General features: G+C 35.4%; 45 protein-coding genes and 2 tRNA genes (2 of these 47 running past the window's edge). 24 read left to right on the top strand and 23 right to left on the bottom strand.

The features are described 5' to 3' along the window. The 3 genes from ODR02_RS12220 to ODR02_RS12210 form a co-directional block, all read left to right on the top strand. Positions 1-723, top strand: partial view of a SusC/RagA family TonB-linked outer membrane protein gene (locus tag ODR02_RS12220; RefSeq protein WP_309512605.1) — the 3' end only. 2,610 nt of this gene lie to the left of the window's left edge; 723 of the gene's 3,333 nt are visible here — the last part of the coding sequence; the start codon falls outside the window, past its left edge; its stop codon occupies positions 721-723. 11 nt (positions 724-734) lie between these two features. Next, positions 735-2,054, top strand: coding sequence for a RagB/SusD family nutrient uptake outer membrane protein (locus ODR02_RS12215; RefSeq protein WP_309512604.1), 1,320 nt, complete (start codon positions 735-737; stop codon positions 2,052-2,054). Between the two features lie 79 nt (positions 2,055-2,133). After that, complete coding sequence (locus tag ODR02_RS12210; RefSeq protein WP_209788249.1) at positions 2,134-2,895, top strand: LytR/AlgR family response regulator transcription factor; 762 nt, start codon at positions 2,134-2,136, stop codon at positions 2,893-2,895. A 55-nt stretch (positions 2,896-2,950) separates the two neighbouring features. Here the strand turns inward: ODR02_RS12210 and ODR02_RS12205 are convergent, their stop codons facing one another. Beyond that, a complete protein-coding gene (locus ODR02_RS12205; RefSeq protein WP_209788252.1) occupies positions 2,951-4,567 on the bottom strand; it encodes a helix-turn-helix domain-containing protein in 1,617 nt (538 codons plus the stop codon). 336 nt (positions 4,568-4,903) lie between these two features. On the opposite strand from ODR02_RS12205, the gene ODR02_RS12200 reads away from it, so the two are divergent. The 7 genes from ODR02_RS12200 to ODR02_RS12170 all read left to right on the top strand — a co-directional run bounded on the left by ODR02_RS12200 (position 4,904) and on the right by ODR02_RS12170 (position 13,154). Continuing rightward, positions 4,904-5,134 (top strand): hypothetical protein, encoded by a 231-nt coding sequence (locus tag ODR02_RS12200; protein WP_209788254.1) that lies wholly within the window; start codon positions 4,904-4,906, stop codon positions 5,132-5,134. A gap of 145 nt (positions 5,135-5,279) precedes the next feature. Then, positions 5,280-7,625, top strand: coding sequence for a TonB-dependent receptor (locus ODR02_RS12195; protein ID WP_309512603.1), 2,346 nt, complete (start codon positions 5,280-5,282; stop codon positions 7,623-7,625). 143 nt (positions 7,626-7,768) lie between these two features. Beyond that, positions 7,769-7,933, top strand: coding sequence for a hypothetical protein (locus tag ODR02_RS12190; RefSeq protein WP_165791601.1), 165 nt, complete (start codon positions 7,769-7,771; stop codon positions 7,931-7,933). A gap of 73 nt (positions 7,934-8,006) precedes the next feature. After that, positions 8,007-9,356: a radical SAM/SPASM domain-containing protein gene (locus ODR02_RS12185; RefSeq protein WP_309512602.1), complete on the top strand. Its 1,350-nt coding sequence runs from the start codon at positions 8,007-8,009 to the stop codon at positions 9,354-9,356. Positions 9,357-9,378: 22 nt separating this feature from the next. Continuing rightward, positions 9,379-10,251: a hypothetical protein gene (locus tag ODR02_RS12180; protein WP_309512601.1), complete on the top strand. Its 873-nt coding sequence runs from the start codon at positions 9,379-9,381 to the stop codon at positions 10,249-10,251. Positions 10,252-10,283: 32 nt separating this feature from the next. Next, complete coding sequence (locus ODR02_RS12175; RefSeq protein WP_209788262.1) at positions 10,284-10,940, top strand: GIN domain-containing protein; 657 nt, start codon at positions 10,284-10,286, stop codon at positions 10,938-10,940. A 12-nt stretch (positions 10,941-10,952) separates the two neighbouring features. Next, a complete protein-coding gene (locus tag ODR02_RS12170; protein ID WP_209788265.1) occupies positions 10,953-13,154 on the top strand; it encodes a peptidase domain-containing ABC transporter in 2,202 nt (733 codons plus the stop codon). A 54-nt stretch (positions 13,155-13,208) separates the two neighbouring features. Here ODR02_RS12170 and ODR02_RS12165 read toward each other — a convergent pair whose 3' ends face one another. Both ODR02_RS12165 and ODR02_RS12160 read right to left on the bottom strand, forming a co-directional pair. Continuing rightward, positions 13,209-16,262 carry a non-ribosomal peptide synthetase gene (locus ODR02_RS12165; protein ID WP_309512600.1) on the bottom strand — a complete coding sequence of 1,018 codons (3,054 nt, stop codon included), beginning with the start codon at positions 16,260-16,262 and terminating at the stop codon, positions 13,209-13,211. A 227-nt stretch (positions 16,263-16,489) separates the two neighbouring features. Continuing rightward, positions 16,490-16,562, bottom strand: a tRNA-Phe gene (locus ODR02_RS12160). Between the two features lie 505 nt (positions 16,563-17,067). Between ODR02_RS12160 and tssD the strand changes: the two genes are divergently transcribed. From tssD to ODR02_RS12145, 3 genes are all read left to right on the top strand, one after another. Then, entirely contained in the window at positions 17,068-17,472 is a 405-nt protein-coding gene (tssD, locus tag ODR02_RS12155; RefSeq protein WP_105681061.1) for a type VI secretion system tube protein TssD, read from the top strand. A 128-nt stretch (positions 17,473-17,600) separates the two neighbouring features. After that, positions 17,601-19,481 carry a type VI secretion system Vgr family protein gene (locus ODR02_RS12150; protein ID WP_309512599.1) on the top strand — a complete coding sequence of 627 codons (1,881 nt, stop codon included), beginning with the start codon at positions 17,601-17,603 and terminating at the stop codon, positions 19,479-19,481. Position 19,482: 1 nt separating this feature from the next. Beyond that, positions 19,483-20,760 carry a hypothetical protein gene (locus ODR02_RS12145; protein WP_309512598.1) on the top strand — a complete coding sequence of 426 codons (1,278 nt, stop codon included), beginning with the start codon at positions 19,483-19,485 and terminating at the stop codon, positions 20,758-20,760. A 73-nt stretch (positions 20,761-20,833) separates the two neighbouring features. On the opposite strand, the gene ODR02_RS12140 is transcribed toward ODR02_RS12145, so the two are convergent. After that, positions 20,834-21,037, bottom strand: a complete 204-nt coding sequence (locus ODR02_RS12140; RefSeq protein ID WP_309512597.1) for a hypothetical protein — start codon at positions 21,035-21,037, stop codon at positions 20,834-20,836. 127 nt (positions 21,038-21,164) lie between these two features. On the opposite strand from ODR02_RS12140, the gene ODR02_RS12135 reads away from it, so the two are divergent. The 6 genes from ODR02_RS12135 (at position 21,165) to ODR02_RS12110 (ending at position 29,706) form a co-directional block, all read left to right on the top strand. Continuing rightward, on the top strand, positions 21,165-21,560 hold the full coding sequence (locus ODR02_RS12135; protein ID WP_309512596.1) for a hypothetical protein: 396 nt from the start codon (positions 21,165-21,167) through the stop codon (positions 21,558-21,560). 254 nt (positions 21,561-21,814) lie between these two features. Next, the gene (locus ODR02_RS12130; RefSeq protein ID WP_209788281.1) at positions 21,815-22,057 is read left to right on the top strand and encodes a hypothetical protein; all 243 of its coding nucleotides are present in this window, start codon (positions 21,815-21,817) and stop codon (positions 22,055-22,057) included. Between the two features lie 18 nt (positions 22,058-22,075). Beyond that, positions 22,076-22,870, top strand: coding sequence for a hypothetical protein (locus ODR02_RS12125; RefSeq protein ID WP_209788284.1), 795 nt, complete (start codon positions 22,076-22,078; stop codon positions 22,868-22,870). Positions 22,871-22,888: 18 nt separating this feature from the next. Beyond that, positions 22,889-27,115: a hypothetical protein gene (locus ODR02_RS12120; protein WP_309512595.1), complete on the top strand. Its 4,227-nt coding sequence runs from the start codon at positions 22,889-22,891 to the stop codon at positions 27,113-27,115. 13 nt (positions 27,116-27,128) lie between these two features. After that, the gene (locus tag ODR02_RS12115) at positions 27,129-28,346 is read left to right on the top strand and encodes a hypothetical protein (RefSeq protein WP_209788290.1); all 1,218 of its coding nucleotides are present in this window, start codon (positions 27,129-27,131) and stop codon (positions 28,344-28,346) included. A gap of 64 nt (positions 28,347-28,410) precedes the next feature. Continuing rightward, on the top strand, positions 28,411-29,706 hold the full coding sequence (locus ODR02_RS12110; protein ID WP_309512594.1) for a hypothetical protein: 1,296 nt from the start codon (positions 28,411-28,413) through the stop codon (positions 29,704-29,706). A gap of 130 nt (positions 29,707-29,836) precedes the next feature. Here ODR02_RS12110 and ODR02_RS12105 read toward each other — a convergent pair whose 3' ends face one another. From ODR02_RS12105 to ODR02_RS12090, 4 genes are all read right to left on the bottom strand, one after another. After that, positions 29,837-31,186 (bottom strand): DUF3472 domain-containing protein, encoded by a 1,350-nt coding sequence (locus tag ODR02_RS12105; protein WP_309512593.1) that lies wholly within the window; start codon positions 31,184-31,186, stop codon positions 29,837-29,839. 212 nt (positions 31,187-31,398) lie between these two features. Beyond that, positions 31,399-31,471, bottom strand: a tRNA-Phe gene (locus ODR02_RS12100). Between the two features lie 109 nt (positions 31,472-31,580). Next, positions 31,581-33,422 (bottom strand): lysophospholipid acyltransferase family protein, encoded by a 1,842-nt coding sequence (locus ODR02_RS12095; RefSeq protein WP_209788296.1) that lies wholly within the window; start codon positions 33,420-33,422, stop codon positions 31,581-31,583. Between the two features lie 22 nt (positions 33,423-33,444). Then, positions 33,445-34,683 carry an aspartate kinase gene (locus ODR02_RS12090; RefSeq protein ID WP_209788299.1) on the bottom strand — a complete coding sequence of 413 codons (1,239 nt, stop codon included), beginning with the start codon at positions 34,681-34,683 and terminating at the stop codon, positions 33,445-33,447. 324 nt (positions 34,684-35,007) lie between these two features. Between ODR02_RS12090 and fbp the strand changes: the two genes are divergently transcribed. After that, positions 35,008-36,024 carry a class 1 fructose-bisphosphatase gene (gene fbp, locus ODR02_RS12085; protein WP_034695188.1) on the top strand — a complete coding sequence of 339 codons (1,017 nt, stop codon included), beginning with the start codon at positions 35,008-35,010 and terminating at the stop codon, positions 36,022-36,024. Further along, a complete protein-coding gene (locus ODR02_RS12080) occupies positions 36,025-37,029 on the top strand; it encodes an o-succinylbenzoate synthase (RefSeq protein ID WP_309512592.1) in 1,005 nt (334 codons plus the stop codon). It abuts the gene before it with no gap. A gap of 14 nt (positions 37,030-37,043) precedes the next feature. On the opposite strand, the gene ODR02_RS12075 is transcribed toward ODR02_RS12080, so the two are convergent. Next, positions 37,044-37,211: a bacteriocin-like protein gene (locus tag ODR02_RS12075; RefSeq protein ID WP_309512591.1), complete on the bottom strand. Its 168-nt coding sequence runs from the start codon at positions 37,209-37,211 to the stop codon at positions 37,044-37,046. 449 nt (positions 37,212-37,660) lie between these two features. Next, complete coding sequence (locus tag ODR02_RS12070; protein WP_309512590.1) at positions 37,661-38,791, bottom strand: alpha/beta hydrolase; 1,131 nt, start codon at positions 38,789-38,791, stop codon at positions 37,661-37,663. A 153-nt stretch (positions 38,792-38,944) separates the two neighbouring features. On the opposite strand from ODR02_RS12070, the gene ODR02_RS12065 reads away from it, so the two are divergent. Then, positions 38,945-40,618 carry a glutamine--tRNA ligase/YqeY domain fusion protein gene (locus ODR02_RS12065; RefSeq protein WP_309512589.1) on the top strand — a complete coding sequence of 558 codons (1,674 nt, stop codon included), beginning with the start codon at positions 38,945-38,947 and terminating at the stop codon, positions 40,616-40,618. A 339-nt stretch (positions 40,619-40,957) separates the two neighbouring features. On the opposite strand, the gene ODR02_RS12060 is transcribed toward ODR02_RS12065, so the two are convergent. The 3 genes from ODR02_RS12060 to ODR02_RS12050 form a co-directional block, all read right to left on the bottom strand. After that, a complete protein-coding gene (locus ODR02_RS12060) occupies positions 40,958-41,854 on the bottom strand; it encodes a 3-hydroxyacyl-CoA dehydrogenase (RefSeq protein ID WP_309512588.1) in 897 nt (298 codons plus the stop codon). A gap of 146 nt (positions 41,855-42,000) precedes the next feature. Next, a complete protein-coding gene (locus ODR02_RS12055; protein WP_309512587.1) occupies positions 42,001-43,929 on the bottom strand; it encodes an oleate hydratase in 1,929 nt (642 codons plus the stop codon). 89 nt (positions 43,930-44,018) lie between these two features. Further along, on the bottom strand, positions 44,019-44,897 hold the full coding sequence (locus tag ODR02_RS12050) for a helix-turn-helix domain-containing protein (RefSeq protein WP_309512586.1): 879 nt from the start codon (positions 44,895-44,897) through the stop codon (positions 44,019-44,021). 305 nt (positions 44,898-45,202) lie between these two features. Here ODR02_RS12050 and ODR02_RS12045 point away from each other — a divergent pair, with 305 nt between their 5' ends. Beyond that, positions 45,203-46,384: an MFS transporter gene (locus tag ODR02_RS12045; protein ID WP_309512650.1), complete on the top strand. Its 1,182-nt coding sequence runs from the start codon at positions 45,203-45,205 to the stop codon at positions 46,382-46,384. Positions 46,385-46,475: 91 nt separating this feature from the next. Here the strand turns inward: ODR02_RS12045 and ODR02_RS12040 are convergent, their stop codons facing one another. Next, the gene (locus ODR02_RS12040) at positions 46,476-47,441 is read right to left on the bottom strand and encodes a YpdA family putative bacillithiol disulfide reductase (protein WP_309512585.1); all 966 of its coding nucleotides are present in this window, start codon (positions 47,439-47,441) and stop codon (positions 46,476-46,478) included. 121 nt (positions 47,442-47,562) lie between these two features. On the opposite strand from ODR02_RS12040, the gene ODR02_RS12035 reads away from it, so the two are divergent. Then, positions 47,563-48,204 (top strand): hypothetical protein, encoded by a 642-nt coding sequence (locus ODR02_RS12035; protein ID WP_309512584.1) that lies wholly within the window; start codon positions 47,563-47,565, stop codon positions 48,202-48,204. A gap of 91 nt (positions 48,205-48,295) precedes the next feature. Here ODR02_RS12035 and ODR02_RS12030 read toward each other — a convergent pair whose 3' ends face one another. The 9 genes from ODR02_RS12030 to ODR02_RS11990 all read right to left on the bottom strand — a co-directional run. After that, positions 48,296-49,585, bottom strand: coding sequence for a glycosyl transferase family 1 (locus ODR02_RS12030; protein WP_309512583.1), 1,290 nt, complete (start codon positions 49,583-49,585; stop codon positions 48,296-48,298). Positions 49,586-49,631: 46 nt separating this feature from the next. Next, positions 49,632-52,172, bottom strand: coding sequence for a YfhO family protein (locus tag ODR02_RS12025; protein WP_209788324.1), 2,541 nt, complete (start codon positions 52,170-52,172; stop codon positions 49,632-49,634). Between the two features lie 31 nt (positions 52,173-52,203). Further along, the gene (locus ODR02_RS12020; protein WP_105681040.1) at positions 52,204-52,434 is read right to left on the bottom strand and encodes a hypothetical protein; all 231 of its coding nucleotides are present in this window, start codon (positions 52,432-52,434) and stop codon (positions 52,204-52,206) included. 62 nt (positions 52,435-52,496) lie between these two features. After that, positions 52,497-53,546 carry a DUF6263 family protein gene (locus ODR02_RS12015; protein WP_209788327.1) on the bottom strand — a complete coding sequence of 350 codons (1,050 nt, stop codon included), beginning with the start codon at positions 53,544-53,546 and terminating at the stop codon, positions 52,497-52,499. A gap of 103 nt (positions 53,547-53,649) precedes the next feature. Continuing rightward, a complete protein-coding gene (locus tag ODR02_RS12010; protein ID WP_309512582.1) occupies positions 53,650-54,681 on the bottom strand; it encodes a serine hydrolase domain-containing protein in 1,032 nt (343 codons plus the stop codon). A gap of 3 nt (positions 54,682-54,684) precedes the next feature. Continuing rightward, a complete protein-coding gene (rlmB, locus tag ODR02_RS12005) occupies positions 54,685-55,434 on the bottom strand; it encodes a 23S rRNA (guanosine(2251)-2'-O)-methyltransferase RlmB (RefSeq protein ID WP_047434093.1) in 750 nt (249 codons plus the stop codon). 78 nt (positions 55,435-55,512) lie between these two features. Beyond that, positions 55,513-55,905 (bottom strand): four helix bundle protein, encoded by a 393-nt coding sequence (locus ODR02_RS12000; RefSeq protein WP_309512649.1) that lies wholly within the window; start codon positions 55,903-55,905, stop codon positions 55,513-55,515. Between the two features lie 30 nt (positions 55,906-55,935). Next, complete coding sequence (locus ODR02_RS11995; RefSeq protein WP_002977558.1) at positions 55,936-56,406, bottom strand: DinB family protein; 471 nt, start codon at positions 56,404-56,406, stop codon at positions 55,936-55,938. Between the two features lie 247 nt (positions 56,407-56,653). Further along, positions 56,654-57,671, bottom strand: partial view of a peptide-N-glycosidase F-related protein gene (locus ODR02_RS11990; protein ID WP_309512581.1) — the 3' portion only. Its footprint extends 317 nt past the window's final position; only the last 1,018 of its 1,335 coding nucleotides appear in the window; the start codon falls outside the window, past its right edge; its stop codon occupies positions 56,654-56,656.

The raw sequence follows: 57,671 nt of genomic DNA, 5'->3' as shown, positions 1-57,671 counted from the left end.
GGTCTGCCTGTAAATGCTGTTTTTGCTTTGAAAACCGCAGGAATGGATGAACACGGAAACCCATTGTTCTGGAAAGGAGATCAAAAGATTTCTGCAGTAGAATTCTTTAAATTATATGATGTATATGCAGATTTCCTTCCTGGACAGCTTGTGGATACCAAACTTTCAAGCGCTGAGCTGAGAAGTCTGTTTACGTACGTTGGAGACAGAGATCCGAAGTTTACCGGAGGTATTATCAACACATTTAAGGTAAGTAATTTTGATCTTACTATCTCTGCAACATTCAATCTGAAGCAGACGGTAATGAGAACGCCTTCTTACCGAGGTATGGATCTGGACAGAGGAAGAAACTATACAAGAGATATCTATGAAGCAGGAGGTTCACTTCCTGGAATTACAAGTCCTGATATGGATGCTAACCCGGACGGATGGATGGCGAATAAATGGTTTGCCGGAAACCACTCAAGCGCATACAATCTGCTTGATATTTGGGCAAAAGAAATCAGCTATATCAGAATCAGCAGCATCCGTTTAGGCTATACGCTTCCGAAAGAATTTACCAATCCTATGGGAATCAGTAGTTTGAGACTAAGTGTAGAAGGGCGTAACCTGTTTGTATTCAGTAATGGATATAAAGGATATTTTGATCCGGAAACGTATGGTAATATTTATGCACAGCCTATCACCAAGTCGGTAACAGTAGGATTTAATGTTTCTTTTTAAAACTTGAAAAAATGAGAAAAATTACAACAATCATAGCGCTTACAGCAATCAGCCTTATCAATATCGGATGCGACAGGTTTTTAGATATTCAGCCTGAAGGTAAAGTCATTCCTGTTACAGCTGAAGACTACCGAAAAGTACTTACGTCAGCCTATTCAAAATACCCTGTTCACAAATCGTTGGTAGCCCTTCGTACTGATGAGACAAGTATTGATGATAATGGAGTAGATTTTATTTCTTATCGTGAAATTGCGATGTGGAAAGATTCGAACTATGACTCTACCTCTGCGGAACTTCCTTGGTTAAGTTTTTATAACGTAAACTTCTATCTGAATCAGATCATCAATGAAGGAAGTAAAACCATGCAGGATTCTCCTGAGAAAAATCAGATTTTAGCAGAAGCTTATGCTTTGCGTGCTTACCTGTATTTTGATTTGGTGAATTTATATGGAAAGCCATACAACAGTGCTACGGCTTCTACAGACAGAGGAGTTCCTATTAATCTTGAAATTGATCTTGAACAGGTATTGAAGCCATCTTCAGTACAGGAAGTATACAATCAGGTTCATTCTGATCTTAAAAAGGCAGAAGGTTTGATGGTAGAGCAAAACCAGGCATTGGGAGCAAATTACAGATTCTCAAAAACGGCATTGCTGGCTTTTGAAGCAAGAACAGCTCTATACGAAGGAGACTGGAACAAAGCCTTAAACTATGCAGATCAGGTACTGGCGGTAAAAGGAGATTTGAGCAATTTAAATACGGTAAATACACCTCCCAACCATTATGCTTCCCCGGAATCTATTATGGCTCTTGATAATACATGGGATAACTCTATAAAGAACCTGTCTTTTGCCTCTCCGGAACTTATTTCTTCCTATAATATGATCTCAGATAAAAGGTTTGGCATGTATTTTGAGAAAAATGGTAGTAAGTATAAAGTCACCAAAGGAGGAAGTTTAGAATTCAAGGTATCTTTCAGAACAGCAGAGCAATACTTTATAAAATCTGAAGCATTATTAAAGCTGAATAAACTGACTGAGGCCAAAGAAACCCTTCTTAAAGTAATGAAGAACAGATATACTCCGGAAGGATATACTTCAGTACAAAATGCCGTGTCTTCAATGGATTCTACAGCATTTATGAACTTTATCATGGATGAAAGATTTAGAGAATTTGCTTTGGAAGGCCAGAGATGGTTCGATTTAAGAAGAGCAAATCAGAAAAAAATAAGCCACACTATTAGTGGTAAAGAATATATTCTTCAGCAGAATGACCCGCGATATACCATTGAATATCCAATGAGCGCGAAGAAGAATAATCCTAATTTATAAAACTTCATATCAAATTCAATACAGATGAAACCGCTTGAGCTTAATTGTTCTAGCGGTTTTTTTGTACTTTTGCACCGTTATGAAAATTGCCATTATAGAAGATGAGCTGTTGGCTGTGAATTATCTGAAAAATCTTTTAGATACACAGCGCATAGTCCCTGTTACAGAGACTGTTATTCTTCGTTCCAAAAAACAGGCAATTGATTTCTTTGAAAAAGATTCGGCGGATCTCATCTTTATGGATATTCATCTTGGGGACGGGATGAGCCTGGAGATTTTCGAACAGGTAGAACTTTTTACCCCAATTATTTTCATTACCGCATTTGATGAATATGCCATGAGAGTCTTCAGGCATTTTACTATTGATTATCTTCTGAAGCCTTTTGAAGAAGAAGATTTGCATAAAGCTTTACAGAAATTTATCTCCATAAGAAACAATTTTGACCCTGAGCCGGTATTGAAATCCATTTCTTCATTACGACAGGCTGATGATGAGGTGATGAAACGTTTTATGGTAAGAGAAGGAAATAAACTGAAATCAATAGACGAGCATAACACGGCCTATTTTTTTGCTTCGGGGAAATACCTTTTCCTTACCACAAAAGACCATCAAACCTATATTTTTGATGATACCATCAAGGATATTATTCAGAAATTGAATCCTGAGATCTTCTTTAAAATAAACCGTAAATTTATCATTAATAAAGAAGCGGTTTCCGAAATTATCAAGCATTCCAGCCAAAAAGTAGAACTTAGGCTTTCTCCTGAACCGGAAGTGAATAGCGAAGTTTTCATCAGCAAAATGCAAATTGCCGAATGCCTGAACTGGCTGAACAGGTAATGGTAAACTCTCTTATAAATAATTTCCTTACAGATTACAGAAGCCGTACTGTTTTCTAATTTTCCTTATTGAGACGACTGAGGAAATAGGTTGGCGGAATCTGATATTTTTCCTGGAAATTTTTGGTGAACGTTTGTGTTGTATTATAGCCTGCATTTTCAGCGGTTTCCTGAATGCTGATATATCTTGTTTTAGGTTTGTTTTTCCATTCAGAAACAATATAATCCAATCGTAATTCATTCAGATACTCATTAAAGCTTTTTTTCTTATAAAAATTGATAATCCTGGATAGATAAACCGTATTGGTACCACACAATTTAGACATGCTGGCAAGTGAGATATTCTTTTTAAGAAATTGCTTGTCCTTTTCAAAGTCTGACAATACCTTCAGAACATTTTCAACCTTTAAAGGGTTTATTCCCAGTTGATCATCAAGAATATTTTCTTTACTTTCTGCCATCAGAACTTCTTCATGAACCGGAGTTTCTTCATCCTTATTTTCCATAAATTTTTCATAAAGGATCTTGAAATGTCTTTTCTTTTGATAGTATTTAATCAGCAATACCGTTAAAACTGTAATCAGTATAAGCCCAACGCCGATGAGGATAATATAAATAAGTCTTTCCCATTTCATTCTATTCTCCAGCATTTCTTTCTCATCAAACAGCTTTTTTGTGTCGTATTCTTTGTTTAAAGTGGAGTTGAGGTATTTATAATCTTTCTCATACGCACGATCCAGAAGAATCAATTTGTTAATGTACTCCAGCTGTTTCCTGCTGTCATTATTTTCTGAATAATAATTGATAAGCATTTCAAAAGCAGGTCTGAATCTTGGATCTAATTTTTTAGTTTCATTATACTCCTGATCCAGCAATAAAAAATAAGGTAAAGCTTCTTCTTTTTTATTCATTTTCCAGAAAGACATTCCCAGATAATATTTATCAGTAAGGTGTTTCCATGAGTCATTGTAGGACTCTATTGCTTCCTGAAGTTTTGCAGCGGCCTGATCATATTTTCCTTGGTAATAAAAATCGGTTCCCTGTGATGATGTAAAATAGGCATTGTATTCCTGAAAGCCCGGATGGGTTTCTATAAAGTCTTTTCCTTCCCGGATCAGGGACTGATTGATTTCAAAATTAGATAAATACGTATTGGTTTCTATAAGAGCAATTAAAGAATAGAGATAGTAATATTTATAATTTGTATCCCCGATTTTCTCATTATTATTTCTGAAGAATGCCACACAATTCATCAGCAGCTTATTAGCATCCTGATAGAGTCCCAGATAAGATTTGGTTTGTGCAATCTGATATTCCGTATTATGAATCAGATAAGGGTCTTTATTCTTTTTGATATAATCATAGCCTTTAAGAAATGCATCGAGTGCTTTGGGATAGTTCTCATTGCTGATGTAAGACATTCCCAGGGATAAATAACTGTCTCCAATAATGTCAATGTTATTTATTTTTTTTGCGATCATTAATATGCTGTCTCCATATTTAATCTGCTCTTCTCCTCTTTTATTAAAAGTAGCCAAAACATACCCCCTTCTTATCTTCTCAAGGTTATTTTCTTTCCGTGCTTTTTGAATAAATCGGGTAATATATTTCCATTGTTCCTCTGGATTATTTTCTATTTTTTTGATGGCCAATTCCAGCTCAGGGTAATTCATATTACCAAATTCTTTTTGATTGTGTTGAGCGGGGAGGAAAAAAAACATTCCAAAAAGAAAAAAAATGAGAAAAATATACCTTAAATGATTCATTTGTATTTATAAAACAAGATAAAAATAAGTAATTTTTTATTAAATCAGGTATTAAATTACAATTGATTGAAAATCAAATTTTTGTATTTATGGTTTTTATGAAAATATAAATTTTTTTTATGATTTTATTGTCTTTTTTTAAGTATAAACGCTCTTTTTTTACGCTATTAATGCTTTAGATAATTGTAAATTTTGCAAATTCTATTTTACCTCTATATATTTCCACCACAAAAACTGATTATTATGGAAAAGATGAATTACTATTTAGCTCTGATCTTACTTTTATTTTTATTAAGCTCATGTAGGGATGAAAATGAATTAGATACTATGGAGCCCGCAAAGATGAATTCTAAAGAAATACTAAAAGGAAGTAAAAACTCACCTGAATTATATAAGATCATTAAGAGTGATACAATATCCGTTCCTAACAACATAGACGAAGAAGACCCTAAAAATACACCTCCGAAAAAATAGAATGTACTCTTCTGCCTTTAACAATACTTGATGTTGTAAAAGGATGGAGGACTGAATATCCCTACACGAGAGTATTGCAATTATTTTACTGAATAATAATATGTTAAAAGTCCATTCTTCATTTTATTTCTTTCCCTTTTTTTTCATGTCGGCTTTCTCATATGCACAAAGTATATCCGGGAAACTATTGGATAAGGATCAAAAAGCCATTCCATATGCTGAAATTACAGCAGGAAAGGACGGGATAAAACGAATGGCGATGAGTGATGAAAATGGAGAATTTATGGTAAGCCTTCCTGAAAATGGTAAATATTTACTGGAAGTTCTTCAAAATGAAACAGTAGTTTACAGTAAAATTAGCATTGTAGATGGAAACATACATTCAGATTTGATTGTACAGGCCGCAAAAGAAACAGATATCAAGGAAGTAAAACTAACCGCGAAAAAAAGATTAGTAGAAAGAAAAATTGACCGCCTGGTTTTTAATGTGGAAAATTCTGTTTCAGCACAGGGAGGAGATGCAATGGATGCTTTGAAACTGACTCCCGGAGTCAGGATTCAGGGTGACGAAATAAAACTGTCAGGGAAAAGTTCCGTCAAAGTAATGGTTAATGACAGAATTATACAATTATCCGGTGATGATCTTTATAATTATTTGAAATCAATTCCTGTGGCAAACATCCGGAAAATTGAAGTCATTACAAATCCACCGGCACAATATGATGCGGAAGGAAATAGCGGACTTATCAATATTCAATTGAAAGAAGCGACGCAGGATAACTGGAAAGTAACCCTACGATCAGTGTATCAGCAGGCAACTTATGCTACTTTTTTACATGCAGTAGGATTAACCTATAAAAAAGATAAATTTTCTGCTTTAGTTGATCTCAACTATCAGTATGGGAAAAATATGTATACCAACGATATTAATTATTATTACCCTAACGAACATTGGAATAATAATATTTATAACCGGAATCATCAGAAAAATTTGGGAATAGTAATGAACTTAAAGTACAACCTTACCAAAAGAAGTAGCATTGGAACACAGCTTATCAGCTCGTTCTCAAATAATACGTCTGATGAGTTCAATAATAATTTCAGCAGAAATTATACAGATGGTGCGGTGATTAAAAACTATAAGACAGAAGGAATGTCATCCGGAAAACCCAAAAACGTTTCTTTGAATGTCAATTATACACTGGATCTTGATGATAAAGGGAAAAAGTTTTCAGTAGATGCCGATTATTTTAATGGAGTATCCCCGAAAGATAATAATTTCAGCTCCCTTTTACAGGATTTTGTGGGGAATTCCAGTGAAAATCAGTTGGCTATTAATAATTCTCATCAGGATATTAAAAATTATTCCTTGAAAGCAGATGTTGAGCTTCCGGGCAGCTGGGCAGATTTTGCCTTCGGAGTAAAAGCCACTTCTACTACGACAGATAATAAGGTAGACTCAAAATTTTATAACAAGATTGATGAGAGCCTACTTTCATCACAGGCAGATCATTTCCTGTATAAGGAAAATATGCAGATGATTTATATAAGTGTATTAAAGCATTTTGGTGAAAAATGGGATGTAAAAGCAGGACTTCGCGGTGAGAATACACAAACCAATGCCAATTCTTTTTCTGTAAATCAGGAAATAAAGAGAAATTATTTTAAGATTTTTCCTACGGCTTATGTTTCTTTTAAACCCAATGAAGATCATGTGCTGTCACTGAATTTCGGAAGGAGAATTCAGAGACCGGGATTTTGGGAAATGAATCCGGCAAAATGGTATATTAGTCCCAAGTCATATACAGAAGGAAATCCCTTTCTGCAGCCGGCATATAGCTATAATATAGAATTTAATTATTCCTATAAGAGCTTACTGAATCTAAGTCTGTATAATAGTAATAAACGTGATGGCTATGGGCAGGTAACGGTACATGATATCATGAATGATTCCCAGGCTTTTAAAAGATTGAATTATTTTGATTCGAGCTCTTTAGGAGGATCTTTGACATTCAATTACGATCTTTTCAGCTGGTGGAATACCGCAACGGAAGTATCGGCCTATTATAATGAGCTGAATCCGAAGATCGATTTATTTTCAAACTTTTATTCAGGCTGGGGAGGATATACAACATCTACCAATACCTTTTCTCTGAATAAGAAAAAAACATTTTTAGCAACCCTTTATTATGAATATAATTATCCGGCGGTACAAGGGATTATAAACAGTTCCTCTTCGTCAACGTTAAATATCGGGTTTAGGTCTTTGCTCTTTAATAAGAAATTAACGGTAGGGCTGAATTTTGATGATATTTTCAGAAAAAATCTCACCCTGTATAGCAACAGATCTCAGGATATTAATCAAACCTTTTTACAATATTATGATACCAGACAATTTAGAATTTCACTGACCTACAAATTTGGAAGTACTAAATTATCTATGGAAGAAAGAGAAACAGGTAATCAGGATGAAAAAAACAGATCAAATTAAGATTTATCAGATGAAGTAGTTTGTAGAGTACTATACAAATGAAACATTTATAAATACCCCTTGCAAGGAAAGTGTGAAAAAGTCTAAAGAATTATACACTTCAAAAACTATGATTCTACATCTAATTCTTAAAATTAATTAAAATGAAAAATTCAAAATTACAAAACCTGTTGACTAAAATTTCAGCAGATGTGACTACACTAAAAGAAGGAGAATTATCTTCAATCAAAGGAGGAAACGCGGCAGCAAATAATACAGGCTGTGGAAATACTGGTTGTACAGTAAAGCCAAACGTAAAGACTCTATAATTCCAAAATGACCGAATGTGTTTAATGTCAGAAAACTATGAACACTTTTTCTTTTAATTCTAAAAGTGAACTAATGAACTATAAATTATCTCATTATACAGTCTCTACGCAAGTTTCGGAAGATAAATACACCATCTTTTCAACAAGAAGCTGTAAAGTACTTCTTCTACAGAAAGAGAATTTCGATTTTCTGATAGAGGGAGATTTTGATAAAATTGATGCAGATATAAAAAACCAACTTATTACTGCTCTTATTTTAGTGCCTTCTTTCGAAGATGAATTAATGGAAATTGTTGAAGAAAATAAAATGATGATTTCAAGCAACGATGTGTTGTATCAGGTTATTCAGCCTTCTTCAAACTGCCAGCTAGGTTGTGATTACTGTGGACAGCAGCATACCAAAAACGATCTGCAGGCTAAAGATTATGAAAAACTTATTGAACGATTAAAACATAAGCTTTCTTTAAAAGATTACAAGGCACTGTTCATCGGCTGGTTTGGAGGTGAGCCTCTGATGAGTTTGCATACGTTGAGAAAAGTGTCAGAAAAATTAAAAGAAATAACTTCTGATTTAGGAATCGGTTATGGTGCTAAAATGACAACTAATGGGCTAGCGCTTAAAAAGAATATATTTTTGGAATTGGTTAATCAACACCATGTCGGGGCAATAGAAATAACATTGGATGGTACCGCTGAATTTCATGATAAAAGACGTTTTGTGAAGTCTGGAGAAAACTCATTCGATCTTATTTTTAAAAACCTGGTTGATATTTTCAGTATTGAAAATTATAAAGAACTTGGAGTTAAAATTTCCATAAGATGTAATGTAGATAAAAGCAATTATCAGTCTGTAGTTCCTTTATTACAACTGATGAGTGAACATGGTTTTCAGGATGAGATTTCCCATTTTTATGTGGCTCCCATCCATTCCTGGGGAAATGAAGCACATCTTGTATCCCTGGAAAAAGAAGTGTTTTCTGAAAAAGAAGTAGAATGGATTATAGAACAATATAGATACGGTTTTTCACCTTCCATTCTGCCCCAAAGAAACCATGAAGTATGCATGATTACCAATCCTGATGCAGAATTAATAGATGCGTATGGAAATATTTACAACTGTACGGAGGTTTCCTATGTTCCTTCCTATGAAGAGACAGCTCATAAACTTGGAAATATAAAAGATATTGAAGTGAACCAGAAGTTCAGTACACTTCATTTACAGGACTGGAATGATATCGTTCTTACCAATCAGGAAGGATATCCTTGTTATACCTGTAAGATGTTTCCGGTTTGTGGAGGCGGATGTCCAAAATCTTGGGAAGAAGGAATAGTAGCCTGTCCTGCCAATAAATTCAATATTCAGGATAAACTTGCCATTAATTATATTATTCAGGAAAAAGGCACAGAATATTTAATCAGTTGACACTATGGAAAATAATATATACATGATAGAACTTTTACAGCAGCATAAAGACCTCATATCTACCAATTTAAAGCATTATAAGGATGATTTCATTTTTGAAAGTGAAATGGAAAAACTTATCAATATCGTATGTGAGGATAAGGAAGCTTTCAATTTTTACAGTCTCAATTATCATGAAGCTTTAAAAGAAGGAAGAGCCGGAAATATACAAAAAGCAGAAATGCTGATTGTACGTGCTAAAAAATATATTGATTTTGATTCATTGCAAGCAAAAGAAAAAGATTTGTATGGGTTAATCAGCTTACCTATCCATGCTTTCTTAAGTTATAAAAGGTCCAATTATACATTGGCTAAACAGCAGACCCATGAAACCATGTTGTTTGATGAGAAGCTTGAGCAATACAATCCTTCAATGTTTTACCATAAAATTCAGCAATTGCATAATATTTCAAGAGTTGAAATGAAGGAGAACAATAATGAAAATGCAGTCGGGATTTTTAATTTATTATACAGAAGTTTATTGCTTTCAGAAGAAGTACATTATCTGGATATTAAATTTTCCTATCAGGACAGTTCCGAATCTCTGAAAAAATTAAGAAAACTGATGCTGGCTCAGGTTACCAATGAATATATTCCTTTTCTGGATCGTCTTGATAACAGAGCTGAAATCTTATACCAAACTTTTAGTGAAGTACTCAATAATCAAACCGCTGTAGATGATGAATTGATGAGCTTTGTATATTGGGTAAAACTCAAGTGGAATAGTATTAATCAGGAAGAATGGAATAAAGATCTTATCAAAAATCTCATAAGAAGTTCTGCAGATTTTACTTCTTCAATACCCATAGATTCATTGCTTGAAGATGCAGGAAAAGAGAAGCCGCAGCTGATGTAAATATGATATATTAACACTTTAATTCTATTTTTATGACAAGTTTAATGACAACACAGGCTACAAAAGAAGAAAGATTGAAAGATATTCCTGTAAAAGAAATAAAAACTGAGAGAATTGCCAATCTATACCTGTCGCAGGGAGAAAGTTTCTCTTTGGTCATAGAAGCTGATAAAGAACAGCAGCAGAATATTAAAATTTACAGGGATGGTGATCATATATTGATTTATACCCATGAACAGACTGAAGAAATGAAAACCTGTAACGTGTATATAACAATTCCGTATACTACGGAAGAAATTGCTGTAAATGCCTTTCAGACCGGAACTGTTTCTACGGGAGCAGACCTTATCATAAATTCTTTACAGCTCAATTTTAATGTGGTGGGAACTACTAACCTGGGGATCATTTCTGATAAATTAGTTTATACCGGGAATTCTGTGTCCAATAGTACAATAAAAGGAAAAGCTGAAAAATTGAATCTGTCATTGAAATCGGCAACTGATTTTAATGCAGAAAAACTATCAGTTCAGTATTTAAATCTGAAAACAGACTCTTTGGTTAATGCTGATTTTAATGTAGAAAATACCTTGAGTATGAGAAGTAATAATTCATTTAATGTCAATATTACAGGGAATCCTGTAAAAATAAAAAAGCAACTGGATGCTCTTTCAACAGTAACTTTTAAATAATTCTATTTATTTATGAATTTTGTTCCTCAACATGACCAAATGGATTGTGGCCCTGCATGTTTAGCTATGATAGCTTCTCATTATGGGGTGGATTTTACATTACAGTATCTGAGGGACAAAAGTTTTATTACCCGCGAAGGCGTTTCATTATTAGGAATTAGTGAAGCAGCTGAGAAAATAGGATTCAAAACGGTGGCTGCAAAATCACAGATAAAGAATTTGAATAATTCTCTTTTGCCTTGTATCCTTCATTGGAACCAAAATCATTTTGTTATTTTATATAAAATTTCAAAAAATGTATTGACCGGAAAACCTGTTTTTAAAATTGCAGATCCGGGACACGGTTATATTGCCTTATCAGAAGAAAAGTTTGAAAAAAACTGGATTTTTGATGAGGATAAAGGAGTCGTTCTTTTCCTGGAACCCACAGAAGATTTATACCAGCAGAATCCGCCAAAAGAAAAAAAATTATCAATAAAATTTCTGTTAAACCATCTGAAGCCCTATAAAAAACAAATGCTTCAGATGTTACTGCTTTTGCTCTTCGGCACCGTTACTACTCTGGTATTTCCTATTCTTACTCAGAAATTAATGGATGAAGGGGTGAGTAAGAAGAACCTTTCGGTTATCTCCTATATATTGATTGCCCAATTAGCCTTTTTCTTTGGAAATATCATTTTTAATATATTCCGGAACTGGATCATGCTGATTGTAGGAACCAATATTAACATCCGTATTATTTCTGATTTTCTGAAAAAATTGCTGAAGCTGCCCATAAAGTTTTTTGATACTAAACTCATGGGAGATTTTAATCAGAGAATACAGGATCATGAACGAATAGAAACTTTCCTGACTTCACAAAGTCTGATTACCTTGTTTTCTGCCATTACCTTTTCAGTTTTTTTTGCCGTACTCTGGTATTATGATGTTACCATTTTGGTGGTATACATCATCTTAACACTTGTATCAGTAATCTGGTCTTTATTCTGGATGAAAAAAAGAAAAATCCTGGATTATTTCCGTTTTCAGCAAAGAAGTGAAAATCAGGAATCCATCTATGAAATTATCAATGGAGTATCTGAAATGAAACTGAATCAGTTTGAAAACTATAAGCGTGAAAAATGGGAAGAAATACAGCAGAAACTGTTTAAAACAAATATAAGAATACTAAAGCTGGATCAGGTACAGCTTTCAGGGTTTGAATTTATCAATCAGTTAAAAAATATTATTGTCACTTTTCTGGCAGCATCTTTTGTGGTCAAAGGAAGCATGACTTTAGGAGAGTTATTAAGTGTTTCTTACATTATAGGGCAGATGAATTCTCCGGTAAATGAGCTGATTCAGTTCTTTCGTTCTTTACAGGATGCCAAATTAAGTTTATCCCGTTTAAATGAGGTTCAGGATCACCCTGAAGAAGAAAAAGAAAATCATGTTCCTTTACTTAGTAAAAAATATACCGAGCAGAATGGAATACAGAGAGGAGTTTATTTCAAAAATGTTTCTTTCCAGTATGAGGGGCCCAGATCTCCTTATGTCTTAAAAGATATTGATCTCTTTATTCCCGAAGGTAAAGTAACTGCAATTGTTGGAGCGAGTGGGAGCGGGAAGAGTACTTTAATGAAAATGTTTTTAAAATTTTATGAACCTGTAAATGGAGAAATTTATTTCAATCATTTAAATAGTAAAGACATTTCTCCGAAAGATTTGCGGAAAAACTGCGGAACCGTTATGCAGGATGGCTTTATATTTTCGGATACCATAGAAAGAAATATTGCTGCAGGGGATGAAAATATCGATTATGATAAACTTGAAAAAGCCTTAACAACAGCTAATATAAAATCATTTGTTGAAGAACTTCCATTAGGACTTAAGACCAAAATCGGTGCTTCTGGAAATGGGATTTCTGGGGGACAAAAACAAAGAATACTTATAGCAAGAGCAGTCTATAAAGATCCAAAATTTATTTTCTTTGATGAAGCAACTTCTGCTCTTGATGCCGATAACGAAAAAGTGATACATGATAATCTTCAATCTTTTTTTCAGGGCAAAACAGCTGTTATTGTAGCACACAGACTTTCCACAGTAAGAAATGCGGATCAGATTATTGTATTAAAACAGGGAAAAATTGTTGAGCAGGGAAGTCATAAAGAACTTGTTTCTAAGAAATCCGATTATTATCATCTCGTAAAGAACCAGTTGGAACTTGGAGATTAACAAAAAAACCTCTAAAAATAGAGGCCTTTTTATGGTAATATAATTTTTATAACATCAAATCATCTTCATATATCTGAGATAGGCTTCTATAACCGGTTTATTAAATATAGCCGGTTTTATATTTGTATCTTTTAAGAAACGTTCTGTATTATTACTTTTAAAATAATAGGTATTTTCATAGGCTTCAACAAGAGATTTTCCTTCATGAATATCATCGGAGAATATATAAAGTAGTGCATACACAGGAGTATCGTGATTCCGTTTCCATTGTTCAAACCAGATTCCAAAATCCATACTTTTCATTTCTAATCCACAATAATCAGTGATACGTACACAGAAATCTGTAAGAGAAAGGTCGTGTTCCGGTAAAGGGTTTAAATTGAAATTTAAGCCTACTGCATCGGGATTCTGACTAATATGGGCAATGGATTTGCATACATAATCTACAGTAATCACCTCATCTTTCAGTCCCATGACCAGCGGAAAGGCTTTTAGCTCAATACAGGAACGCATCAGCGAACTCCACCACTGATTCAATGGAGTGGCTCCGGTTTCTCCATGACAGACTACAAAACCTAAACGGAAATTTATTAATGGAAGGCCTTTGTCACGGGCTTTTGCGGCCATGCTTTCCATAACCCATTTGCTTCGGATGTATCCCATATCACGGCACACTGCAGGTAAATTTTGTTCAATAGGATCATCTTCGTTCATCCATGTTTTTCCGGTAAAGCTTCTTCCCCAGCTGTAGACGCCCATTGAAGATGAAATAATCAGAAATTTGGTTTTTTCGTGTACTGCCAGATGTAATATATGAGCCATACCGTCAACGTTAGGTTTTTTGATGTGTTCATAAGGTTTTACATAGCTTACATCACTTCCCATATGATAAATAACCTCTATATTTTTCAGAAGTTCTTCATATAATTTTTCGTCAATTCCTAATTTCGGTTGGGTGAGATCACCTAAAACAATTCTTATTCTGTCTTCATACTCACTTTTCCACACCAGTTTGAATTTTAAAAAAGTACTCTTGATACGTTCTAATCCCAGCGTTTCATTCTCGGCTCTTACAAGACAGTAGATCGTAGCATTGGGATTTCGGGGAATGATTTCCTCCAGCAGATGTGAGCCGACAAATCCCGTAACTCCTGTGAGGAAAATGGTAGAAGGATTGGACAGAAATTTTGGATCCGGTTGTTCGGTAATTTCAAAATCAAATGGAAGTTCTGCATCTTTTATAAGCTGTTCCTGCACAAGAAGAGCCTTTTGTTGCTGACTCATTTGAGTCTGCGCCAGACGGGTTTCTGCTTCTTTTACGAAAAGAGATATGGTTGAAAACTGATACAGTTCGGGAAGGGATATTCTTTTCTGAATATTTAGAGGTAAACGGGCATGCATTTGTCCCAGCATTAAAGAATGTCCGCCCAATTCAAAGAAGTTATCATTTTCATTTATTTCATCCAGATTCAGTAAGTCCATCCAGATTTCAGTGATTTCCTGTTTGAGATCTGATGTATCCACTTTCTCTTTTGCCTTTTTGATAGTTTGCTGTAAAGGAATATGAAGTTTGCTCTTATCAATCTTTCCGGTAATTGTCAAAGGAAGTTTGTCCTGCAAAATGATTTTTTCAGGAAGCATATAGGTGGGAAGGCTTTGTTTCAATCGTGTTCTGATATCTTCCAGCGTGATATGCTTTTTATCCGTTTCATAAAGTTCGAGGAATGCAACAAGAACGGGCTGTCCCTGTTCCGGACGATGTACTTTTACAGCTACATTGGCTACCTGGGCAAGTTGTCCTATATGATGTTCAATTTCTTTTAATTCAATTCTGTATCCTCTTAATTTCACCTGTTCATCCAGTCGTCCTACAAATTCAATATTGCCGTCTTTTCTCCAGAATCCACGGTCACCGGATTTGTATAATCTGTAATTGATCCCGTGGTGAGACTGCATCCATTCAGGAGCATCAATAAATACTTCTGATGTTTCTGCCGGCTTATTGATGTATCCTTTCGCTACCTGTTTGCCTCCTATATAAATTTCGCCGGTAATTCCTTCACTCACATTTTCCAGCTCCTGATTGAGAATGTGAATATGAGTGCCTTCTAAAGGTCTTCCGATAATATGAGGATTGGTATCAATCTGGAAATGATGTGTAACAACACCTACTGTAGTTTCGGTAGGTCCGTATACATTAATGAGACGAACTCTGTGATACCAGTTTTTTATGGTTTGCTCAGAAGGTACTTCGCCTGCAATTGACAATGTATGAAGATTCCCGATAGGAATATCTGTAGGTAATGTACTCAACACAGCTGGTGGAAGAAATGGAACAATTTCTATCTTATGTTCTACGATAAAGTCCAGCAAAGGTTTTCCTATGATCTTGTTATCCGGATACAGCACAACAGTTGCCCCTGTGAATAAAGGCACCCATATATCAATAATAGAAACGTCAAATCCGGCTGAGCTGAATTGAAGTGTTCTGTCCTTTGCCGAATATCCCCAGAGACTTGTAAAAGACACTATAAAAGCATGAAAAGCTTCATGATGAATTTCTACTCCCTTAGGAACTCCTGTACTTCCGGAAGTATAAATAATATAAGCTGTCTGCATCATATCAATGTCGTCAGGATTGATCTCTGGGTGTTTAACAGAATCGTAGCACCTATGGCTCATATTCATCAGCGGGGTTTCTGTACCAATGAATTTATTACTATAAGAATCCTCAGTAATGATAAGTTCAGTTTCCGAGTCTTCTATAATCATTTTAATCCTGTTCTCCGGTAACTGTCCATCAATAGGAATATAAGCAGATCCTATCTTGAGTACGGCTAGAAAAGCGATGATACGTTCTGCAGATTGAGACATACAAACTGCAATAGCAGATCCTTTTTTTAAGGGTAAAGTAAGAAGATGAGCTGCCAGTTGATCTGATTTATAATCCAGTTCTTCATAAGAAAGGGTTGTGGTCTCAGAAATAATGGCCGTTTTTTGAGGTAAACACCTGCTTACTTCTTTAAAAATAGAAAGAACATTCTTAAACTGACTTTGTTGAATGTTAAATTCATTATTAACATCTTCTTGAATGGTTTGGTGTTCCATGATTTTGATTGGTGTTGGTTATTATATTTGTTAATAATTGTTTATGTTTAAATATAATGCAATTTTGTTAATAATTCCTTTTTGTGTGATTAAATTTGATTGGTATTCTGGAATTGATTAAAATGCCATCAGTTTTTGACGGATAGAAAGAAATCATGAAAGGGAGCGTAGGATCGGCTCGTAGTATAAAACAAAAAAACCTCTAAAATAAATTAGAGGTTTTAAAGTGGTTTCTCCAGGAATCGAACCAGGGACACATGGATTTTCAATCCATTGCTCTACCAACTGAGCTAAGAAACCATTTATGTTTTCGTTTATTACTTCGTTGTTTTAAAGTGATGCAAAAGTATAACATTTTATAATACCGCGCAAGTATTTTGTCTTGTTTTTTTGAATAAATATTCTGGTATCGCCCGTTATTCTATTCAATGTGCTGTTCATCAGTATTTTGATAGGTCTTATTTTTTTCTGTTTTTTTATTGTTTTAAAAAGTATCTTAATAAATAGTCGCATAATTCCGAAAATTTGTGGTCTGCTTAAAACTTTTTTTCTATCAGGGAGCAATCAGAAGATTGTTTTTATTTGAACAATATTAAACAGCCAATAAAATAATCAAGTTTTCAGGTGGAAAAATAGCAAACACTTGATTTATAGTGATTAATTAGCCTAACAGTTGTTAGTCGTACTATTACGACACTTTTTAAAATTTAATCATAAATTCTATTTGCTTTTTGTAAATACATCTATATTTGGTGATATAGAAAGCAAACAATCACAACATATTAACCATTAAAATTTACAAATCATGGCAGAAAGAAATTCAAGAGGAATTTTAAAATTCAACAACGGTGAAGGGCAAAAGTTATTAAAGCTTAACTACAGCGTATCAAGATCTACAGACGTATCAGGACGTGTAGCATCAGACCCTTCCAACGCTCTTATCAAAATCACGGTGGAAGCTACTGAAAAATCAGACATTCTGGAAAGTTTACTGAACGGAAAATATAAGCCTACCGTAGGTGAGATCACTTTCAATAAATCTCACGAAGAAGGAACATTAACAACCCTGAAGTGGAACAACGGTTATGTTATTCAGCATGAAGTAGATTTCGATGCTGTAGATGACAACAGTATGTATATCAGTTTTGTGATCAGTGCAGAACAGATAGATCTGGGGAATTCTTCTTACTTCGGAGCATGGCCTTCTTAAGCTTATTCAGAATTTAAATATCAGGCAGGATAGTACACCCGGTTTATGGGATGCTGTTCTGCCTTTTTTAACCTTATAGAACTCCTGTTTATTTAAAATGAAGTTCTGAAAAAACACACCTAATCACTATGAATAAAAATGCCTCGAATTCCGATAAGATTTCAGAGAATCATATTCCCGGAATCAACCGTGTGGTGAAACTGGATATTGTGATTGAAGGCAAGATTATCAAACACTTCAAGCATTTTCGCCTACAGCAAAGTGCAAGACGTCATCACAATTTTGAACTTATTCTCGCCCATGATTCTCTTGGGGAAGCTCAAAACCACACCCTGGAACAAGCCCGCCAGTTTTTGGGAAAAAGGATTACCATTGTTTTCAAATATAAAGATTATGAAAGCGAGAGCCCGGAAAGAACCTTTGTAGGGGTAATCACCAAAGCTGCATTCAGCCAGGAAAAAATGAGCCTGGGGAATATAGTACTGCGAGGTCAAAGTCCTACTATTCTTATGGATGCCGCTCCCCATACTCAAAGTTTTGGAGGAGATCAGGCTGTCAATACAGGAATTATTGCCAATAAAATACTTAAAGAAGCACTGGGATCAGAGAAATTTGATTTCAGAGTAGATACACAGAACAAAAGCTATATCAATTATAGTTCACAATATAACGAAACCCACTATAACTATCTTGCACGAACTGCAGAAGCATATGGAGAACAGTTTTACTACGATGGAGAAGTTCTTCATTTTGGAAAACTTCCCCCTTCTGAAAAACCGATCCGGCTTGTCTATGGAAGCAATGCAACAGATGTTCAGGTAGAACTGAATGCTGTACACACCAATCCTGAGTTTTTTGGATATAACAGCAGCAGCCATACAAAAATGGAAGGTTCTGAAAATAATATCAGACACCTGGGAGAAATTCCTTCGAAAGCTTATGAACTTAACAACAATATCTTTAAAACCCGTTCACTTTCTCCGGCTCCTATCAATGCCAATATGTTTGTGGATGTAAGTGACTCTCAGAAAAGTGCTGCCGGAAGTGCTGCTGTAGAAGTATTTACTGTTTCGGGAAATACTACGGTTCCCTTTCTGTATCCGGGCTGCCTTGCCGATATTGAAATGCGGAAGCCGGATACCAGCCAGACTTCTTACTTTACAAAAATCACGGTTACTGAAGTGACTCATGAAGTCAATGCCAGAGGATATTATAACGGCAGTTTTGAAGCCATTGCTGAAGGAACAGGATTTATGCCAAAACCTGAATTCATACAGCCTAAAGCCGAGCCGCAGGTTGCCACAGTCATTTCCAATACCGATCCTCTTAATCAGGGAAGAATACAGGTGAGATTCGACTGGCAGAAAAACCCTGATACTACCCATTTTATCAGAATGATGAGCCCTGATGCAGGAGGAACAGATATGATCACTCAAAACAGAGGTTTTGTTGCAGTACCTGAAGTAGGCGATCAGGTAATGGTAGGTTTTGAATATCATCATCCGGATTTTCCGTTTGCTATGGGAGGAATGTTCCATGGACAGGTGGCATTGGGAGGAAGTATCAATAACCACCTTAAGTCTATTCAAACGAGAAGTGGTAATAAAGTCATTTTTAACGACCAGGAAGGAAGTATTTTCATTGAAGATCCTAGCGGAAATACCTATCTCATGGATGGAAAGGGGAATATTGTGGTGAATGCTCCCAAAAATATCACCTTCACAGCCGGAGAAAATGTGCAGATTAATGCCGGCAAAAATATCATTGCCTCTGCCCAGAGAAATGTAAATATTATGGCAGGAGAAGATATCACGGAAACTGCTAATGATGATTACAATCTTACAGCAAGTAATATTATCGAAACTGCAGAAGTAGGAAGAAGCTCAAGGGCGAAAAATATTACAGAAAATATGGAAGCTGGCTCTTACATCAGTACAAAAGATGCCATCAATGTAGAAAGCGCCAAAGAAGTGCTTATCAATAGTGGTAAACAGGTAAAAATGCAGTAATATGGCAGGCGAAGGCGGAAATATCGTAAGAAATGTCTTTGGAAAATCCTACAAGGAAGCAGAACATATTATGAAAGATGCTTCCAAGGGAACTTTGGATTTTAAATCTCCTCAGGAAAACACCTTTTATGGGAAAAAAGGAGGAAAGAAATTTGATGAGTATCAGGCGAAAGAGCAAACAAAACAACTACAGGTAAAAGCGGTAAAATGCTATGAAGATTTTGCATGTACAAAAGAGGTTAAAATTATAGAAAATGGGAAAAGCTATTTTTTTAAGGCGATTCAATACAACAGAAAGCCAACAAAATTAGAATTGAAGAGTCTTAAATGGGCAATACAGTATGATGATACGAATTTAGCTAATGCCCCCCAGGTAACAGGTGAAGAAAAGATTTCTTATGCTGTGCCAAAAGATAGAAATATTGCTAAACTAAGAGTATATGCCTTTTTTAAAGATTCTGAGAAAGTGAATACAGAAGTATTTTTACAACATTTAAGATTGGTAATTACGGATAAAACCATTGGATATTCAATTCTTCGGATATTTAATATAGCCAATAGAGGTATAGGAAACATTAATCCGGCTTGTATAGTAAGTGTTTATAATGCAGAGCTGTTTTTGATGAATGCTAATGAACAAAAAAAAATATTTTCATTTGCGGTTACCAGAGATGGATGGCAAAAAATAGGTGAGGTTGATAAGGATACATACTATTTTCTCAATAGAGCATTTGAACCGAAAGATGCAAATGATAATATATATAATGCCATGGACTATGTTTATCCTAATCAGATAAAAGGTTGGATTCAATTCCCGGCATTTAAACTTTCAAGAAATAAAAGTGTAAGTCTGCCGGCGGAACCATTGGAAAGAAATACCGAATTGGACGGTAAAACTCCGATTCATGATGATCGGGATGATATAAATATTGCGAAAGATGTAATGATTCATATCGGAGGTCATTATTTGAGGGGTGGAACAGTATATATGGCTCAACCTGGAGGTGTTAAAGTTGGAATAGATTGGTTAGGAGGGTCTTTAGGGTGTTTTGGCTTTGTAGAAAGTGTAGATGTTAAATCTACTATTGCATTAGCGAAGAAGTCACACGAAGATGATGATTATGATGATTCTATGTCTGATAAAGAATGGTATCAAGCTGTAAATACAATTAATAATTATAGAAAGCAGTATAATGCCGAATTATTTATACAGGTTATTAAAAGACCGAACGCAAAAAAAAGTACAACATTTAAAAAAGAAGATATACTTTGGGAGTAAATTTTAAAAATAAACAATTTAGATTATTAATGTTTGAATTTAATGATCGGAAGTTGACAAATAGGGTAACTGCTCAAATAATAAATATTTGTTCAATCTTATGTTTTCTTTTTTTGATTTTTGGGGTTATAGGGGTTTGTCTATCTGCTTTGTTTTTAGGATGTTTTACATCAAATACAGATAACAATTCAGATTGCTTAAACAATGAAGAAATTGCGCTGCTTTTTGGGAAAGTTATTTTGATTTTTTTAATAATTAATACATTGATAAGTTTCATTGTTTTTACAATGAGTAGATCAGAAAAGAATAAGGAGACTTTGGATAAATAGAAAAATAAGGGAAGTAATAAATAATGGTATGTAATACAATTCAGATTATAACAAAAAATATTATACTGAAAATTAATGAAGAAATATTTAATAATAGGAATTATTGCAATACTGGGTCTTATCATTTATAGATATGGTTTTCTCATTGTATTCTGGCTTACAACACCTAAAGAAGGAACTTTAAGCTCATCTGAAAAAAACCTTTTAGAGAAAATCAAAACAGAAAATCATGCGAAAGAGGTATGGAGGGAACCTAAATATAATATTGATCAACCTAAGGATACAACAGTTTATAAAATCATTGTCAATAAAATACCCAGTACATCTGATACATTAATGTTAAAAAATAATGCTTCCTCAATAAAAAAGAGGTTGGATGATATTAGTTTACATCAGAATTATTATAAATACCAGATATTTTATGAATGCACTGATGGTAAAGAATATGTTTACTCTTTTATAAGAAAGTAATCTTTTTTTGCTTTTTAGGGTGGTAGGGGGTTGTATATCTTATTTGCTTTTAGGATGTTTTACATCAAATACAGATATTCAGATTGCTTAAACAATGAAGAAATTGCGCGGCTTTTTGGGAAAGTTATTTTGATTTTTTTAATAATTAATACATTGATAAGTTTCTTTGTTTTTACAATGAGTAGGTCATAAAAGAACCAATAAAGCTTTTTAGAAGGTGATATAATTAACAAAACATTTTATTCCAAAAAAATATGAAGAAAAGAATAATAACAGCAGGAGGATTTATAGGAATATTATTCTCGGCATGGGATTCAATGGTAGACAATGCTGATTCAGCATCATTGAGTGACCATTTAAAGATTGGATTTATTTTCCATTCGGCCTTTAGTTTGAAAACATTGATATATCTGTCGATTGGTGCGGCCTCCGGATGGATAATAAGTGTAATGATTAATAAAATCAGTGAGTTGCGCCGGGAGTGGAACGACTTTTAAATAATACAACCAATCAGTATGGTAGAAACAAGAGTAAAACCATTTCAAAAATATACATCAGGAATCCATGATTATCAGGTGGAAAATGCTCTTGAAATACAGTTCGGGGAAGAAAAAGGATTTTATTCATCCTTTAAAATTACTGTTCAGGAAAAGATAAATGAAGACCACACCAAAAACTGGCTGATAGAAAAAGTGGAAGATTCCTCTTTTCCCTCCGAAAATAAATTTATGGAAATCCTGCATATCCTGGAACAGAGCTCTTATCCGCTGGAAATAAAAGTGGATGAAAAAGGAAGCTTTCTGGGAGCAGTAGACCATCAGAAAAATATAGAAAGCTGGAAACTCAAAACAGCTGGGCTTCAGGAAAAGTATCAGAATGTAGATGTTTTCAGAAACCAATATTTGTCAGCTCTTGAAGATGAAGCGGGCTTTTATAAAAATAAACAGAAAGAACCCTTCTGGAATCTTCTTTTGTTTGCTCCTTATTATGTAGATAACGGAGGAAAAAGTGAGGAATCTGTTGTATGGAATATCAAAGGAATCGGAGATATAGAATGTCACGGAATTATCAGTGCCGAACAGAGAGAGTACGGATTTGAATCTTCTTTTATTTCCGAAATTAAAGTTCCTGCTATCATAAAAGAAGAATTGGAAAAAAAATACCTGTATCAGCCGGGACAGTATCAGGTAAAATTAAATATAGAAATGGAATACAACTCCCGTAAAAAACAGTATTCCAAAAAGAAAGCTGACTTTATATTGTCAGACGGAGAAAAAACAGTATACCGGGAAACGATCACAATGACTTAAACTTTATGAACAAATGACATGGCGGATAAAGGATACATCATTATAGAAGGAGCTACTGCGTACTGCAGCAGTTCTGTAACCAATAACTCCAATGGGACCGCCGTTCCGATGGAAGTGAAAAGCCAGAAAAAAAAGCTGGGCAAAAATAAGTATTTTGCACAGAACAAGCCTGTTGCCACCTATCTTGATGACAAAGCCGACAGCTTCGGAGGAGGCAACGGGTTTGGAAACTGTAAAGGCTCAGACGGGAAAACCTATCCATGTAAAGGTAAATGCAACATAAAATATAAAGACTATTACGAAAACGTAGAATTCAACAAGAGTATGAAAATACTGTTGGATGCTTCTACAGGAAATTGTCCGGGATATGGAGTTCCGGGAACTATTGCTTTTGCTACTACAGGACAGGCTAATAATGTTTCCCAGATAGATGTAAAGGAAGCTGATGAATTTTCTGTAGCCAATACTTCCCCACAATGGCCTTCATCATCCACGTCTGAAGCAAGTATAGCAGTGACATCAATTTCGATGATAAGACCTGTACCAGCGGATAAGCCTACCGGAAATTACTACTATATCAAAGGAATGAATGGTCCTTTGTTTCCTATCACAAACCCTTTCGGTGGTGATAATCTGGATTTGAAAGCTCAGTTCAAAGGAGATGAGAAAAAGATTATCTGGGCTCTTTTCAAAGGAGAAGGAACCAAAGATAAAGTAAAAACATTTATCGGGTTAGGGAGCAATTTCAGCCAATCCATGAGTAAAATATTTGATGGACTTACAGAAGGAAAATACAGACTGGAAGCCTATGGCAAAAAAGCAGGTGATGCCAAATGCTCTATCAACGTAGAAGTAATACAGGATTTCGTTAAGAAAATTGTCAGTCCCGGATCCTCAACGCTGATTAATATTCCTTTACCCTTATCTATTGAACGTAAACTTAACAGTACTACCGATCAGGCAAAAATACTTAATAAGGGATTCTTTATGCCTGTAAATACGGTTCAATGGACAGTGAAGCAGGGAACAGCAGTGCTGTATAACAGTTCTTCCGGAGCCTCCTCTTCACACCTTGTTTCCGTTACAGGAGCTGGTGATTGGGTTATTCTTACCTTTAAAAATGCAGGTAAATATACCATAGAGGCATTTACAGATCCCACAGATCCAAAACCCCAGTCTGTAGAAGTGAAAATCGAGAATAGTCTGGGCGTAATGGGAGTCAAAGGAGAACCTGGTTTGGTGAGATTCAGTGATACGATTAAAGTACAGGCTTCCAGATTCAATGTTAATTATATGCCTTCCGGCACATCTGTATATTGGTATCTTAAAAAAGAAGGAGTGGGAAGAGTCGCTTTATTTGAAAGTTCGCCTTCCTTCAGAACAGGTACAATCAATAAAAGAGTGGCAGAATTACTGTATAACGACGCAAAACTGGCCAGTAATCAGTATTTCGGGAAATATATACTTGAAGCTTATGCCAATCCGATAGGAGCAGGAAAGCAGCCCGGATTCTCAGGTTCAGACTGTTTTAATTTTGAGGTGATTCAAAATGTAATAGATAAATTCACTTTTCCGGCAGCCAATATTCCAAAAGGAACAAAAATAAAATATACAGCAACAGCAAGAATTGCTACGTTGTCCGGAAATGAAGCCATAAAAATTGAAGTACCGGATAAAGTGACCAATAACGGAGACGGAACCATTACATTTAATGATCTTGGAGAATACACGATTTCCGCTTATTTAACAGGAGATTATACCGATGGAAAGAAAATAGAAGCAAAAGTAAAAGTTTCAGAACCTACGGTAAAAAGAGCACTTTGGGCGTATGGAACAGGAGTAAAACGTACTGAAACAGGATTTGGAGAAGAAACCTATGGATTTCTTGAACTGGATGGACTTCAGAACCAAACCTTAAAAGTAAAAGTTTGGGTAAAAGGAGAAGGCGATGATTTCTATAAAGAGAAAGATAAATATATGCTGGAGGAAAAAACGGTTACCCTTAATAATGAAGGCAAAGCGTCTTTCCTTATCACAACGAATGATGATTACAAGAAAAAATTGCTGGCAGCTATCCCCAAAACAACAGAAAATCCCAATCCTTTTTACCGTTTGGTATTTACGGTAGAGCTTCAGGCGAGTTCATCTGCGGATATTGTGCTTCCGGGTAATATTACCATTCTGGGAACACGCCCTGTAGTGGTAGATGCTGCAACAACTTATCTGGAAGTTCTGGATTCAAATGAAGAACTTGTCATTACTTCTGAACAGAAAATTATTTCCATCATGTTCTCTACTGAAGATGGTAAAGATATTCAGCGGATGCAGACTTTCTATGGTAAAACCCACAAACTTTGGGTGCACACCGTCAATATGACCGAAGAAACTCTGAAGATTGACGTTCTGAAGGAAATCCCTAAAGAAGGTTTAAACGAAACAGATCACATCACTTATACCCACGAAAGCAAACAAAGCTACAACGAAGAAAAAACAGGAAAAGACGGCTTACTGGAAGTTTCCTTCACAGCAAAAGAAGAATGGAAAAATCCACCGAAAAATTTTGATTACTATATAGCACAGGTTTCCCGTCAGGTGCAGGATCCCGCAGATTCCAAAAAGAAAGTCTGGAAAATAGAAAAAAGCCAGTTTACCATCAACAATACACTTCCTGCTGATCTGGTTCGAACGGAGGATATGGAAAAACTTGGAATCAAAGCCTACAAAAAAGATGGAACTCCCTTTACGAAAGAAGAAATGCTGGAACTTAGAAAACAGTTTATTTTTTATGAAAGTGGCTGCCTTAAAGTATCTCAGAAAGAAACTCCTGAAGCTATTGAGAATGATGTGATGCCGGTGGTGGTGGAAATGGCGGAAGTGAAGAAAGAGGGAGGTGAGTGCCCTCGTTGTAAGGCAAAGATTACCTTAGATGAATTGAAACAGGTTTTTTTCAATGGAAATAAAACTTTAATAGAAAAGTGTTTGCCTTTTATTAATACTTATTTTGAAAAATTTAATATAAATACTTGTAGACGTAAGGCCCATTTCTTCTCTCAAGTAAGAACAGAGACAGATTTAGTAAATTTAACAGAAGATTTACGTTATAGCTATAATACGTTATTTAATAGTGATTTAGCATATTATAAAGGTAATGCTGAACGGTGTAAACAAGATGCTTTAAATGACAAATCAATAGGAATTAACGCATACGGAAGTAGATTAGGAAATAGAGCAGGAACAGATGATGGTTTTGATTTAAGAGGAAGGGGTTTTATAATGGTAACAGGAAGAGATAATTATAAGGGATTTCAACGGTTTTATAACACCCATAGAGCAAGTCTCGGATTATCTGAAATAAAATTTGTAACATTAGACAATGATTTTACAGGTGAACATCCTGAAAAATTAGCAGAGGAACAATATGCTGTTTTATCTGGAATTAGTTTCTGGATTACGAAGGGGCTTAATGAAATTGTAAGTAATGGAACTGACGAATTAAAAACTATTAATGATCTTGTAGATGTTATTAATAGTAAAACAAGTTCGCGAGATAAAAGAAGGGCTTCTTACCAAGGAGGTAAGTATATTTATAAAAAGAAGGAAGGAAACTACGATACGGGAACAAAAGCTATCTTTAAAGTAGATCAATGTGGTAAGACAAAAGATACAGGAATGGCTCTTGCAGGGAAGGCTCCATGGATGCCTTTTGCTTTTCCGGAAGTTGGCCAAAAAGCAATTGCTGGTTCGGAAAACAATCCTAGAATTAGCGAATACTTTAATGAGTCTTCTAATGGAAAAGGTCTTAACGAAGGAACCAACTGGTGTGGAGCTTTTGTAAGCTGGGTTTTTGCGCAGGCAGGATATTCACCACCACCTTTATCTTGTAGGGCAGCTATGTGGCAGTTCTGGAAACAATTAGACAAGAATAAACCTATTTATGGTGCTGCAGCTGTAATTGATTGGGGTGATAATGGATTGGCGAGTGCCGATGGAAAAAATGTAGGAGGAGATGGGCATATAACTTTTGTAATAGGAAAGACAGAGGATGGAAAGCATTATTATTGTTTAGGTGGAAATCAGGGAGGAGTAAAAGGAGCTAGAACTGTAAAAATATCAAAATATTCAGCTGATGATATTGATTGGTTTGTGATTCCTCCAGCTTATACTCCAACAGAAGATGAATATAATTTGAAAGTAATGACTAGCGAAGCAGATGTTGATTCTCAGTCAAACACAAGAAGTAATTAAATATTAATATATTATGAAGAATATTTTATTAATAGGGATTGTATTAATGATGAATAAATGTAACTCTCAGAAACCAACTAATAATATGTCAAATACACATTACGTAAAGCAAGAATCAGGTTCTTATATTCCTGTATTAAAATCGCAGTTATCAGCTGGTGCAAGTGGAGAGAAAAATGAAACAGATTATCCTACGTATCAATTTACATTAAAAGATTTAGAAGCTACAGAATCTATCATATCAAAAGAATTAGAAGATAATGGATACAAAAAGCCAGGTAAAGAAGACTTTGCTAATACGGTCAATAAAGTATTCAATAGAATAATTGATCCGAGATCGGAATCAAAGTATTTGCATATTAATTTTGAAGATAAATGCTCAAAAGACTTTAATCTTTTTAAAAACTCAAATAGTATTGATGTTAATCCATACAGTACATATGTTTTTAAAAACGGACTTTTCATTTCAGATTTATACAGCATTCCTGAAATACTGGATTATACTAAAGATCCTGAATTATTGCAATATGAAAAAGATGCTGAGAATAATAATCATATAACAGATGTCAAGATATATTATTGGAAAGATATAGCTGATTTAAAAAATATAAGGAAGCAAAATATTAAAACAATTGTTGCTAGAAATATGTATTTATTCAATAATAATAAATCATACACGACATGGCTGGTACAGAATGATCAAGTTTTCGTTAAAAATCTTATCAAGTTTTTTGGATATGATAAAGAACCAAAATTTAATGAATTTGTTATTAATCATTTGAATTTAAATTCACTCAATAATAACCAGGAACTTTTGGGTTATATTGCTTCCAAAAATTGTGATGGTGGGTTAGATATAAGAACTTCATTTCTTAATTCGTATGAATCTTTTTATAATAACTCAAAGAATTTAAATGATATATTGATATTAAAATATCTAAGCTCTAAGCTTATCAACAACGAGCCTAAAAATAATTTTAGTGATAAAGAAAAAATGAAGATTTTAGCTTCTCTGGCAAATATTTATGATCCAATATTTAAAAAGTCTCATCATGATGGTCAAAATTGGGGTGAAATGACAATATTAGCTGATTACAGAGATTTTATAGGTGAAGAAGATTGGACTAAAGTTAAGAATGAATATAAAGTAAACAATTATTATAACTTACCCAATTTAAAATCAATGATCGAATATGCAGATTTATTTGATAGTGTTGGTGCACCAGATTAAATTAATAAAACTAAAGTATATCTCATGATATGCTTTTTTACTTCTAAAACACAAATTTAATACGATGAAAATCTTAAAAGGTTTAACAGTTATTCTACTATTCATAGGTGGTAATAATAAAGGACAAGAAAAGAAATCTATTGCAGATATTAAAAATCCGGGTGATGATTTTATCAAAACAGCTTTAATCAAACAACTTAAACAAGGGTCAACTTTTACAATAGATGAGGCGGGTGCAGGCTTAAAAAAAATTCAATTTGAAACTAAAGAATTGGAAGCTGTAGCAATAACAGCTGATGAATTATTAAAATCAAATGGTTTTAATACTTTGGGCACTGATGAATTTAATGAAAAAATCAAAAATATTTTTGGAAGAATTATCGACCCAAATTCTCAATCAAATTTTTTATATATCAATTTTTTTGATAAATGTGATAAACAGTTTGTTATGTACCATAATAACGGGGTTGATTATGAAGGATTGTTTGTCGATAAACAGAGAAAAATATTTACAGATTTTTATTATATACCGGAACTTATCGAGTATAAAAAAATATATCCCAAATTAAATGGCATTGAGAATTTCGATGTAACAAGAAAATCAAGCATAAATGATTCAGATATTAAAATTCCACACTGGAGAGATATTGCTAGCTTAAATGAAATTCGGAAAAAGAATGTCCAAACAATTGTAGCAAGGAATATGTTTCTGTTCAATGATAATAAAACTCAATACAAATGGCTTATTTTAAATGATCAGAATTTCATGGCAGCCTTGGTAAAAACATTTGGATATACAGCAAATACTGAACTCCTAAAATGGGTTATTGAAAGAACAAAGTTTAATAAAAACCATCCACAAGATTATGGAAAGTTGTTTTGGACTAAACAATGTGACGGAAGTTTAAAGCTCCATGCCAATACTTTCAAAGTTCTTCAAAAACTATATCTTCCTAATGATCCGTCAGAAAATAGATTTATCTTGGATTATATCAAAAACTATCTTGAATATTTTGCTGATTTTAATAACAAAGAAACTGGCATTTCAAAGGAAGATAAAGTGAAAATACTTGCAAATATTGTTTATTTTGCTGAACAATATAAGTATGACAAAAGATTTGTTTCGGGATATGGAGATAACTCTAAAATGATGGGAAGGTTAAGATTCTTTTTAGATCAGGAGGAAGTAAATATTTTACAGAAAAATAATTATTTCAACCTTCCAAAATTTAAAGAATGGTGGGACAACGCTGACTATGATGACTATTTTGTTGAAGAATGTGAGTACAACGGAACATGTGGTCCGGATAACCGACCTATGAATATGACAGAATGGAGAAAACAACATCCTAAGGAATAAATATTGAGAGTATAGTCATTTTTTTGGCTGTGTTTTTTTAGATAGGAGCTATCAACGCTTTACAAATCGAAAATAAATAAAAAAGCCAGTTCTTAATAAAGTAACTGGCTGATAATTTTAGGATAAAATGTTAAGGAAGGGTTGAAAAATTGATATTAGGAGCTTGTGTAGGTGCAGTAACAGAAAACTGTGAGCCAGGTGCAACAGTTGTGTTAAAGAATCCTCCATTTTGTAAAAAGAAAGCATTCCCGCTTGTTCCTCCCATTGCATCTATTCTTTGCTGTGCGTTGTAGGTATTATCTACGCTAAACTTTGCTCCTGAAATGGCAACCCAGTTACCAGAGGAAGTTCTTATCCATTGATTTTTAAATTCTGCTTTTCTGCCCTGATATCCATTTTCGGGATTGAAATTTTCAACAAAACTATAGAAGCTTTTCAGATAAGTGCTGGTTTGGGGTCTCTTCCAGCTGGCGATCAGCTTCCATGTGGTGGTATCCGGAGATAAAAACCAGGCGGTGAAGTCTGTTTTTCCGGTGCCATCCGGTTCCCCTTTTAATAAGAATTTATAGGTTTGCCCGGCACTCCAGTTGTATTTATAATAGCTTTGTCCACCCGAGCCTTCATTGCCAAATTCTCCGATGGTTACTCCGGTACCCGCTCTGTTGAGGATAATTTTGTGGTCAGGAGGAATAGTATTTGGATCGTCAGTATCAAATGGGCTCCATACAGAGAATAAAATCCTTCTTTCTGTGGAAGAGTTCACCTGCATCCCAAAATAGCCTGCACTGAAGCCATTAGCCATAAAATAAGAACCGATTTTGTCTTCTCCTGCAGGAACTGTTACTTCGTTATAATAATAGCTGACATTATCGGTTGTTGGAACTACATAGTTCAGATGGCAGGAAGGTCCTCTGCGCGCCCAATAATAGTATGACGGATCATTGCTGTAAATAGTGGTTCCCGTAGAAGCCGCTCCACTGAAAGTGATATCTGTAACATCTGCAAAATATCCTCCGGTTTTTGAAACTCCCTGAAGGTCAACTTTCACATAACCTGGAGTAGAAACGGTAAAATCTCCAACAGTATACTCTTTATTCGAAGATCCTGTTAGAGTCATATTTTTTGATATATTTCCTACCGTTATTTTTACAACACTTGTTCCTGATGGGACAGAAGCTTTTAATCCAAGGTTTAATGTTCCTGTATTACTCACTCTGAAATAAGTACTGATAACAGTATTAGAGTTGGTCCAGTTTCCTAAGTTAGTGGAGGTAATCACCTCGCTGGCTCCCGAAGGTTTTACCGTTAAAAAAGAATTTCCTGCAACCGGAACGCTGAAGGATGAGGTATTTTTTAAAGCTGAGGTATTTTTTTGTGCTGCAATGGTGTTCTCTGTTGCCATAGGGGTTTCTGCGCATGATTGAAAAATAAGCAGAGTGGCAATACCCAGAAAAGTATTGGCTAATAATTTTACTCTCATAATTGTATTTGTAATTAGGTTTCACCTACTAAATTAAGCTTTACTCATTAAACAAGAAAGAAATAATTCCCATAATTTTGATTAATTTCTTATTTTTTTGAACAAATAGGAAGGGAGTTTATATTTTATAGGGCAGTAATAGGGCAGGCGTAAGAAAATAGGAACAGATAAAAAAACAAAAAAACCTCTAAAATGAATTAGAGGTTTTAAAGTGGTTTCTCCAGGAATCGAACCAGGGACACATGGATTTTCAATCCATTGCTCTACCAACTGAGCTAAGAAACCATTATATTTTTGTTTGACTTACTTCGTTGTTTTAAAGTGATGCAAAAGTAGTAAGTTTTAGTATACAAAGCAAGTATTCATCGTACTTTTTTTGAATAAAGTTAAAAACTTACTGATTATCAGCCGGATTATTTTCCTGCTCTTTTCTGATCTGTTCACTCATCTCTTCCAATACCGGTTTTATCGTGTTTTCCGGAAGATCACTGATTCTGATATACATCAATCCGTCAATCGCATCATTAAAGTTGGGATCAACATTGAAAGCAATTACTTTAGCATTTTGTTTGATGTATTTTTTGATCAGAACAGGAAGTCTCAATTCAGGCTCAAGGTCATCAATAATCTTGTCCAGCTTGTTAAGGTCAGATTCCATCTCTTCAAAGAAAATGTTTTTATCCCTGTCACGAAGCTTTACTTTGTATTCATTCCTTGGAGTGATGTACTGAGCCACCGCAGAATCAAAATAATTTGAACGCATAAATTCGATCATCAGTGATTTTGAAAATTCTGAGAATTTGTTGGAAATACTCACACCACCCATAAGGAATTTATGATCAGGATTTCTCAGGCATACATGTACAATTCCTCTCCATAAAAGGAAAAGCGGAAGTGGTTTCTGCTGATATTCCTGGCAGATATAGGCACGTCCCATTTCAATCACCTTTTTAAAGAAAGGATGAATGTCCTGCTCAAACTCAAATAAAGAGCTTGTATAAAAACCTTTGATACCGTATTTCTTCATTACCTCTCTACCCAGTGCCATTCTGTAAGCTCCAGCCAGTTTTTTCTCCCCATTATCCCAAAGGAAAAGATGGTGGTAATGTTTATCATATTCATCCAGGTCAAACGGAAGATTACTTCCTTCACCTACCGCACGGAAAGTAAGCTCTCTCTGACGTCCGATTTCCCTCATAATAGAAGGAATTTCCTCATAAGTCGTAAAATAGATCTCATAATTTCCGTTACTGAACAGCATTTTATCCGTTCCTCTCAATTTATCAACATCTTTAATGATGTCTTCCAGAGGTGTTTCATCAATGATATTCTGAACAATGTTTTCTTCCTTCAATAAAGGAAACTTCACCGATAAGTTCTGAAGATTGATGCTTTGAGCAAGGGATTTTCTCTTTTCATAGTAAGATTTCATCATATAAACCTTACGTTTCAGAAACTCTCCCAATTCCTCAATTGTTTCCATATCGTCCATCGCCTTTACAGTAATAGGACGCCCGATTCTGATTCTGATAGGTTTTTCCCTGTCATTCATCATTTCTGAAGGAAGCATCAAAGTCTGCAAATTCGGATGAAGTTTAGCCACCTGATAAAAAAGTCGGCTGTTCTTAGCATGGAAATACATAGGAACTACCGGCACTTTAGCCATTCTGATAAGCTTAAGTGCCGTTTTTTCCCATTCCTTATCTAAAATTTCTCCATAAGGATTGTTCTTGTTGGAAACTTCTCCTGCCGGAAAAATACCTACGCAGCCTCCGTTTTGTAAATGCTTGAGTGTTTCACGCATTCCTGAAGAACTGCTGTAAGCTTCTTTTCTGTTTTCAAAAGGATTTACAGCGATTACATACGGTTCCATAGGTTTGATCTTTTCCAAAAGGAAATTTCCCATTACCTTAAAATCCGGACGAACCTCTGATAAGACCTTGCACATTAAAATCCCGTCAATAGCACCCAGCGGGTGATTGGAAACCAGAATAAACGGTCCCGTTTTCGGAATCTTTGCCAGATCCTCTTCAAAAGCTACGTAGCTTAGGTTTCTTTCTCTCACAAATGAGTCGAAAAAGTCTTTGCCTTCCTTGTCTTTTAATTTATCGTATAATTTATTTACTTCGTTTATTTTAGCAATGCTCATCACAGCAGATGCTATTGGGTTCTTGAGAAACCCAATTTTATTTAAGCCGGAAGCTTGGATCAGATCGTTTTTCGAAATTAAACTCATGTGTGTTTAGTCGCAATTAATATTATTGTGTTACCATTTGAAGAGTGTTCTTGGAAATCTGTTCCAATAATACATTTTTTTCATGGTAAAATTTATCAATGTGATCTTTCTTCGCATTTCTTACTGTGAATAAAGATACATTTTTAATTGCTTCGGTTTTAAAAATTTTTTGAAGCTCTTCGTTGAGCTCATCAAGATGGTTAAATTTATCCTCAAGGCACAATGCCAGAGAGATCGCAGAATTCTGCATTAGGGAAACTTTGATCTTATATTTAGATAAAAATCCGAAAATCAGGCTCATATGATCTTCTGCAATAAAAGAGAAGTCTCTTGTAGAGATTTTCAAAAGATCCTGGTTTTCTTTTAGAATATAAGATTCTTCTTGTTGGTTTTTTTCGGAAGCACCTACTTTTGTTCCTTCTTTGGTAGGATCTACGAAAGATTTTACATAAAAAGGAATGTTCTTTTGCTGGAGTGGCTGTAATGTTTTTGGGTGAATAACACTTGCACCATAATAAGCCATCTCAATAGCTTCCTCATAAGAAATGTTGGAAAGAAGATTTACATCACTGAACTTTCTCGGATCTCCGGTCATTACTCCCGGTACATCTTTCCAGATAGTCATTGCTTCAGCATTTAAGCAGTAAGCAAAAATAGCAGCAGAGTAGTCAGAACCTTCTCTTCCTAACGTCACCGTAAAATTATTGTCGTCAGAACCGATAAATCCCTGAGTTACATAGCAGATTTCAGGATTGAGATTGGAAATAAATTCTTCCGTTCTTGTCCAGTCTACCGTACCTTCCCTGTATGAATTATCCGTTTTTACATAATCTCTGGCATCCAGCCATTGATTAGTAAACTGGATTTCATTCAGATATTCACTCACGATTTTAGTAGAAATCATTTCTCCGCAGCTTACCACCTGATCATACACAAAGTTGTAATTAGGAGATTTATTTCTTCGTAAAAAAGAATCAATATCATCAAAAAAGAGATTGATTTCAGCAAAAACCGCATGATTTTCAGGAAATAATCCTTCCGCAATCTCCATGTGTTTTCGTTTTATCTTTTCAATCTCAGTTTGATAGTTATCTTTTTTGAAATAAAGTTCTACAACTTTTTCCAACTCATTTGTCGTCTTGCCCATTGCTGAAATTACCAGCAAACATTTGGCAAATCCCTGGCTTTTTAGAACCATGGACACGTTTTTTACACTGTCAGCATCTTTTACCGATGCTCCACCAAACTTGAAAATTTTCATTAAATTGTTAAAAATAAAATTGTTAGATAAAAAATTACATGAGTTTTTTACGGACGTCAAAATTATAAATTTACAACGAGATATGAAATAGTCTGACGCGGAGATGGAATTAAGATTTCCTTAAAATCAACAAATAATGAAATAATTTTAATTTTTCACGAGTCTGATGTAACAAATTAGGAGTCCCAATTTTTAATAAAGACCAGGTATTATGTTACGTTTTTTTTGTATTTGATTGATATACAGTGAGTAATCTCTTTTTTAATTAAATTTTCTTAATGCGATAAATTTTCCGAAATTTGGGCAAAACGTAAAAAGAAAAATATGTCAAATCAACCATTACAGACTTTAGGAGAATTTCTTATAGATAAGCAGGACGATTTTCAGTATTCTACAGGTGAATTTTCTCGTCTTCTAAGTGCAATAAGATTGGCTTCGAAAGTGGTAAACAGAGAAGTAAATAAAGCCGGAATTGTAGATATTACAGGAGCTGCGGGAAACCAAAACGTTCAGGGAGAAGAGCAGCAAAAACTGGATGTAATCGCTAATGAAATTTTTATTACGGCTTTGTCTCAAAGAGAGGTTGTTTGTGGTATTGCTTCTGAGGAAAATGATGATTTTATTGATATCAAATGCGGTGAAAATGGTCATTTAAGTAAATATGTTGTACTGATCGATCCCTTAGACGGATCTTCCAATATTGATGTAAATGTTTCCGTAGGAACTATTTTCTCTATCTACAGAAGAGTTACAGAACCCGGAACTCCAGTACAGCTGGAAGACTTTTTACAGAAAGGAATCAATCAGATTGCAGCAGGATACGTTATTTACGGTTCTTCTACAATGATCGTTTATACAACAGGAAATGGGGTAAACGGATTTACATTAGATCCATCTTTAGGTACCTATTATCTTTCTCATCCCAATATGACTTTCCCAAAAACGGGTAAAATTTATTCCATCAACGAAGGAAACTATATTAAATTCCCTCAGGGAGTAAAAAATTACCTTAAATATTGCCAGATGGAAGAAGGTGACCGTCCTTATACTTCAAGATATATCGGTTCATTAGTTGCAGATTTCCATAGAAATATGCTGAAAGGAGGAATTTATATTTATCCTTCCTATTCGCAGGCTCCAAATGGTAAACTAAGATTATTATACGAATGTAATCCAATGGCTTTCCTTGCTGAACAAGCCGGAGCAAAAGCAACAGACGGATTCAGAAGAATTCTGGAAATAGAACCTACAGAACTTCACCAGAGAATTCCTTTCTTCTGCGGAAGTATTGAAATGGTGGAGAAAGCAGAAGAATTTATGCGTATCGACAGCGTAAAATAAATGGAAGCAACTTACTTACAATATTTATTACAATTTAAACGCCCGAGTGGAACATCTCGCGGCGTTTTGCTTGATAAAGAAACCTATATTCTTACAATTTCGGAAAACGAAAAAAAGGGAGTAGGGGAATGTGCTATTTTCAGAGGACTGAGTTTTGATGACCGACCTGATTATGAAGAAAAGCTGAAGTGGTTTTGTGAAAATATCAATCAGGATACGGCTTTTTTAAAAGAAGAACTGAAAGAGTTTCCTTCCATTTGGTTTGGTTATGAACAGGCAGTTCAGAATTTGAAATATGGAGACAGTCTTTATTTTCCAAGTGAGTTTACGGAAGGAAAATCTGCCATTACCATCAACGGTCTGATATGGATGGGAGATGCAGGGTATATGGAAGAACAGATTCAGGAGAAACTGGAAAAAGGATTTCATTGCATTAAATTAAAAATTGGTGTTGACTGGAAATCTGAACATGTTATTCTCCAGAAATTAAGAGAAAAGTTTTCCAAAGACCAGTTGGAACTTCGTGTAGATGCGAATGGAGGATTTAGTAAAGAAGAGGCGATTATTGTGTTGCAGCAGCTTGCCGATCTTCATATTCACTCTATTGAGCAACCTATAAAAGCAGGAAACTGGGATGATATGGCAGAATTATGCGCCAAAACACCTACGCCGATTGCATTGGATGAAGAGCTTATCGGAATTATTGATCCCGAAGAAAAGAAAAAGCTGTTAGAAAAAATACAACCACAGTATATTATTCTAAAGCCTGCTTTGGTAGGAGGTTTTTCCGGTTCAGATGAATGGATTTCCCTTGCCGAAAAACAGAATATCAGTTGGTGGATTACTTCAGCGTTGGAGAGTAATATAGGCTTGAATGCTATTGCCCAGTATACATTTAACAAAAAAAATCCAATGCCTCAAGGTTTAGGCACTGGAGCTTTATTTGTAAATAATTTTGAATCCGATCTTGAACTCAGAAATGAGTTGCTATGGTTCAAAATATAACTGTCAAAAGTTAATTAGCACAATGGTGGAGGTGAATCCGGACATGTAGTTTGCCCACAATAGTCAGGAGCCCATGATCTGCAGCACATAGCCACTGGATTCCAGCTGTTACATCCAAGAGGTGGTCTTCCTCCTTTGATTGTTTTTAATTCTCCTCTTTTGATTTTTTTTAGACTTTTCATGTTATTGATTTTATTTGATTGGTAAGTAAATGTCGATAACTTTTTTGAATTATACAACAAGTGGGGGAATTATTTAATAATATTTAACAATTCCTCTGTAATATTTAAATTGTATCGAATATGAGTTTAGTGGTCTCAGTTTTTTTACCTGACAATCCCTTCCTGTACAGAACGTTTGAATGTTTTTATTCCGGTCTGTAGGAAAGACCTGGCAGTTTTTGATCGGATATTTTGTGAATTTAGAGGTTGTTACACAATTAAATCACATCTTTTACGAAAATAGCTTTCTTTATATAATCTAATATATCAGAAAACCTTTTTTTAATCTGTCCCATAATTAAAAATTGTAATTCCCTAATCTTTGAATTAGCAATCATTGTGCCATACTGATGAATTTTAGTTAATTTTTAACTTATAATTCATTTTTCAGGGATTATTTTAATTATTTGTTAAGAAATAATTGTGAAAATGTTTTCACTATCTTTAGATCTGTTGGTGATAAGATTTCTGTCAATTCCGTATAAATTTTGAAAGATATCTTCCTGTACCTGCGAGCTTGAGAGGTATCCCCAATGATTTCCCACTTCATATTTAAAGCTGTCAAGCAAATCATCTTTTACGAATGTACAGTCGATAACAGATACAATATCTTTATAGTGAGCAATATCGCTTGGTCCGTTTTTACCAAGCCTTGGAGTCAGGATGTTTTTCGTAAACTGAGAAGCTCCCAGAATAATATCCTGTCGGTTCAAGTAAATGGAAATCCTGTTGGCCAATAATGGCAGCTTATTAAATGAGTCTTCTGAATCTTCGAATACTTTATAGCTTACATCAGCGTTCAACAGGAGAACCTGGTCAATAACACGCTGTATATTTTCTCTTTTAAGACTGTATAACATGCTTTGAAGCACTCTGTTTCCCAAAGAGTGAGCCATAAGATGGATTCTTTGATTGCAGGGAGCAAGATCCCGGTTGGAAAAGATATCTTTTAAGAATTGAGTATAAAAATAAAACAATCTCACCAGAGATGTTCCGGAATTGATGCTGGAGGCCTTATCATCAAAATAACTCAATGGGATTATACTGCCGGAAGCGGGCCAGCTCACAAATAAAATATGTTCTACAGGTGATGCCGGATTATCAATGAATATTTTCTTAAGATCAAGGATAGCCTTTAACTCATCATCAAAATCATACAAATAACCATGGATGAATATCAGTACATCACTCCTGTCTTTTGTGGAAGACATATTTTTGTACAGTTCGTAAAACATTCTTTGGGTTCCACCGAGATTATTGGCTGTAAGAGGGGAGTTTTTAATTCCTTTTTCACTCAATAAAACATCTAAAACTTCTTCATATCCTTGTTTTTCTGGTTCGGAAAGAAGTTTGTAATTTAAGATATTTCTGTTGGTGTAATCTTTTTTCTTTTTCGCCTGAGCGGTTGGTTCCTTATAATTATCAAAATCGCATTTAGCAATCCTGAAATTAGGAATTGAATATTCTTCATTGGAAAAAGAGTCTACTCTTTCGCCTTTATGTCTGATAATTTTCCGGTTGCTTAAGATATAAATTGCCATGACGGATAATTGGTTAAAATGGTACTAGCTTCCCGAAATTAGTGAAAAATATTGAATAACAATAGATAAGGCTTTTAAATTATCACTTTTACCAAAGCTTATTTTTCCGTAACTTTGTGAAACTTTTTTTGCTAAAAAATAAAAGCTACTTTAATGGAAGAAGAAAAAAAATCACTCAATTTTATTGAGCAAATTATAGAAGATGATCTGGCAAACGGACTGAAAAGAGATCAGATCCGTTTCCGTTTTCCGCCTGAACCCAATGGTTATCTGCATGTAGGGCATACAAAAGCCATCTGCATCAACTTTGGACTGGGCGAAAAATACAATGCTCCCGTAAACCTTCGTTTTGACGATACGAATCCTGAAAAAGAAGAACAGGAATTCGTAGATTCTATCATGAAAGATGTTGAATGGCTAGGTTTCAAATGGGATAAAGTTTTGTATGCATCCGATTACTTCCAGCAGCTTTACGATTGGGCAGTACAATTAATCAAAGAAGGAAAAGCTTATGTAGATGAGCAGCCTTCTGAAGTGATTACTGAGCAAAGAAAAAATCCTGCAGAACCGGGAATTGAATCTCCATACAGAAACCGTCCTGTTGAAGAATCTTTAGATTTATTCGAAAGAATGAAAAACGGGGAATTTGAAAGTGGTTCAATGTCTCTTCGTGCAAAAATTGATATGGTTTCGCCTAACATGAATATGCGTGACCCTGTTATGTACAGAATTTTGAATAAACCTCACCACAGAACAGGTACAGCGTGGAAAATTTATCCAATGTACGACTGGGCTCATGGTGAATCTGATTATATCGAACAAGTGTCGCATTCACTGTGTTCTCTGGAGTTTGAAAATCACAGACCTTTGTACAACTGGTATTTGGATCAGGTTTACGAAGAAGGAAGGGTTAAAAACAAGCAGAGAGAATTTGCAAGGATGAATGTTTCCTATATGATTACTTCTAAAAGAAAGCTTCAAAGATTAGTGGCTGAAGGAGTCGTAACCGGATGGGACGATCCTAGAATGCCTACCATTTCAGGGATGAGAAGAAAAGGATATACTCCAACTTCTATCAGAAACTTTATTGAGAAAGTAGGGGTAGCGAAAAGAGAAAACCTTATCGAAATTCAGTTGCTTGACTTCTGTGTACGTGAAGATCTGAATAAGGTTGCTAAGCGTGTAATGGCAGTGGTAGATCCTGTGAAATTAGTGATCGAAAACTACCCTGAAGACAAAGAAGAATGGTTAGAAACTGAAAATAATCCTGAGCAGGAAAATGCAGGAACAAGAGAAATACCATTCTCGAGAGAATTATATATTGAACGTGAAGACTTCAAAGAGGAAGCTAACAATAAATTCTTCAGACTTAAATTAGGGGGTGAAGTTCGTTTGAAATCTGCTTACATCATTAAAGCTGAAAGAGTAGAGAAGGATGAAAATGGTGAGATTACTACCATCTACGCTACGTATGATGAGAAGAGTAGATCAGGAAGCGGAACCGAGGAAAGTTTAAGAAAAGTAAAAGGAACTTTACACTGGGTATCTGCAAAACATGCTCTTCCTGTGGAAGTGAGAACATATAATCATTTGTTTACTGTGGAGCAGCCTGATGCTGAAAAGGATGTAGACTTCTTAAATTTCATCAACCCTGAATCTGTAGCAACGGTAAAAGGGTTCGCTGAGCCAAGCCTGAAAGATGTTGCTGTTGGAGAGCCATTACAGTTCCAAAGAATCGGGTATTTTACAAAAGATCAGGATTCTACAGACGATGTATTGGTATTTAACCGTACAGTAACGTTAAAAGATTCTTTTAAACCGGAATAATTTTCGGAAATATATATAATACATAAAGCAGGACTTCATTGGGAGTTCTGCTTTTTTGTTTTTGTTGGAAAACGCAAAGGCGCTAAGAATTTTATACATGGGTGAATATTTAAGGAGCAAAGAAACCGAAGATTTCCAGCAGGTGTAATACAATCTAATCAATCAATATTTTTAACTTTAGAAATCAACAGTGTTCAATTTTATCGGAGATAAAATCCTTGCGCCTTAAAACGTTTCGGAAAAATTATTTTGCGCCTTTGCGTTTTCCAACAAAAACAAAAAGCAGAACCTATAATAAGGCCTGCTTTCTTAATAGTTTAAAATCTGAAGTATAAGATTCTATTTCAGAAAATCTTTGTCGCGATATGAAGGATTAGGATATTTATAAAATCCTTCCCCGGTCAGTACTCCCAGTTTTCCTTTGTCAATATAATCTTTTTTTAATTTTTCTACGGCTTTGATCTTTAATGGATCCTGAGTTTCTTCAGCTTCCATTTTATTGATATTATAAGCCGTTGTAATTCCCACAACATCCAGAATACCGAATGGTCCTACAGGAGCTCCGGTGGCTACCATCCATGTTTTGTCGATTGTTTCAATATCTGATACTTCATCAATCCAGAGATTAACTGCGGCTCCAAGCAACGGAACCAATAATGAGTTGACAATATATCCAGGTTGCTCCTTCTGGATCGGTAAGGCGACCATTCCAATATCTTTGGCAAATTTGATTACAGAATCAAATACCTCCTGAGAAGTTCCCGGATGGCGCATAACCTCTCCGGTATTGTGTTTCCAGATTTCATTGGCAAAATGGAGCGCTACAAATTTCTCCGGTCTTCCTGTATCTTCAGCAAACTGGCTTGGAAGCAAAGTGGAAGAATTCGTTGCAAATACTGTTTTTTCAGGAGCTACCTGTGCGAGTTTGTGATAAAATTCTATTTTAATTGCGGGTTCTTCAGGAACTGCCTCTATCAGCAGATCGGCATCTTTTACTGCTTCGGCAAGATCAGATGAGTAGCTGATATTTTTAAAGGTTGCATCCAATTGTTTCTTTGTTGCTCTCAGATCTTGTTGGTAAGCTTCACTTAAAACGGTGAATTTACCCTTGGCTTTTTCCAATACTTCATCATTGATATCATATACGGTAACATTGAAACCATGATAGGCAGTCTGGAAGGCGATCTGATATCCTAATACACCACTTCCTGCTATTGTTATATTTTTAAAATCCATGAGATTTATTTTTAATTAAACATGTTTTTAAAGTAGATAATCTCCGTTTGAAAATAATGTTCTGTCTTTGCTCTCTTAAAATAAGGATATGTTTTTATAAACCTTTACTATACTACTTTAAAACTACTTTTTGTAAGCTGATATTTTTAGTCTTTTACTCCTTTTACCCAATCCTGGAATCTGGTTAAGAAAGATTCATGCTCTTCTTTTTCTTCCGGACGGTTGACTAAAATATGTTCAAAATAAGTTCCTTTTAATATTTTTCTTAAAATTCCTTCTCCTAAGAAAGGTTTGTAATCATTAAGAGCCTGGGTAGCTTTTAATAAATGTCGGATATCATACTGTAGCGGATTGATGTCCGGAACCTGTTTGTTGAGGTTAAGAAGATTGTAAACGGCAATTCTTGCTGTTCTCACAGAACTTTCCATGGTGAATACCACATCATTATTGGTCTCTACGAATTGTCCTACAAGACCTAAATTGGTACATCCTTCAGGAACAACTCTCGGACGGTCTCCCTGTGCTCTCGGCATAAACATAGAGGTGATGTAAGGCATAAATGAAGTACGAACAATCGTGTTTTCTATAACATTATCCAGTTGATCTGTCATTCCAAGGTGATGGCATAACTCGGCAAGTATCTCATTTCCGGTACATTGAGGCATTGGTTTTTTAATATAATTACCTTCTTTGTCCATCAGTAAAGCATATACCCAAACAACAAGGATATCATCCGGCTGGGTAGGGAAGTGCGGCTGTCTGTTGCAGGTAAAACTCATCACCCAGTTAGAGTCTGTAATGGTAATAATACCTCCGGTAGCAGTTCTTCCTGAATAAGGATCATTCACACACAATTCTTTTAATTTTTCTGTGAATGCAGAAGGTCGGCATGTTAAAGTTGCAGATTCCCAGGAAGATTTTTCAATATGGCTACAGAATTTTTCAGGTTTCCCGAATACTTCAGATTTTGCAGCCAGGTTTTTCCATAACTTCCATCCTGCACTTTGTCCGGCATTGCTGTTATCTATTGTCACTTCAGGAACGGTATTGTTGTCTCCGTAGAAAGTACTTTCAGTCATTGATCCGGTAGTTACAATAACGTAATCTTCTTTACCGACTGGAATTCTTACTTCCTCTCCGTTCTGTTCTGTAATAATACCTTCTACTGTTTTTCCTTCTGTATTGATATGAATGTCAAGATCTTTAACCAACGTATTAAACTGGATCTGTACCCCTTTTTCTACTAGGAAGTTTTTGAGTGGTGTTACATAGGTATCATATTGGTTGTATTTTGGGAAAACCAGACATGAAAAGTCTTTCATTCCGTCAATAGCATGAAGGAATCTGTGCATATATAATTTCAGCTCCAGTAAGCTGTGCCAGTTTTCGAAGGCAAACATAGAACGCCAGAAGAACCAGAAATTACTGTTGAGGAATGATTCAGAAAAATAATCTTCAATGGTAAGATCGTCCAGCTCTTCTTTTTTCTTTAATAAAAGTTTTACAATCGCCAGCTGATCTTTTTTCTCCAAACCGAATTTACTGAAATCTTTGATTTGTCCCTGATTATGGATCAGTCTTGCTTTAGAATAATTCGGGTCATTGTCATTGATAAGACGGTATTCATCCAATACGCTGTACGGTGCTGGTAGTTCCAAAGCGGGAATATCCTGGAACATATCCCATAAATTTTCATAGGTCATATCCATTTCTCGTCCTCCACGAATGATGTAGCCGTCTTTTGCGTTGCCGGCTCCATCCAGAGATCCGCCTTCAATATTCAGCTGATCGAGGAAAATAATGTTTTTGCCGGGAACACGGCCGTCACGAATGAAATAATAAGCGGCAGACATCCCTGCAATTCCGCTTCCTACAATATAGATTTTACTGTTTTCGTAAGACTGTAAAGGAATTCCTTTATTACGCTGATAGTTTCCGATCTGGTCGGAGAAAGGCATCGTTTTTTCAGGAGTGTTAATCTGAACTTCTTTACTTGAATCCGGTTCGTGGTTCACTTTTCCAAACTGCTCAGAGGCATTTAAAACTTTGTCGAATTTTGAATTGATCGTACTCATCTTTTATTGTTTTTAATTAACAGTATAAAGGTACTTTGATTCATAAAGCGACATATATCCTCAAGTTCAGAATTATTATCCCCAAATTCTCATGACTGAATATTTTCCTTCATTCTGTATTCTGAAGGGGAAAGAGCCGTATGTTTTTTGAAAAAACGACCGAATGCCGAAGCGGAATTGAACTGCAGTTCAAATGCAACTTCCGAAATCGTTATATCAGGATTTCCGAGCATGACAAAGGCTTCTTTCAATAGGGCTTCATCAATCACTTCATGAGGTGTTTTTCCACTTGCCTTTTTAATAATCTCTATGAGGTATTTATTGGAAACGTGCAGCTGATCTGCATAAAACTGAACCGTTCGTTCCCTGTTAATATTTTCTCTGATGAGTTGGCTGAATTTCAGATAAAGGTCTTTTTTTCCTTCTTCTTTTGCCGGATTTGCTGTGTTTTGATGTTCCATAATCTCAGCCGTTTCAAGCAGCAGAAGGAAAATAATAGTACGGATAATTTCCTCAGTAAACTTTCCTTCCTTCTTGGATTTTTTTTCAAGATCATCCAGAAGATTCTGCAGTAATGAAGAATTTTTCACTGTAGTTTTTACAATGCTGTAAGAACCTTTAGAGAAAAGATTCATCTTCTCAATGATAAAAGGATTGGAAATGTTTTTAATTAAAAAATTCTTGTCAAAGAACAACAGTTTCATCTTAAAATCATCGCTGGTCTTTCCAAACTTTACAATGGTGGAAGGAGCTGCCATCAAAAAACTGTGAACATCTACTTTATATTTCTGACGGTCTATCTCAATATTGATTTCTCCTGCGGTACAAATACAGAGAGCATAATAATCCATTCTGAAAGGCGCTTTGGGAAATTCAAAAATGGGTTTTCCGGAAGAAATATAATAGGATTGGCGGCAGTCAATACTGTAAAAAGATAGGGTATCATGTAAATTTTCGTAGGTTATCATTCTTACGTATTGGTTAAGTTTTTATTATGTTTTAGAGTCTTTTGTAGCTCAAAACGCCTGTTGTTACTGCAATTTACGATTTTTATAAAGGTCTTAGGGTTTTATATAGTTAAAAAAATGTTTTTTTAAGGATACAGATGATGGTCTGTTTTTATAGACTTTATTTATAAAAACAGGGTTTAAACAAGGGTTTTTGGGTTATTTTTATCTAATTTTGCACTTTCGAATTTCCCCTCCAAAATATTATTGTGAAACTAATTAACGTATATACGAGTTCTTTTAAAGGACTCTCGCAAGAGAGTTGGATGCTGGCGTTGGTAATGCTCATCAACAGGGCCGGTTCTATGGTGCTTCCATTTTTGGGAGTTTATATGACCAATCATTTACATTTCAGTATTGAAAATTCAGGAATTGTACTGAGCTTTTTCGGGATAGGTTCCGTTATCGGATCCTGGCTGGGAGGAATGATTACGGATAAAATAGGGGAATATAGGGTACAGAGTCTGAGTTTATTGCTCAGTGTTCCTTTATTTTGTTTAATTCCGCTTTTTACAACGGAAGCTGGCCTGGCAGGAATTATTTTAGCCCAAAGTATTGTAAGTGAAACTTTCCGTCCGGCAAACTCCGTGGCAATTACCAAATATGCAAAACCTGAAAATATTACCCGTGCGTTCTCACTAAACCGTATGGCTGTAAATCTTGGGTTTTCTATCGGCCCGGCGTTAGGTGGTATTTTGTCGGCTATTTCCTATGAATTTCTGTTTTTCAGTAATGCGCTGGCTGCTTTGCTGGCTGGATTGATGTATATCTGGTTCTTTAAAGATCGTACAAGATTAGCGAAACAAAAAGCGAAAAAGGTAAAGGAAGCCATTGTTATTAAAAAAGAAAGTTCTCCGTACCGCGATCGTAAATTTTTGATTTATTGCGCATTCTGTATGCTGTTTTCGATATGTTTCTTCCAGCTTTTCAGTACGCTGACGATATTTTATAAGGACACCGCACATCTGAGCCAGCAAAATATTGGATATATCCTTGGTTACAGTGGTTTTCTGATTGTTTTGTTGGAAATGGGACTGGTACAGGTAGCAGAGAAGTATTTCAGTTTAGCCTTTACCATGTTGATCGGAACTTTCCTATGTGGAGTTTCCTATGCCATGCTGGCATTTGATTACAGTATGATCGTCCTTGTTCTGTCTATGACACTTCTTTGTGTGGGAGAAATATGGACACTTCCTTTTATGTCAACCATTACCGCATTACGGTCAGGAGAGAATAATAAAGGAGCTTATATGGGATTGAATGGGATATCATTTTCCATTGCATTCATTATTACACCCTATATAGGAACACTAATCGCAGAAAAATTAGGGTTCAATATCCTATGGATCGGAACAGGAGTACTGGCTGTGGCTATTGCTGTTGGTTTTTACTTTATTGTTCCCTGGATGCTTAAGGATAGAAAAAAAGTTGAAGAAGATTTGATGTAAGATGAATGCTTTTGATTCATGGATTCAAAAATACAACTTCGGGCAATTTCGTAGAAATTGCCCGAAGTTGTATTATACTAATCGTTTACGATTAAGATCTGGAAAGAATCGTGTTGATGATCATGTTCGCATGAACCCTTGAGTTCTCAATGAACCAAAGATGGGTATCTTTTCCACCACATACTACTCCTGCAAGATAAAGATTGGAAACATTGGTTTCCATGGTTTCAAGATTATAAAACGGATTCAGACAGTCTCCATTAAGTTCAATACCTGAATTTCTCAGGAAATCAAAATCGGGAAGATAACCCGTCATAGCCAGTACAAAATCATTATCAATTTCATGAATTGCTCCTTTCTCGTCTTTAAAAATAACGGTATTACTTTTAATTTCGACCATTTCTGCATTAAAATGAGCTTTTATGTTTCCTTCTGCAATTCTGTTTTCAATATCCGGTTTAACCCAATATTTTACACTTTTGGAAATCTCAGAATGACGAACGATCATAGTGACTTCAGCTCCTTTTCTATAAGTTTCAAGCGCTGCATCTACAGCAGAATTGCTTGATCCTACCACCACTATTTTCTGTTTTGCATAAGGATAAGGCTCGGTGTAATAATGTTTAACCTTTGGAAGATTTTCGCCGGGAATATTCATAAGATTGGGAATATCATAGAATCCGGTGGCAATCACTACATTTTTAGCATGATAGGTTGCTTTTGTAGTTTCGATCTCAAATATTTCATTATTTTTTGAGACATTCAGAACTTTTTCATACAGATTAATGTTCAGCTTTTTCTGCCTTGCAATTCCCTGATAATATTCCAGAGCTTCCTGTCTTCCCGGTTTTGGAGCCGTAGAAATAAAGGGAACTTCATCAATTTCCAGTTTTTCTGCAGTAGAGAAAAAACGCATATATAAAGGATAATTGTACAGTGAGTTGACAATGGTTCCTTTTTCTATGATGACATGACTAAGGTTATTTTTTTGAGCTTCAAGAGCACAGTTTAAACCAATTGGTCCGGCCCCGATAATGAGAATATCCAACATTTCCATCTAACAAAGGTACGACTGAAATTATAAATTATCAATGATGAATGACGAATTCATGATTCTTTGTCTCATCTGCTGCTTGGCATCAGTTTTGGTGTTTTTTAGCAATTTCAAAATGTAAAATATGAAAAAAATATTAATGGCGGTGTTCGCCCTGAGTATGATAGTGGCCTGTAAGAAAGAAGTTGGGAAACCTGTTCCCAATGAGATAGATTCCATAGCACAGACCAAAACAGATAGTGCAGACATCATTAAGAATAATGCTAATAAAGAGGTGGTTTTAAAGCAGACCAATGATGAGGTTTTGAAAGCGCTGAAAGCTAAAGATTATACCACTTTTGCCTCCTTGATTCATCCCGAAAAAGGAATTCGTTTTTCAATGTATGCTTTTGTTGATATGAAAGGAGATAAACATTTTTCTAAAGCAGATTTTGAAAAATATCAACCTACCAAAACCTTGTTTACCTGGGGAGCACATGACGGTTCAGGGGATCCTTATAAAGCAACAATCAATGATTATCTTAGTAAATGGGTGTTTTCCAAAGATTTTACGACATCACAATATTCATTGAATAAATTTATCGGAGGAGGAAATTCCCTGAATAACTTACAAGAGATTTATCCTAAAGATGATTTCACGGAAAATTATATCAAAGGAACTGAAAAATATGGCGAAATGGATTGGAAAACAGTTCGTTTTGTATTTGAAGAATTTCAGGGTAAATACTATCTGATCGCTGTTGTAAATGATCAGTGGACGATTTAGAAGTTAGAAGTTAGAAGTTAGAAGTTAGAAGCCACAAATGGAATTTGTAGAGTAAGACCTCCAGCTTCCAGCTTCTAACTTCCTTGCTTTATTATAAGATTTCAGTCAGCTGACGGGTTAGATTTTTTCTTGAAAACTGTTCAATATGCTGAGTGTTTTCATGAAGACTTCCTTCTTTCCAAAGGTTGAATTTTTCAAGGATAAACTTCTTCACTGTTTCTGTATCCTGATAATTGAAATGCTTTCCTGACTGCGTTTCGTTCAGAATTTTTGCCACATCCGCCTGATCGGGTCCAAATGATAGGATCTGTTTTCCTGAAGCCAGATATTCAAATATTTTTCCGGGGATGATTCCCTTTGAGGTTTCATTCGGGAAATTGGTAATAAGAAGTAGACTTGAATTCTGCATTTCCTCTACCGCTTTACCATGAGAAAGATATCCAAGATTTAGAATATGATTTTTCAGACTTGAATTTTCAATAGCGTATAGGATTTTATCATCGATTCTTCCTGCAAATTTTAATTTAAAATCAGCTGCAAAATCAGTGTTTTCCTTGATCAGTTCATCGAGTGCCTTCCATAGGTTTTCAGGATTTCTAAGCTGCTCCAAAACTCCGATATAGCTTAAAGTGAATTGATCCTGATAATTCTGTCCTTTTACTTTTCCCTCTGAATCACTTTCATCAAATCCATTCGTAATACAAACAGCATTCGCACCCGCTTTCCTGAAGTTTTCTGCATCGGTATAGCTTGTTGCCAGTGTAATGTCTGCATTTTTAAATACAGCACTTTCCAGCCGATGGTGTTTTTTATCCGAACTTTTGGTTAATTTCAAATGCTTGTAATAGGAAATTTCTGTCCATGGATCACGGAAATCGGCAATCCATTTCAGATCCGGCATTTTATCTTTAAGTCCTAAACCAATCAGGTGGAGAGAGTGGGGCGGACCGGAAGTTACAATCGTATCTATTTGATGTTCTCGCAGGTATTTTTCCAAAAATGTTATCGAAGGCTTCACCCAAAAAACTCTGGCATCAGGGATGAAAAAATTACCTCTCACCCAGATGGAAAGTTTGGATTTCCAGCTTTGGTTTTTACCTACATCAAATTGTCCTGCCTTAAATTTTTTATTGCTTTTATTCAGCTTTTCTGCCAGTTGATAAGGTTCCCAGATTTTGGTTCTTACCATCTCAATATTTTCAGGAACATCTTTCATCAGGGTTTCATCCAATAAAGGATAACTCGGATTTTCCGGAGTGTAGATGACGGGTTTCCATCCGAAATCCGGCAGATATTTTGCAAACTTCAGCCATCTTTGAACACCAGGACCTCCCGCAGGAGGCCAGTAATAGGTGATAATCAATATTTTCTTCTGTTCCATTTTTTAAGCTCTATGTCATTCTGAACGACACTTTGATTATATAGGATTAAGCTTTTTGTTCAGCTACAATTTCTTTTTTCTTGTTTTTATTCATCCAGAAAATTCCAAATGCAGACAAAAGAATAAATAAACCGAATGACAGTAGAGAAAGCCATTTTCCTTTTTCAATCACTTCAGGTTCAAATACCATTCTGATATGGTGATTTCCTGCCGGAACATGTACTGCACGAAGCAAGTAATCTGCTTTGATATAAGGAACTTCTTTTTCGTCTACAAACATCTTCCATCCGTGAGGGTAATAAACTTCAGAGAATACTGCCAATTGAGGCGTTTTCGACTGAGATTTAAATTCAAGTTCATTAGGCTGGTATTTCGTAAGATTGATAAATGCTGCAGAATCCGCCTGAACGGGCTTGTTGTCAAAATATGCTTTATCAGATGACGCAATAACGGCTGTTTTCTTATTGTCAATCGTTCCGATAGATTTAATTTCCTGGTTAGGAGTCTCTACAAATTTTAAATCGCTTACAAACCATGCATTTCCGTTGGCTTTTGGATTAGGAACAACCTGTGGCTGCTCGGGGCCTCCGAAAACCATATATTTTGCATTCAGTAAATTTAATACGTTAGGTGTTTTTACACTGTCAATACTATTGATATATTCATTCAGTACATCATCATATCTTCTTAATTTTACAGCGTGATAACCTCCAATGGAAGCCTTGAAATAAGAAGTATTGGTTTCACTGGTTACTCCCAGTGTCTGGTTGTAAATTCTGTAGTGCGTTTTGTCCTTTTCAGCAATTGTTTCCAATGTTTTGTTGATGTTGACATTGGATAAAATAGATTCCAGATTCGGATTTCCCTGAACTTTTTCAGCCAACAGGTCTGAACTTTCTGTCTGGAAAGGGTTTTCAGCAAAGATTTTATCTACGTAGTTTTCGTCATTTAAATAACGTTTGTTTACCGTCCAAAGATCAAATAAACTTACAAGTCCAATGACTACCAGAGCAATATTCTGGTTAAGCTTTTTCTTTAAAGTTAAGAATAAAGCAGCAGCGGTAATCGCCACATAAATGAATGCTTTTATCGCATCTATTCTAAACAATTTATATCGCTCATCTACCAGATAATCGAGTAGGAAAGGAGGGAAATATGTTTTTTCATTTTCTGTAGCAAACCCTAGTAATGATTTTCCAAAGATTAAAAGAATCAATAAGAATCCCAGAGTTCCACCTCCTACATACATAAGTATTTTTTGTTTGTACTCTTCAGTCAGTTTTTCATCTGTGAAAAATCTGTATAATCCCAGGATGGCAATTAATGGGAATAATAATTCCACAACAACTAAAATGGATGAAGGTGCTCTGAATTTATTATAGAACGGTACATAATCGATAAAGAAATCAGATAACGGCATAAAGTTACTTCCCCAGGCTAGTAAGATCGTCAGGATGGAAGCTCCCAGAATCCAGTAACGGTATTTCTTCGAGGCAAAGAAGAAGCCTAACAATGCAAGGAAACATACAATAGCTCCCTGGTATGCAGGTCCGGAGGTTCCCGGCTGATCACCCCAATAAGTTACTCCGCTGAACCCTTTGGAAATTCTATCCATTTCAGATTGTGAGCCTACATTTTCCTGCACCAGTTCCTGAACCCTGTTCATGATTTCTTTTCCTTCAGGTTCCTGGCTTCCACCACCCATTAATCTTGGGATGAAAAGGTTTAAAGTTTCCAGTTGTCCGTAGCTCCACATCAGCATGCTCTCTTTATCCATTCCGGATTTTCCTGAAGTATGGCTGTCGTTTGTTAAAATCTGTTTTCCACGAACAGTTTCTTTTACATATTCTGAATTAGCCATGATTCTTTGTGAATTCATTCCAACCCCGATCATGCATGATGCAGCAATAATTCCTGATGAAATAAGGAAATGCTTCATCGGTGTTTTTTTCTGTATCGCTCTGATCAGCTCAGAAAGGAATAAAAATCCTAAAGCAAGGAACAGATAATAGGTCATCTGTGGGTGGTTTGCCGCAATTTGAAGCCCCATAAAAAGGGTGGTGACGATGAATCCCCAGATGTATTGTTTCCTGATATAAACCAGTAAAATTCCGGCTAACAGCGGGGCAAAGTATTCAATGGTATTTACCTTACCATTGTGTCCGGCTGCAATAATAATATAAAAATAGGTTGAAAGCCCGAAGAAAGTGGCTCCCAGAAGAGCATACTTCCAGTTTCTGACCACTACCATTCCCAAAAGGAAAAAACCTGCAAATAGCAGGAAGAGATAATTAACCGGCCTTGGCAGGAAATTCAGATTGCTGTCGATTTTCTTGATGATATCACCCTTAAACTGGCTTCCCATCTGATAAGTCGGCATTCCCCCAAACATGGAGTCACTCCAATAGGTTTCATTTCCGGTATTGGCTCTATAGTCAAGCAGTTCTTTTGCTCCTCCTCTGTATTGCACAATATCATGCTGGAAAAGTTGTTTTCCTGAAAATACAGGGGTAGAATATAAAAATGCTAAAACTATAAATACTACTACTGAAATTGCAATATAAATTAAGTTTTTATTTTTTGCCATGCTGGTTATTATCTTTTATTTCTTGGAATGTTTACCTTTTGTCATTACTCTCTTTCACCTCTTCATAGTCTACAGTTTCTGCATCCCAGTTAAGGTTCTGTTTGTTATTCTTATTCGAGTCGTGTATGTCCTGCTGTTTATTATTCTGATTGTTATTGTTAAAACGATAGCTGTAAAAGGTCTTAAAGAAAATTCTTTTCAGAATGTTCCAGACAAAGAAAATAATAATAGCAGTGAGTACTAACTCAAGAATGTACTTCATAATTTTTTGTTTAAAGTTCAGGGTTTAAAGAGTAATCTTTAAACCCTGAATATTTATTCAAGTTATTTAGCAGAGGGGTTTACCATTACTGAAGAGTTGGAAACACTCTTCATAGACTGAGATTGTTTTCCATCGGAAATGGTTTCTATCTGAGTAGTCTTTACGTTGATATTCTGGTTGGTAATCCATCCTGTGTTTTCGTCAAACTTAATGGTTCCGCTCTGAACCAGTTCACTACTCAGGCTATGGGTAATAGGTCCTTGAGCTTTCTTCTCCGTTTTCTTAGGGATACCTCCTGTTACTGCAATTTCAGCAGCTCCGTTTCCTAAGCTTTTTACTACATAATTTGAAGTTACTTTTACACTTCCGCTTGGGTCTGCATTTTCAGAAGTTGACCACTTTTCTCCAATTTTCACTCCTTTTTTAGGAATAATCATCAGGTTTTTATGGAACTGATCTTTCAGTACTTTTTCATTGAATGATTGTTTAAGGCTTGCTACTACGCTAGCTTTTTCATTAGCATCTTTGATCAGTGTACCTACAGCATTTCCTACTTTTGTGTAAACAGCATCAAATCCTGTAATAGAAATTACATTCCCTTTTGTATCCATTTTCATCTGAAGCTTGTTTCCGGTAAGTGCTTTGTTGACATTCCAGATCATTTTAAGATCATCTTCTTTAGGAAGAGGAAGTTTGGTATCTACCACCACCGTTTTTCCCTGGGCAGACTGAGAACTTCTCTTAGCTACAAGATTAAGGGTCATTTCATATACATTTCCTTTAATATCATCCACTACAAAATTCATTTCGTCTGTAGATTCACTGGTTGCAGTGATTGATTTTCCCTGAGGATCTGTCATTGTTTTTACATCTCTCTGATACGTGGTAAGAGGATATGTTTTCCCTTTTTCAAGCTTGAAAGTCTGTGTAATAACTCCGGCAGAATCTTTGATTGCTGGGTTTTCTGTAACTTTTGCCACTGAATCGGCAGGAACTTCTACAGTTACTGTTTTTCCGGTTTTAGGGTCTACTTTCGTTATTTTTGCTGTCTCTTTTTTACAAGATACAAGAGCTATTGATGATATAAGCGCAAGCGCTGCAATGTTCTTCATTTGATTTTTTAACTTTATTTTTTACTACTATTTCTTAATAAATGATCTGCAATGTCATGCAGCTTCCCCTGAGATTCCGCATCCGATTCATTGGACAATATTACTATACCATATTTTTTGACGGATAAATCTGAAGTACGCTTGAAAAACCAAATGTACCTCCGGTATGATACACCGCTTGGGTGCCGTCTTCATAGGCGTGCAATCTCCAGTATAGCCCAATCGCATCTCCTTCACTTTTCACAAGAGGAGTATGAGATATCTTTACATACTTGTTGTTTTCATCCAGATGATAACGCATATATTTCACCAGATCCTCCGTGGTGGATATAATTCCGCCTGCAGGAGCAAAGATGGTACTGAAATTTCTGGGCATTACTTTTCCTTTTTCGCTATAACAAGTCAATAGCTGTGCAGAATTCGTACCAATAATGGTCTGATTCATTTTCAGTGGCGTTGTAATATACTTTGCAAGCAGGTCTCCATAGCTTTTATGATAGATTTTTTCAAGGATATCTCCTGAAATCTGTGTTCCTACATTGGAATATTTATAGTCTGTTCCCGGTACAAAATCCACTTTAGCCTGATGAAGATCCTCATAAAACTTCTTCTTTGAATAGTTTTTATAAAAATCCGACAGGGCCATCGCTACAGAATCCATCGGTTTTTTAAAGGTCTGAGACTGATCCGGCAGAAACTGTGGCAATCCTGATGAATGATTGGTAAGATTCCCAATCGTTATCGGGTGTCCTTCAAATTCAAGATTGGCATAATTCCCATCTAAATACTTACGGATATCATCATTCATTTTGATTTTACCATCTGCTAAAGCATGAGCCAGAAGTGTTCCGGTAAAAGTCTTGGTAATGGACGCAATTTCGTATAAACTTTTAGAGGTTGGAAGCTCTGCTTTTCCTATTTCTGTAGTTCCATAATTATAAAAATAACTTTTACCATCTTTAAAAACACCTATTGAAAGCCCTACCCTTGCAGGATCCTGCATATAAGCGAGCGCTTCTTTCTGAACCATTTTATCAAGCTCAGTGGTAAGGTGATTGTCTGTTGCTATTTTTTTTGCCTGCGCACTAAAAATAAGTGGGACAAAAAATAAGGGTAAAAGTGATTGTATTTTCATGGTTTATGGGTTGGGTATCACAGTCATTTTCTGTCTTACCGCCTCATACAAAATCGCTCCACATGCTACAGAAACATTCAGAGATTGAGTTTTTCCTTCAATAGGAAGTTTTATTTTTTCATCAGCATGATGCAATACTTCTTTAGAAATTCCGGTTTCTTCATTTCCCATCACAATAGCACATGGCTCTGTAAGGTTGACATCATAAATTAATTTCTGAGCTTTTTCACTGGCAGCATATACAGAAATTCCGCTTTGCTGAAGGAAATCCACAGCATGAGCAAGATTGTTTTCTTTACATATTTTAATATTGTAAATAGCACCTGCAGAGGTTTTTATAGCATCAGAATTAATAGGAGCAGCACCCTTTTCCGGAATGATTATAGCATCAACACCTACACATTCTGCTGTTCTGCAGATCGCTCCAAAATTTCTTACATCGGTAAGTCTGTCCAGAATCAGAAGAAAAGGAGTTTTTCCCTGTTCAAATAATTGTGGAACAATATCCTCCACTTTATGAAACGGTACATCCGAAATAAAGGCAACCACACCCTGGTGGTTTTTTCTTGTAAAGCGGTTCAGTTTTTCAACCGGCACATAATTGGGACGGATTTTATTTTTCGCTAAAATGGCTTTTAATTCAGCATAAATAGGACCTTGAAGTGCATTTTGCACAAAGACCTTGTCAATCGTTTTTCCCGCTTCAATTGCTTCAATCACGGGACGCAGCCCGAAAATAAAATCGTCTTTCATTGAGTTGTTAAAATTTTATGTTTAAGGTTCAATGTTCAATGTTTAAAATTCAAAGTTTAATGTTTAAAGTTTTGAAATTCAATTTTTGTACTTTGTTCCCTTTAAATCTGTTGTATTTAAATATTTTATAAAGGAGCTGATCTTTTTACTTAACGTTTCTGTCTGCTCCATTAATGTTTCAAATTTTTCCTGAGAAATAAAACTTCTGTCGAAAACCCGATACAATTGTGATCTGGTTTCTCCACAGGAAGCTTTCGCAATAGAAAGAAACTGTATAAATTCTCTATTGCCGTTTCTTTCAAATCCTTCAGCAATATTATCCATTACTGATCCTGAAAATCCATCGATTTGATTACAAAGTTTAAAATTATTTTTAAGGTTGGTAGATTCAATAATATCATAAATCTCATGACAAAGTTGTCGGGATAGCTTCCAGATCTCTAAATCCTCAAATTTATTAACTGTTCCTATAACCTTAAACTTTAAATCTTAAACTTTGAACTAATATTTCTCTCCTAAAATTGCTCTTTTCTGAGCCATCACGTATCCATAGTGAAGGCTTTCATGCATATTGTTGAAGATGATGGCATCCTGGATGCTTTTCAGATCCATCCCGAAACTTGTTGTGTAGGGCGTATAATCTGAGAAGAAATCACTGTCATAATCCTTCATTAAAATCTTTGAAGTTTCTGTAAGTAAAAACTCTAAATCTTCTACTTCTGATTTCTGAACATTTAAGTTGGGTAAAGTTCCTTTTTTATAGGTTTCAATCCAATATTTGTCAATACGGAAAGGATTTCCGCTCAGGTAATAGTGCAGCAGCTGCTGTGTGGCAACGGTATGTGCAATATTCCAGTAAATATTGTTGTTGAAACCATCCGGAATCAGAATTAAATCTTCATGAGATGTATTCTGAAGGATATCTAAAAGGTTCTTTCTTACCTGTCTGTGTGCTTGAAAATGATAATTCATTTTGCAAAATTTTTAATCACCAAAAATAGTTTAATAAACTGGAAATGACAATTTTTTTGGGTAGAGGATTAAAGTTAAAGTTTTTTAACTATTGGGAAAACGGATGGATTAAGATTATTTTTTAAACTGTTTTTAGTGATATAAGGATGTTTTTACGCTTATATTGAAAAGGTAACACATATAAAAACCCTCCCCAAAAAAGATTTGAAGAGGGTTTTATTATTGTGTTCAAAAGATCTACAGTTTATTATTTTTTGATGATTTTGTGTTTAAAGGTGGTTCCGTCTTTTAAAACAATACTTAAAAAATAAATTCCTGTGCTGTATGAGGAAAGATCTATCCTGTTCTCTTTGTATGTTTCTGCAAGTTTTCTTCCTTCTGCGTTGAAAATACTGATAGAATTAACTTCTACTTTTGATTTTATATTCACAAAATCAGAAGTAGGGTTGGGGTAAATATTCACATCAACCGTTCTGATATCTTTTACATTCAACGTTATATTGCTTTTTCCCTGCATATAAACTGATAACATGACATATCCCTGCTGTTGGTTGAAAACTGCCGTTGGAATTGTGTGTTTCAAAGTATGATTGCCTGCAGTTAAGTTGGGTAATGTAAATTCTCTGATGGGAACAGCATTTCCGGGACACCAGTTATTCCATGAGGTCCAGTCTGCGAAAGTTTTAGGTGTGGCTCCATAGATTCCGTTTCCTTGAGTATTGTATACACGGTACGGTTCACATGAAATACCTCCGGGAGTATAGGTGAGTACCTGTACGTCATCTATGTAGGTGTAGTTTTGTCTTCTGATATATTCTTCACCACCACTGTTCGCGCCATGAGGAGTAGAAATTACAAAGAAACGGGCATCGGTAACAGGGTTTGGTAGATTAAAAGTAACAATTCTAACAGTTTCTCCGGTAACATCAGTATTGTTATAGTTATTAAGGGTGCTATAACTTAATATGGGTACGATAGTGTTGCTATCGGTAGGAGTGGCTCCTGTATCCGTTGAGAAAAAGGTAAGAGTTCCCGAAAAAACATCAATTCTGCCTGAACAGCCTGAAACCTGGGTTTGAGCTGCATAGGGAACTCCAAAAACATCAAGTTCCATATACAGATCATAAGCATTTCGTAATGCTGTATCATGAAATATACTGTATAAATTGCTGACATCATAAGTGTAAGGAACTTCTGAAGGAGTTCTGTTTTTATTCATGAAAGGAGTAATATATCTGCCCACTTCAATTCTTTTGACATTAGGG

The sequence above is a fragment of the Chryseobacterium sp. CFS2 genome (genome assembly GCF_036543225.1).
Taxonomy (GTDB): Bacteria; Bacteroidota; Bacteroidia; order Flavobacteriales; family Weeksellaceae; genus Chryseobacterium; species Chryseobacterium culicis_A.
The sequence above is the reverse complement of the archived record's forward strand: the minus strand, read 5'-3'. Positions and strand labels throughout refer to the sequence as shown.

Bases quoted from the DNA above. Each gene is read 5' to 3' on its own strand.
- ODR02_RS12105 (WP_309512593.1), bottom strand. From the start codon at position 31,186: ATGAGAGTAAAATTATTAGCCAATACTTTTCTGGGTATTGCCACTCTG.
- ODR02_RS12020 (WP_105681040.1), bottom strand. From the start codon at position 52,434: ATGAAGTACATTCTTGAGTTAGTACTCACTGCTATTATTATTTTCTTT.
- ODR02_RS12110 (WP_309512594.1), top strand. From the start codon at position 28,411: ATGAAAATCTTAAAAGGTTTAACAGTTATTCTACTATTCATAGGTGGT.
- ODR02_RS12200 (WP_209788254.1), top strand. From the start codon at position 4,904: ATGGAAAAGATGAATTACTATTTAGCTCTGATCTTACTTTTATTTTTA.
- ODR02_RS11995 (WP_002977558.1), bottom strand. From the start codon at position 56,406: ATGAATTATCATTTTCAAGCACACAGACAGGTAAGAAAGAACCTTTTA.
- ODR02_RS12015 (WP_209788327.1), bottom strand. From the start codon at position 53,546: ATGAAGAACATTGCAGCGCTTGCGCTTATATCATCAATAGCTCTTGTA.
- ODR02_RS12035 (WP_309512584.1), top strand. From the start codon at position 47,563: ATGAAAAAAATATTAATGGCGGTGTTCGCCCTGAGTATGATAGTGGCC.
- fbp (WP_034695188.1), top strand. From the start codon at position 35,008: ATGTCAAATCAACCATTACAGACTTTAGGAGAATTTCTTATAGATAAG.
- ODR02_RS12180 (WP_309512601.1), top strand. From the start codon at position 9,379: ATGATAGAACTTTTACAGCAGCATAAAGACCTCATATCTACCAATTTA.
- ODR02_RS12025 (WP_209788324.1), bottom strand. From the start codon at position 52,172: ATGGCAAAAAATAAAAACTTAATTTATATTGCAATTTCAGTAGTAGTA.
- ODR02_RS12215 (WP_309512604.1), top strand. From the start codon at position 735: ATGAGAAAAATTACAACAATCATAGCGCTTACAGCAATCAGCCTTATC.
- ODR02_RS12010 (WP_309512582.1), bottom strand. From the start codon at position 54,681: ATGAAAATACAATCACTTTTACCCTTATTTTTTGTCCCACTTATTTTT.
- ODR02_RS12205 (WP_209788252.1), bottom strand. From the start codon at position 4,567: ATGAATTACCCTGAGCTGGAATTGGCCATCAAAAAAATAGAAAATAAT.
- ODR02_RS12145 (WP_309512598.1), top strand. From the start codon at position 19,483: ATGGCAGGCGAAGGCGGAAATATCGTAAGAAATGTCTTTGGAAAATCC.
- ODR02_RS12095 (WP_209788296.1), bottom strand. From the start codon at position 33,422: ATGAGTTTAATTTCGAAAAACGATCTGATCCAAGCTTCCGGCTTAAAT.
- ODR02_RS12140 (WP_309512597.1), bottom strand. From the start codon at position 21,037: ATGAAACTTATCAATGTATTAATTATTAAAAAAATCAAAATAACTTTC.
- ODR02_RS12185 (WP_309512602.1), top strand. From the start codon at position 8,007: ATGAACTATAAATTATCTCATTATACAGTCTCTACGCAAGTTTCGGAA.
- tssD (WP_105681061.1), top strand. From the start codon at position 17,068: ATGGCAGAAAGAAATTCAAGAGGAATTTTAAAATTCAACAACGGTGAA.
- ODR02_RS12040 (WP_309512585.1), bottom strand. From the start codon at position 47,441: ATGGAAATGTTGGATATTCTCATTATCGGGGCCGGACCAATTGGTTTA.
- ODR02_RS12065 (WP_309512589.1), top strand. From the start codon at position 38,945: ATGGAAGAAGAAAAAAAATCACTCAATTTTATTGAGCAAATTATAGAA.
- ODR02_RS12090 (WP_209788299.1), bottom strand. From the start codon at position 34,683: ATGAAAATTTTCAAGTTTGGTGGAGCATCGGTAAAAGATGCTGACAGT.
- ODR02_RS12210 (WP_209788249.1), top strand. From the start codon at position 2,134: ATGAAAATTGCCATTATAGAAGATGAGCTGTTGGCTGTGAATTATCTG.
- ODR02_RS12080 (WP_309512592.1), top strand. From the start codon at position 36,025: ATGGAAGCAACTTACTTACAATATTTATTACAATTTAAACGCCCGAGT.
- ODR02_RS12150 (WP_309512599.1), top strand. From the start codon at position 17,601: ATGAATAAAAATGCCTCGAATTCCGATAAGATTTCAGAGAATCATATT.
- ODR02_RS12135 (WP_309512596.1), top strand. From the start codon at position 21,165: ATGAAGAAATATTTAATAATAGGAATTATTGCAATACTGGGTCTTATC.
- ODR02_RS12175 (WP_209788262.1), top strand. From the start codon at position 10,284: ATGACAAGTTTAATGACAACACAGGCTACAAAAGAAGAAAGATTGAAA.
- ODR02_RS12070 (WP_309512590.1), bottom strand. From the start codon at position 38,791: ATGGCAATTTATATCTTAAGCAACCGGAAAATTATCAGACATAAAGGC.
- ODR02_RS12050 (WP_309512586.1), bottom strand. From the start codon at position 44,897: ATGATAACCTACGAAAATTTACATGATACCCTATCTTTTTACAGTATT.
- ODR02_RS12195 (WP_309512603.1), top strand. From the start codon at position 5,280: ATGTCGGCTTTCTCATATGCACAAAGTATATCCGGGAAACTATTGGAT.
- ODR02_RS12075 (WP_309512591.1), bottom strand. From the start codon at position 37,211: ATGAAAAGTCTAAAAAAAATCAAAAGAGGAGAATTAAAAACAATCAAA.
- ODR02_RS12120 (WP_309512595.1), top strand. From the start codon at position 22,889: ATGGCGGATAAAGGATACATCATTATAGAAGGAGCTACTGCGTACTGC.
- ODR02_RS12045 (WP_309512650.1), top strand. From the start codon at position 45,203: ATGCTGGCGTTGGTAATGCTCATCAACAGGGCCGGTTCTATGGTGCTT.
- ODR02_RS12165 (WP_309512600.1), bottom strand. From the start codon at position 16,262: ATGGAACACCAAACCATTCAAGAAGATGTTAATAATGAATTTAACATT.
- ODR02_RS12060 (WP_309512588.1), bottom strand. From the start codon at position 41,854: ATGGATTTTAAAAATATAACAATAGCAGGAAGTGGTGTATTAGGATAT.
- ODR02_RS12170 (WP_209788265.1), top strand. From the start codon at position 10,953: ATGAATTTTGTTCCTCAACATGACCAAATGGATTGTGGCCCTGCATGT.
- ODR02_RS12190 (WP_165791601.1), top strand. From the start codon at position 7,769: ATGAAAAATTCAAAATTACAAAACCTGTTGACTAAAATTTCAGCAGAT.
- ODR02_RS12130 (WP_209788281.1), top strand. From the start codon at position 21,815: ATGAAGAAAAGAATAATAACAGCAGGAGGATTTATAGGAATATTATTC.
- ODR02_RS12030 (WP_309512583.1), bottom strand. From the start codon at position 49,585: ATGGAACAGAAGAAAATATTGATTATCACCTATTACTGGCCTCCTGCG.
- rlmB (WP_047434093.1), bottom strand. From the start codon at position 55,434: ATGAAAGACGATTTTATTTTCGGGCTGCGTCCCGTGATTGAAGCAATT.
- ODR02_RS12115 (WP_209788290.1), top strand. From the start codon at position 27,129: ATGAAGAATATTTTATTAATAGGGATTGTATTAATGATGAATAAATGT.
- ODR02_RS12125 (WP_209788284.1), top strand. From the start codon at position 22,076: ATGGTAGAAACAAGAGTAAAACCATTTCAAAAATATACATCAGGAATC.
- ODR02_RS12055 (WP_309512587.1), bottom strand. From the start codon at position 43,929: ATGAGTACGATCAATTCAAAATTCGACAAAGTTTTAAATGCCTCTGAG.